A 45,933-nucleotide genomic window follows, 5' to 3' on the forward strand; every position below is an offset into this window, starting at 1 on the left:
CAGGAAAACAAAGCTTTTCTCATCCCTACTATTGGGCTGCTTTCACTCTGGTTGGAGATCCCTAGTGAATACCAAAGTTTATACCAATTCTTCACTTTTCATAGTTTTGATAAGCAGTAACAATCCTCTGAACGAGGGGATTACGGACAACATCCTTATTAGTTAGTTCGCAGAAAGCAATGCCTTCTACAGATTTTAATATTTTTAGGGTGATCGCTAATCCTGAGGGTTGGTTGCTAGATAAATCGGTCTGGGTGAGATCACCAGTCACTACCATCCGAGAACGTGAACCCAAACGAGTCAGAACCATCTTCATCTGGGCTGGTGTGGTGTTCTGAGCTTCATCAATAATCACGAAGGCATTATTGAGGGTGCGACCTCGCATATACGCTAGGGGAGCCACTTCAATAATGCCCCGTTCCATTAAATTGGCGGTCTTCTCTGTATCAATCAGTTCATGGAGAGCATCATAGAGGGGGCGCAAATAGGGATTAATTTTCTGCTGCAAGTCTCCTGGTAAAAAGCCAAGTTTTTCACCAGCTTCTACCGCTGGTCGTGTCAGAATCAGTCGTTCATATTGATTATTTAGTAACGCCTGAGCGGCTATTACCACAGCTAGGAAGGTTTTGCCAGTGCCTGCTGGCCCCACACAGAAGGTGAGGTCATGGGTTAGTACAGCTTTGATATACTGCCGTTGCCGGAAGGTTTTAGCTCGGATCACCTCACCCCGGCGAGTATGAGCCAGCACATCTTGATGTAAATCTTGTAATTCATCCTGTCGCTTGGTATCTAAGGCATGAATTGCGGTGTGGATGTCTACTCCTGTAATCCTTTTACCTTCGAGCCAATAGATTTTAAGCGATCGCACTAGGGATGATACCCGCTCGACCTGTTTCTCGGTGCCAGAAATCAATAACTCTTGCCCTCGCAGCACCAGATGCGCACCGGTTTGCCGTGATAGGGTTTTCAGGTTTTCTTCCTGGTCTCCAACCAAGGCGATTGCACTTTCTGGGCTGGGTAGCTCAATTGTTTTGGATACTTCACTCAAGGTTTATCAACTACAGGCTTCAGTCTCAACTATCGAAGTTAACTGGTAACTTAAGTAACTTAATATACAACTCAATCTACCTCTCATTACCAATCTTCAAGGTTTCCTGCCATTGGTAATGAGAGGTACAGCAGCCGGATGTTCTTCACCCCCTTTTCTCCATGGTCCTCTCATTACCGAAACCTTCAAAACTAGAGCACTAGGAGGGAAATCTTGGAATTACTCTAGGTCTGGACACTCGGCGAGGTAAACTTCTTCTGACAATGGATCTACGACTAGGGCCATTGTCTCGACGAGGGCTACTACCTGAGCCTGAGCCTTCATAGATATCCAAATAAACAGTTTGACCAGCAGCTTGGGCTGCTGCTTTAATTACTGTCCGAATCGCTTGAATATTGCGACCACCACGACCGAAAACTCGCCCTTTATCTTCTCCATTAAAAGCTAGTCGAATCCACACACGCTCTTTCCCATTTGATTTCTCACAGTCTACGCTGAGGGAGTCTGGTGATTCCAAGAACGGCTCGATTAAAAATCTCACTAGTGCTGAATAATCTGGGTCATCATCTCGAACAGAAGCAGATAGGATTTCAGGTACTGATTTGTTCAAAAACATTGGCTTTTTGCAAAATATTACGCACGGTTTGTGTTGGCTGAGCTCCATTTTTGAGCCACTTCACTATTGCTGGTACATTCAGCCTCGTTTCATCATTTCTTGGATTATAGAATCCCAGTTCTTCTAGAGGACGTCCATCACGGCGGGCACTGCTGGGTATGGCCACTATGCGATAGCTGACTTCACGCTTTTTACCGAATCGTTTTAATCTGATTTTGATCATTGTACCTAATTAATTCACCTGTTTGATTTTAAGCGATCTTTGGGGGTTTGAAAGTGAACAGGTTGAATGTTGAAGATTTTAACTGAATCAGCAGGCAAGCCGCTACCGGTTTACAATCTTCTAAGCTACCCTACTCCGCACGCCTCAGGGAACGGGCTAACCTTCAGGCTAACCTTCTACTGGCTAACCTTCTACTGGCTAACCTTCTACTGGCTAAACTTTAGGCTAACCTTCTACCAGATAACCTACCCTACACCGAACGCCAAAGGCGAACAATAGGCTAACCTTCTACTGGCTAACCTTCTACTGGCTAAACTACCCTACACCGAACGCCAAAGGCGAACAACAGGCTAACCTTCAGGGTAACCTTCAACTTTCTAACCTTCAACCTTCTAACCTTGACCTTTCGGTCACGCTACGCGAACAACCTTCTAACCTTTTACTAGCTGACCTTCTACTATAATTCCCCAAATCCCTTCTTCTTCTTGGCTTTTTTCTTTTTCTTGCCAGAGCCACTACCACGCCAACCAGGTTGATTACGAGGATTTCCACCACCCATACCACCTAACATACCACCTAACCCCCCCATGGCTGGCATCTGACCTTGACCCATTTGCTGCATAAGCGATCGCATTCTGGTAAATTCACTCACCAGACCCCTGACGTCTTTTTCCGTATGACCAGAACCTTGGGCAATGCGGCGGCGGCGGCTCGGAGAGCTAGCTAATAAATCTGGGTTACGACGCTCCTCGGAGGTCATGGAACTAATCATAGCTTCGGACTGCTTGAGCTTGGTTTCCCCTTGTTGAAGTTGAGAAGAACTGAGTTTGCCCATGCCTGGAACCAGTTTCATCAACCCACCAAGGGAGCCCATGTTCTTTAACAGGCGCATCTGCTTCAAGAAATCGCTGAAGTCAAATTTTGCTTCCAGCATTTTCTGTTGCATCTGTTCAGCATCAGCGATGTCAATCTCTTCCTGGGCTTTCTCAACCAAGGTGAGTACATCCCCCATACCCAGAATCCGGGATGCCATCCGGTCAGGATAAAATGGTTGTAGTGCCTCGACCTTTTCCCCAACCCCGACAAATTTAATCGGCTGACCTGAAATTTGCCTGACTGAAAGGGCAGCACCACCACGACTATCCCCATCAAGTTTGGAGAGAATTGCCCCAGTAATGCCAATTTGCTCATGGAAGGTGCGGGTCAGGGTTGCTGCTTCCTGACCAGTCATGGCATCCACCACTAGTAGAGTATCGTGGGGTTGGACGGTTTCTTTGATGCGGGAGAGTTCTCCCATCATCTCTTGGTCAATTTGCAGTCGTCCCGCTGTATCGATAATTACCGTATCGATAGCCATTGCTTTTGCCCGTTCTACCCCTTGACGAGCAATTTCTACTGGGTCAGCTTCTGTACCTAACTCAAACACCGGTACATCAATTTGTTGACCGAGGGTGACTAATTGATCAATGGCTGCGGGTCGATACACGTCTGTAGCCACTAACAGACAGCTACGTTCTTGCTTACGCAGATGTAAAGCGAGTTTGGCACTAGCCGTAGTTTTACCAGTACCTTGTAGACCAGCCATTAGCACAACGGTTGGTGGGGTGTCTGCTTGGGCTAGGGGAACATTGGTTTCCCCCATCACTTGCACCAGTTCGTCGTAGACTATTTTTATGAACTGCTGGTCAGGGCGAACACCTGATGTGACTTCACTGCCTTGTGCTTTCGCTTCTACTTCAGCAACGAAATCTTTGACTACTTGTAGGTTGACGTCTGCCGATAAGAGGGCGCGACGCACTTCTTTTAGGGCGTCTTGGATGTTAGAACTAGAGATCTTGTCCTGACCCCGTAGTTTTTTCCAAGCATCTTCTAAGCGTTCGGCGAGAGCATCAAACATACGTCAATTGTCAATTGTGATGGTTTTGTTATTATGGTTACTTTACTAGGTCGCCAGAGTTTTGATAGTCTATACATCTTAGCTACACACCTTACTAGGATAGCGCTTTTGGGGATTTTAGTTCAATATTTCGGTAAGGTGAGTATTCAGCCCTAGGCTATTCGTAACATTTATTTAAGCGGTTAACTAATGGGGGGTTCGGGAGGCTATAAGTCCCGCGCTGTACCTGAAAGGTTAGCGTCGGGATACATGGACACCCCGGGTCGATTGAGGGGTTTCTCCTTTGGAGACGCGGGGCGCGTTCGATGCCCCGAAAATCGACATACTATCTATCGGTTCTAACAGAAGATGTAAATCTGTTAGAATACACGGATGTTGAACTTGACCTACAGCTACCGAATCTATCCAGGACTTGACCAGGAAGCTAAAATGCTTGGCTGGTTGGAGCAATGCCGTCGCGTATATAACTATGCTTTGGCAGAGCGTAAGGACTGGATCAATTCGCGTAAATGCTTGGTCAATGCTTGCAGCATCAGACTCGAATACATCATCCCTGCTGACACGCCATACCCTGACTACTACAAACAGCAGAACGCTCTTACCAAAGCCAAAAAGTTGATTCGACAACTGAAGGCAGTTCACTCCCAAGTTTGGCAAGATGCCTTGAAGCGACTGGATAAGTCGTTCAAGTTCATGCAACACAGAGGGTTTGGATTTCCTCGATTCAAAAAGTCGGGCCAGTATCGTTCGTTTGTGTTTCCGCAGTTCAAGTCGAATCCTGTCAACGGATTTGAGATCAAACTGCCGAAAATTGGAACCGTGCCGATCCACTTGCATCGACCTATTCCTGAAGGATTTGAGATCAAGCAAGTTCGGGTCGTGTTGAAATCGTCGGGCTGGTACGCTCAGCTGATTCTGCAAGCCGATGTTTCTGTTCCTGAACCAATGCCTGATGGTGATCCGATCGGAATTGATTTGGGACTCGAAAAGTTCTTGGCTGTATCGACAGGTGAACTGGTAGAACGCCCTCGCTTTTTCGTGGATTTGCAAAGCAAGCAACGATTGCTGCAACGCAAATTGAGAAACAAGAAAAAGGGTTAGTAAACAGCTAGATAAAATGTCGCAGAGTCTACCAAAAACTCTTATTATTTGTTAGACTTAAATTAGGGTAACACCGACAGTGATTATTATGTAACTTAAATTAAAGCCGAAAACCAAGGCTTTAATAGTTGCGGTTAAATCCCGGTGTTAAACTTTTTTGACATTTTTATGGCGCTCGCGGGATATTCCCGAGAGCTTTGGGAGATACCCCCTGGATGCTATGGCATCTTGCATTGGCGAGCCTTGGTCTATCTTGGTAGACTTTGGTAGCTAAAAAGTATCGGAGCGCGTGAATCAACTTTATGTGCAACAGATGATGGCTGGTTTTTCTTTATGCCAGCTACCACCACCATTAAAACCGCCAGATGTATTGCGAGTAATTGTGCCAAGTGGAACCTTGCGTGAGGTTGATGCTTTCAATCGGGGGATTGAGATTTGGCGATCCCGTGGCTACCATGTCCAATTACCACAGAACTGGAACGCTAGGGAAGGTTACCTAGCTGGGACTGATAGTCAGCGACGCCAACAGTTGCTCGAAGCCTGTCTTGACCCCCAATGTCGGGGCATTCTCTGTGGTCGAGGAGGTTATGGTAGCGCTAGACTTCTGGAAGACTGGACATGGCCAGAACAATGGCCAGAACAGTTGAAGTGGTTGATTGGTTTTTCTGATATTACTGCTTTACTGTGGAGTCTTGGTCAGATAGGGGTTTCCGGTGTTCATGGTCCGTTATTGACTACTATTGCTGGTGAACCGGAATGGTCACTCAATCGGTTGTTTGATTGGGTGGAAGGACGACCCATAGCTCCCTTGAAAGGGGTTGGTTGGGGAGATGGGAAAGTTTCTGGTGTGTTGCTACCGGCTAATCTTACGGTCGCTACTCATCTGCTCGGTACACCCCTACAACCTTCCTTATCAGGGGTGATTCTTGCTCTCGAAGATGTAACTGAGGCTCCCTACCGCATTGACCGGATGTTGACTCAGTGGCGCATGATTGGTGCAATGGCCGGGGTGAAAGGTATTGCGTTAGGGCGGTTTAGCCGTTGTGCTCCTCCCAAGGATGTTCCTAGCTGGACTGTGGAGGAAGTGTTGCGCGATCGCATTTGGGATCTCGGTATACCGGTTGTCTCTGACTTGCCTTTCGGTCACGATGGGGTTAACGCTGCCCTTCCTGTCGGACAGCTGGTTGAACTAGATGCTGAGGTCGGGACCTTGAGTTGGGTTGGAGGTTAGCAGGTTAGCAGGTTAGCAGGTTGAAAGTTGGCAGGTTAGCAGTTCATGTAGGGTGGGCAGTGCACCAGACAGATAATGAAGCTTGCAAAGCGCGTTGGTAGGCACTGCCCACCCTACTGCCCACCGTACGATTAATGACAATGGTGCAAGATCTCAGTTTAACGAAGGCACCGTCTTAGAATGTAACTTATTATTAACACTTTTTTAATCTTCTCAAATCAGGAGAGTAAAGGGAATACCACCATGATAAGCTGACAAATACACTTAAAAAAGTATAATAGGATAGATACCATATGGCTGGGTCAACCCAGGTTCCTTATTTGTTGAGGGCGGCTCGTGGTGAGGTGTTAGACCGTCCCCCTGTGTGGATGATGCGACAGGCAGGTCGTTATATGAAGGTTTATCGCGATTTACGGGATAAGTATCCGAGTTTTCGCGAGCGCTCCGAAAATCCAGACATCGCGATTGAGATTTCTCTACAACCCTGGAAAGCGTTTCAACCAGATGGAGTGATTTTGTTCTCTGATATTCTAACTCCATTACCAGGGATTGGTATCGAGTTTGAGATTGTCGAAAGTAAAGGGCCAATCATTAACCAACCGATTCGTACCCAGGAACAAATTGACCAGCTACATCTGTTGGATTTAGATAGATTTGGGTTTATCCGGGAAATTTTGAAGGCGCTACGGCAAGAAGTGGGCAATGACGCAGCAGTGCTGGGTTTTGTCGGTGCTCCCTGGACTTTGGGCGCTTATGCGATTGAGGGTAAAAGTTCTAAAAATTACTCCATCATTAAAGGGATGGCCTTCTCACAACCAGCTATGCTACACCAATTCTTGGGTAAGCTAGCGGATGCGATCGCTATCTATGTCCGTTATCAAATCAATAGCGGTGCTCAGGTAATACAAATGTTTGACTCTTGGGCAGGTGAACTGAGTCCCCAAGACTACGAAACCTTTGCCTTACCCTATCAGCAGCGAGTAGTACAGCAGGTTAAAGCCACTCACCCAGATACCCCCTTCATTCTCTATATCAGTGGTAGCGCTGGAGTGCTTGAACGCATGGGACAATCCGGGGTTGATATGGTCAGCGTAGACTGGACCGTAGACATGGCAGAAGCTAGAACAAGATTGGGTGATAAGATGAAAGTCCAGGGCAATATCGACCCAGGAGTTCTGTTTGGGTCACAAGCTTTTATTCGCGATCGCATTGTCGATACTATTCGCAAAGCTGGCCACAAAGGTCATATCTTAAATCTCGGTCATGGTGTTTTACCCGGCACTCCAGAAGATAATGTTAGATTCTTCTTTGAAACTGCCAAACAGGCAGATAAATTAATGGCTGTTCATGCATAATAGTCGATAACACAAGAGAGAGTAGAGAATCGATAACCAGATTCTGTGCCATTTTCTCCCTCTAGCAGTCATAGGTTCGGGGAGCGCTAGTCCTCCCTAGGGTATCCTTCGGTCAGAGTTGGACCGGGCTTTCAAGGTGCAGACGTTTACTTGTCCAGGTAGCCCCTCCACTAAATGGAATCCTCGCTTCAGTCTCATCCCCTTCAAGGGGATGAGATTAACAACCTTATAGAAATATCTTGAGAGTGCAGATACTTGATTAGACGACTAAGGATAGAATCCTTCAAGATGCATCACCACAACAATCAAGGAAGTGTTCTTCACTCGATCAAAACCTTCTTGTACCCCTAGAAGTAGTTGACCTAGTTGTTTGTTAGTGTTAGGTCAGCATCGGGAGTACATAATTGAATTGAAAATCGAAAATCCTATGACCTCCAAGCGGATTTTTATGACTGGTGCTAGTGGCTGCATTGGTCACTACATCACTGAAGCCTTAAGTCTCGAAACTGACCATGAGTTGTATTTGTTAGTCAGAAACCCTGACAAATTCAAGTTTGACGACTTGAAGTGTGGCGACAAGAGGCGTGCTGGCATTACCATCCTAGAAGGTGACCTGCAGCAGATTGAAGACTTTGGTGACTTGCTCAAGACAATGGATGCGGCAATTCTGGCAGCAACTGCTTGGGGAGGGCAACAGGAAACATTTGATATTAACGTTGTCAAAACTATCCAGTTAATCAACTTGCTTGACCCTACTGTTTGTGAGCAAGTGATTTATTTCTCTACTGCTAGTGTACTGGATAGGAATAACCAATTACTGAAAGAAGCCGGTGAACTTGGAACAGAATATATCTATTCCAAATACACTTGTCTCAAGCGCTTATCCCAATTAGCGTCCGCTCCTAAGATTACTACCCTCTTTCCTACCTTGGTACTGGGGGGACACGAAACTAAACCCTACTCCCATCTGTCATCGGGACTCCCAGATATTGTCAAATGGATTAACTTGATTCGTTGGTTTAGAGCTGATGGCAGTTTCCACTTCATCCACGCCCAAGATATTGCTCAGGTGGTGCGATACCTGATTGATCATCCTCCTTCTCAAGCATTGAGTGCAGAACCAGAGTGGATGTCTAGCGGTAGATTGGTTTTGGGTTGTCAGCCGTTGAGTGTTAACCAAGCCGTAGAAGAAGTTTGTAGGTATCTTGGTAAACAAATTTATTTTCGCCTACCATTGTTTATCTGGCTTGCCAATATCTTTATTGTGCTGTTCCGGATTCAGATGGATCCTTGGAGTCGGTTTTCCTTGAATTACCGACATTTTATTTATCACAACCCCGTTAATCCAACCACCTTTGGTTTACCGACTTACTGTCCTACACTTACTGACGTTCTCAAAGTTAGTGGCATTAGCAGAGATTAGATTTTTAAAATCGTGACACTTTAAACTAGAAACAGGACTCCTAGTTAAGTTGTCTTTAAGTTTTCCATTGCTGAAATATAAATTATGCTTAATTTTAACATAACACCATCAAATGATCCATAACTCGGCTCAAGTACCCTAGCTTAATTCGTTGATAGTCTTAGGATAAACGACGGGATTAACCGAGCTTGATCTAACCCACAAATTTCTCTGAATAAAATAATACTATAGCGTTTGGATCTAGGTTGTAAACACACGTATTGCAGAAAAAGGCAAAAGGCAAGAGGAATCCCCCCTAACCCCCCTTAGTAAGGGGGGCAGGCAAGAGGGGCAAGAGATCCGGAGTTTTATTTTCCAATAAAAAAAGACCTTCTAGGTTTACATCTCAAATACAAACGCGCTTATCATCTCCGGTTGACTAATTATTATAATCGGTAATTGCTCTGGGGGGGAGACAAGCGTCCCAAAATCATTACCAGCTCTAGGTTTAAGGTCGCTATGCTCCACAACTATACCTAGACAATCATGAGCATAGTTTTAATTACTGAGAACTAAATTACTGAAAAATAAATCCCTGATTATTCCCTCCAAGTTGGATAAAAATTAGGTTAATAAATTGCGTAAACTAATTGGCTAAATCCAGACTATCTCAGGATTATAGCCGACATGTAATCTTTTAATTTAATTGGCAATTATTAGTTGATTTACGATTACATATTAATTATTATCCATTATGAAACACAAGCTATTCAAAGCTGTTTAAGCATCCAATCAAAGCTTTTGATAAATTATTTAACTGCCGTAAATTAAGTTCACAAAATCTTTAAATAATCTATACTTAGAATTACGCTGACTTTATAATTAATAGCGAATTTTAGATTATTCTTAATCTATAAATGGAAGTATTTAGCCGTCAGCTAACGCCCTACGCGCATGCTACGCTTACCAGCTATCAGCCATTGCCTGATCTGAATACTTACCTATAAATAGGGATTTTTTCCGGCTAAAGAATGATATGAAGTAAAAATTTTACCATTCTTTATAATCATTTTCCGGATTTTGTGTTGGCACCAATCAATATCTGTGCTTACTGTTGATTACAACAATTACAACACTAGTATCAGAACAATTATTGTGCCTTAAATTTCCCAAATTGAACCGCAAATTTAGGCAGTTAAAAAAAACTTCGCTGCTTGAAATTTATTCCACAACACCCAGAAAATTATGAAAATGAACAAAACCATTGCTAAAAAATTCTTACTGTTCGCTACAGTAACCGGTTCCGTTCTCGCTGCTGCACCAAGTTTGGCTGCTACTTTCGCTTTGTCTAAAGGATCCTTTGACTTCAGAAACTTTAGTACTGATCCTCTGGAAGTGGTTACCATGTCTGAAGCCGACACTTTTGTGATTTCAACTGGGGGTGAGGTGATTGTTGAGGCGAACGCGGAGTCAAATTTTAACCCTGATTCACCCGATCCACTACAACGAGCTCGTAATAAATCTTTGAGTACCGCTGAGGGTGAAGGAAGCAACTACCGTGGTATTGCGGAAAGTTTTGCTGGACTTATCGGTTACAACTTCTTTGTCGATGCAGGGGAAACCTTTTCTTTCGATTTCAATGGTTTTCTCGATCTAATCACCATGATCGACAATCCACCTGCTGAAAGTGCAAGTGCCGAGGGCACCGTAGTTTTCGAGTTATATGACACCAATGACTTGAGTACTCCCATCGACTTCTTCGCTCTCTCTGGTAATTTAGAGACTCTAGGATATGATGATTTCCTTGTGTCTGCTCACAGTGACAATGTGTTTGCTTATAACGACTTTACTAAGTTGTTTGGAGGAACAGAGGAATTTGCTCTGGCTGATGTTCAGGGTTATTATGAGCGCACTTTCGAAACAGCAACTTATTTGACCTTAGTCGAAGCTAAAACGAATAAGGTAACCGTTAAAGCTCCTGAATCGTCAAACTTGCTAGGCTTACTTTTCTTCGGTTTACTGAGCATTGGATACCGAGTAAAAACTAAAAGTTTTACCGATAAGTCAAAATTATTAAGGGATTAATCATACTAATAATCAAGTCCGGTTAATCACTTATCAACTCCTGGATTGTTGGTCATAAGCAATCGGTAATGAGTAATCGTTAACTACCCATTAATACTTACCAAATTACCAATTACTAATTCCCCGATCAGGAATATGATAATTAGTCAACCGGATTTGATATAATTAGTCATTAGTTGACAAAAATACCACTAGTGGGAGCATTTTGCTCCCTTATTTTTTTCCTGATTTTGCTCCCTTATTTTTTCCCGTAGAAGAAGCAAAGCTAGAGCTGGAACTTCTACTATAACTCCTGCCAGACTCTCTGGTCACAGTAACCTCTTGACTGGTGTTTACTTGATCACCAGATGCAAATGCCCTACTTTCGGCTTGGACTACTACCTTTCCATCTGGTGAAACTATCCATTTTCTGATTATCCCGGAGCGAATCATAATTTAATGTCTCCATGGCTTTGTTGATTGAGGTTTACCTACTTTAAAGGGTAAGCTATCAGCTGAGAGCTGAGAGCTGAGAGCTGATAGCTGATAGCTGATAGCTGATAGCTGATAGCTGATAGCTGATAGCTGACGACTGATAGCTGACGACTGATAGCTGACTTACCCATTACCCATTACCCTAAATCATTCCACTACTGACCCAACGCCTCCGCAGTTTGACTCTCAACCTTATCAACCATAGTGTCACTATGAAGCATATAGTTGAGTTCACGATTGAGCCAATCCTGAAACAGTCTATCCAATATCTCGTCGTACCTTTCCGGTGTTAATTCAGCAGGGATAAACCTTTCTACCATCAAGATATGATAACCCTGAGGAGTTTTGACCGGATTGACCACTTGTCCAATAGGTACACCAAAGACAATCGCTGCTATATCTGGACGTAAATTCCAACGGTAAAGCTTCCCTTCAAAACCGCACTTCTGTCGGCGTTGCTCATCAATGTCATAGATATGAGCGGCTTGATAAAAGCTAATTTCTTTTTCTTCAATTTGATAGAAGAGTTCTTTGGAAAGTTTCTCGTTAGCTACAATAATTTGATAGAGCAAGATTTGGTCAAAATCTAGTCGGTTTTGACCAAAAAACTTTTCCACGTCTTTATCAAATAGAGATTTGGATAACTTTTTAGCTAGCAATTGCTGGCGAATTCCGGCTTCCCAGTCATCGGAAGTAATCATATTATCGGCTAGCCAAGCTAGAGTGTCTGAAGCCTTCTCCAAGCGATTTTGGTGACGGAATTTATCTGCCTCTTCCTGAATTTCTTCGGCGGTGACGGTTAGGTTTCTTTCGACAGCAGCTCGATTAATGACTTTTTGATACAAAATTTTCTCAGAGACGTCTTTTAGCTGGATTTCTCGTTTCAGAAACTCAGTAATTTCCTGTGGTTCAAGGGATGCTCTAGAAAGAATAGTCATGCTTAGCTTTTCCTTGTTCAGATTTTAGCTGATCGGGTAATGGGGCAATATATGGAGCAACGGATGAGTTAACAAATGTAAGGGATGGGGTGATTCCGAATACTTATCAATATTATGCTTAAATTGCATCAGATACTGTGATGAAATCAGCATTAGTTAGGGTGGTTGCACCCTGTCCATCCACGGTTCCTTGGACTACAGCTAGAATATCGTTATTGAATTTCACCAAAGTGGCATCAGCAATGCCATTACCAGTGCTATCAAATACCTCTAGTTAAGCGATCGCTACTGCTTGAACTCCAGCGATTAGTCCATGAACTGCTATTTGTGCTATTTGTTCGTGAGTCGTTAGTTACTATCCTACTACCATCGTTACCATTGATAGTGAGGCTATTGTTTCTGATTATACTGGAAAAATTGTTTGAAAAATTGTTTGTAGTCGCAGTTGAACTAGTAGTTAAACTATGGTTCTGTTCGATGCTGTCTGTGATGGGCTTTGTCAACCTCTGTGTGAGACTCTTTCCGAGACTCTTTCTAATCAGACTCACACGAGGAAGAATTGTCAATGTTCTGCTGAAATTAACCATGGCTATTAATCGGCTATCAGCCTTGTGTTACCCTTAAACTGCACCTGTTGAACCTGGTTTGTGGAGTGTTAAGTGTTGAGTGTTGACCGTTAACTGTTTTACTGCCGCTCCTACACGCCTTATCTCTACCAAGCATCAAATATTAACTATCAACAAAAATCCCTCCATTCCAAAACTATGCCAATGAGTTTAGGAAATTTAGGCTCAACCTAAAAAAGGAATGAAAATCTTTTCCCCTTCATTCCTAATTCAATTTACTCCTCATTATCAAGTTAGGGGCTGGGTGGTAAACTATAGAAACTTTAGTTTCCGTCGCCCATCCCCTAGTCTCCCTTACCTATTACCGAAAATTACCGAAAACCCTTATTGATTTATAGCCGGATTTACCAAAATCGGTATTATCTATATATATATACCTAAAAACAAAGACAAACTGTCAGACTTAGCCCGGAAAAGTCCTTGCTTAGTCCTAGCCTCAGCATCAGCACTCGCCTTAGCGATGCTCTTCTTAGAAACCTTGGTATTTATTACTCTTGCATCAGTATCAGCCCCTGCTGAGGTTTGATCGCCATCAGCGAATGCATCAGCATCGGCTATTGCCAGGTCAGCTGTAGCAATTGTTGTGGTATTTGCCTGAGCAATTGCACCGCCTATAATCCAGTTTTATTGAACATGTTCCCGAGCAAAATCTAGGTTATTAATAATCATTAATCACCCTCTACGTGTATAGCTGTGCCTGTTAAATTGATGATAAGGATGGATAAGCCTCACCTTTTTTAATAAAAAGGGGGTTCCTATCCCAAAATCCTTAATTTAAAACTACATTTAAAACTACATGGCCATCACTATTTTTTGTTAACTGATAATTTTCAGTAAACTAACGTTACGCAAACCATTCATTTTTGTTCCAGGTTCTCCGTTACTTTTTTTATTGTATCCACCCAGTTAATTTGAAGTGTTTCCAACGAATTACTGCTAAGCCATGAGCCTAGACAATCTTCCTTATTTCGTCCTATTTGCCTTAATTAAAGGGGAAGCATTGGTCTCTAAATCTAGAGATGAATTTATCCTAGATAGAAAGGCTTCCCCATTTCATCTTTCTATTTGCCTTAATTAAGGGGGAAGCATTGGTCTCTAAATCTAGAGATGAATTTATCCTAGATAGAAAAGCTTCCCCCCCAGCCATCTAATCAGGTACTACAATTAGTCCCTACTAAGATTAGTAGCCGACCGCAGCCACAGACAAAGAAATTGAATCAGAGCTGTAATTAGTAGCTTTAGCGTCACTAAAGGTTTCACTAAGACTATTGTAACCATCGGCACTAGCAGTAGCTTCAGCAGTAGCCAGGTTGCCGCGAAGGCTCACATAAGAGTCAACATACTTGTCAATATCGATATATTCAGTGATATAAATGTCCTTAACATCATAGAAAGTTACACTACGGTATAGGTCTGAACCACCAACGATATTGGTTTCTTCGTTAACAACTTCGATGTGATTTAGGTCAGAAATATTCATGGTTGGTCTGCTCTTTTGTTAGTTTTTACTTAACAACTTGGTTGTTGTTAGTTTTATTCTACCGCTTCTTATTCAATTTGTCTCACTTGTCAAGCCAATTTGGCGGAAACTTTAATTAAATTAGTTAGGTAGCTAAAAACAACTTGGTTGTTGTTATTTTTATCCTACCGCTCTTAATTTAATTTGTCTCACTTGTCAAGCCAATTTGGCGGAAACTTTAATTAAATTAGTTAGGTAGCTAAAAACAACTTGGTTGTTGTTATTTTTATCCTACCGCTCTTAATTTAATTTGTCTCACTTGTCACGCCAATTTGGCGGAAACTTTAGCTCGAGCCTTGATTAAGTTAGGTAGGTAGCTAACAACAATGGTTTTGTTGTTGTTACTTTTATCCTACCGTTCTTAATTTAATTTGTCTCACTTGTCAAGCCAATTTGGCGGTAAAGTTTTAGGGAGAGTTGAATGTTACAAATTGTTATGAAAAATGCCCAAGTTATGGAAAAATAACTTGGGAGTATTAATGCAATTTAATTTATGCAGTATCAAAAAATTAATAAAAAACAAAATATAGCAGTCGCCAGGGCAGTTAGGACATCGACATTAGTCTCAAACCTAAGTAAGCGCAAGAGTTTGACTTCTGACTTCTGACTTCTGACTTCTGCTATAAATTCAGCGATTGGGGGACTGTCAGCATTGAGCTATCAGCCCTGGTGAGGTGTAAGCATTCAGAATTCAGCACTCAGCAGTCAGCAGTCAGCAGTCAGCCTAATCCTGAAGTAACAGAGATTAAAGCAATGCTTACCTGTTTTATTCAGATGTAACTCAGCATTATTCCAATGCTTACCTGTTGTCTTGATGCAAAGCGCGAGTGGGGGAAACCACGGCAGTCGCTCATGGGGGGAACCACGGCAGTCGCTCATGGGGGAAACCCCCAAGACCGCGCTGCCTCCCCAAGACCGCGCTGCCTCCCCAAGACCGCACTGCCTCCCCAAGACCGTAATGGTGCGTTTGACCCGTAATTTAATTCGCCACGGGTCGCACCTCTGCATCGCTTATTCAAAAGCATCTCAAGTAGCACCATCTGTAGGGCATTAGCTGATGACTGATAGCTGATAGCTGATGGCTGATGGCTGATGGCTGATAGCTGAATACTTACGGTGAGATTACCAGTCCCTAGAAACACCTTATATTCCTAGTACTTGAGTATAATTTTGGCAATTTTTTGTTAAACCACTGTTCTTTAGAGCCCCCTTGAACTAGTTGGCTTCTGCTGTCAAGGGGCTTTGCATAGTCGAGATCTTTAATGTTCCTTAAGCACTTCTGAGCATCTTCCCTATCCTGCTTAAGGCTGTCGGTTGTAGCTGGATTGAGTGAGTCCATTTTCTCGTTATCCCGTCGCAATCGGCAGTAGGTTCGCGACGGTATGTATTCTAAGGGGTTAAGACCCAAATAACGCAGCATCAAAACACAAGCCCAGGAATACTTGCGATCGCGAATTGCTTCTTCAATCAAACTAATCTTTTCAGGATCTAGGGTTTTGCCCAGTGGGCGATTAGAACGACGAAGCATGGAGTAACTCATGATGATTTCTTTTTGATCTGAAGGTCAACGAATTGGATTTGCAGGATTTACGCTTGAACTCTACCTCTAGTTTCAATAGTCAGTGATTCTGGTTGGTCAATTAAGCGAAGAGTTAGAGTACTGATCTAACCATCTGATTTGAGTTGTGAAACCTCCGAAGATGGCGTGATCGGGTGATCGGGTGATCGGGTGATCTCGAATAATCTCTTACCAATCAATAACGATTGATAGATCAGGATTCTCTTCTTCTAAATCTCCATCAATCATCCCCATTTTGGACAACACCAGATTCTTCCCCCCTTGCCCCTAGTTGACTGACAAACCTCTAAAACTTGGAACACTCTCAGTAAAGACTATTTTGAACAAAGCTTTATGAAAATTCTGATCAGATTTCGTGAACATTTGGATCAGATTTTGTGAAAAGACTGTGAAATCCTTTATCCATAGGTAATTCAAACCGCTTTTCCCTGACCGTGCTCAATGCTACCTCTGAGCAGAAATTTCCCTAACTGGGCAAAGCCCACGACTTGTCAGTCAATCCCTTTTCCTCCCTTGTACTCCTCTTCCCTGACTGGTTGTGCCATCAGGGTTAATCGACCTGGATTTAGTACCACCCCCATTACCCTACAGGCAGTATGTCGATGGCTAAATTGCGTTAGTCCTGCTATAGATTGACACCACCTTTTTGCAGCTGTCGGATCGGATCTAACAAGAAATCCACAATCCGACGGCGGCGGATAATGATGTCAGCTTTGGCTGTCTGACCAGGTTTGAATCGGATCATTTGATCGTCTTCTGTAACGTAGTCACGGTTTAGGGAAACTTCCACCTCATAAACCGAACCAAGTTGTTGATCAGTTTTGGCATCGGCAGAAAGGGAAGTGACTTTCCCTTTGATGATGCCGTATTCCTGATAGGGATAGGCATCAAGCTTGATTTGCACCGGCATTCCTTCTTTGATAAAGCCTGCCTCCTGATTAGGTAAACTAGCTGATAACACCAGGGGCGCATCTTGGGGCGCTACTTCGGCAATGGTTTGACCGGGTTGAAAGACTTCACCAATATTGGCAACATTGAGGGAGGAAACTACTCCATCCACCGGTGCATAGAGAAACTTTTGTTTGAGCCTAGCTTTCGCACTAGTTAGCAGATTGCGGTTTTCAGCAATTTTGGCATTTAGTTGAGTCAGTTCGATCTCCAACTGCTGAAGTTTCTGCTTGGTCTCTAGCTGAGTCCGATGCACTTCCGCTTGCTTCTGAGTTAGACCTGCCTGAAGTCGTTGGATTTCTGCTAAGGTCTGGTTGAGATCGCTGTGAGTCAGAGTGATCGCGCTGTTGCGATCGCGTATACTCTGCTGGGCTTGATAAATCTGGTCTTGGTTACTGGCTGCTTCTTGCAGTTGGGTTTGGGTAATCACCCGCTGACTCGCTCGTAGGCTATGTTCTGCTTGAAATACTTGTTCTTTTGAGATTGCCCCTGATGCTAACAGGGGTTTGAGATTCTCTAGGCGTTCCTTAAGGGCAAATGCATCATCCTGTCGTTGCTGGAGCAGTGCTTGGGTAGTCGCCTTGAGCCGTTTTAGGCGTTCTAGTCTGTCCTGACTGGCGACGTTTGCCTGCTGATGTTGGATCAGTTGTTCTCGTAAGGCGGCTACTTTAGTCTGTGCCTGAGCGATAGCGGCCTGTTGTGCGTCAATGTCCGCTTTGGCAATTTGCTGACGGGTTTGGGCTTCTTGGTGGATGTTTTCAATCAGCCCTTGCATCTGAATTAATTTGATTTGGTCAGCATTGATCAGTTGCTCCAAACGCTCTACTTCAGTAGCGCCAAGTTCTTTATCCAGTTCCACCAAGACTTGCCCAGCGGTAACCGATTCCCCTTCTTTGACCGCAATCTTGGCGACCTTGCCGGATTGGATCGGATGAATTTTATACACTTCTCCTTTTGGCACTAACTTGCCTGTGGCTTTACCCACTTCGTCAATTTGCCCAAAGGTTGCCCAAACCCCACAGACCATACAGAAGGCGAATCCTCCCAAAAGCAGTCTCTGGGGCAGTACCGATGGTGGCTGATCCAGTAAATTTTGTAGGGCTGTTGACCAGTTTTCAGTGTTGGTAGCCCCTAGTGATGATGTTGGTGTGACCGGATTTTGAACATGATTAGCTGATTGGGGGAGTGGTGGTGCTGATACCGCTGTCCCCCCATAGATCGATCTAATCTCAGCTGAGGTTAGATTAGGGTGAGGGGTTTGTCCCTCAGGGAGTCCCTCTCTAGACGGGATAGATGGTTGTGGTTTGTTCATGGTAGTTCACCCATAATCACTGGTAGTTTTGTGTCTATTGATTTAAACTGAGAACACGAACCTTGGTGAAAGTCAATGTTGAAGACAGTGGGGGATATACTGATCACCCCTGATCACCCCGAGAGCGATTTTTTACAAAAAACATTTACAAACTTTCATAAATGCCAGGGTTAAAGATCCAGCTGCTGCTGGGCTAGGTGGTAGTACAGACCTTTCTCAGCCATGAGTTCGGAGTGGGTACCGCGCTCTGCGATCAGACCTTGGTCGAGGACCAGTATAGAGTCGGCATTGCGCACCGTAGAAAGACGGTGGGCAATGATGAAGGTAGTGCGATCGCGACTAATGCGAGCTAAATTTTGTTGAAAACGTCGCTCGGATTCTGTATCTAGGGAGCTAGTCGCTTCATCGAGAATCAGAATCTTGGGGTTACCCAGCAAGGCTCGGGCGATCGCAATCCGTTGCCGTTGTCCCCCAGACAGGTTAGACCCTCGCTCCCCAACCTTGGTGTTGTATCCCAGGGGCAGGTTTTGAATAAACACATGAGCTTCAGCCAATTTGGCAACTTCTACCCCTTGTTCGAGGCTATACTCAGGTTTGTATAAGGTGATGTTCTCTAAAATCGTCCCTGAAAACAAAAAGCATTCTTGAGGTACCACACCTAATTGAGAGCGCAAAGACTGGGGAGAAACATGTCGGATGTCGTGGCTATCAATCAAAATACGGCCTGTAGTTGGGTGATAGAGTCCTTGGAGCAGCTTGACCAAGGTACTTTTGCCCGAGCCACTGCGTCCGACAATGGCTATGGTCTTTCCAGGGGCAACCTCGAAGGAAATGTTTTGAAGGGTGTATTGTTCATCATCCTCACTATAGCGAAAGCTGACATTGTCAAACTGGACATGCCCCGCGATCGCAGGCAATGGCATCAGGGGTTTTTGGGTATTCTCTTCTGGCTGGGTGGTCAAGACATCATCGAGCCGTTCCACCGATACCAAGATTTCCTGGAACTCATCCCAAAGTCCCACCAAAGACAAAATCGGGCTAATCACCCGACCAATGAGCATATTGAATGCCACAAATTGACCAATCGTGAGCTGTTCCTGAATTACCAGACTTGCCCCGAACCACAGTAAAGCCGTGCCGCTGAGGTTATTAATCAACCCACTGACTGACCCTAAGCCGTTGGCCAAGTTCTGTCCTTTGAATACCATATTCAACTGACCCGTGAGGCGGTCTTCCCAGCGCCAGCGCACCTCTTGTTCAGAGGCTGCTGCTTTGACAGTTGCTACTCCCGACATCATTTCTACTAACAGGGAGTTTTGTGCTGCTGTTTCTTTAAAGATTTCCCTGGACACTTGGCGTAGAAATGGACTGGCAACTATGGTCAAAATCGCAATCGGTACAATCGTTGCCAGGACCAGCAAGGTTAGGTGCCAGTTGTAGTAGAGCATCAGCCCCACATAGACAAACATCATTACCACATCCAGCCAAGTAGCAATGGCTTGCTGAGTCAGGAACGCCTGAATTTTCCCAGTTTCCTGGACTCGGGTCAGGATGTCCCCCACCTGGCGGGATTCAAAAAACTTCAGGGGTAGTGTGAGGGTATGCTTAATAAAGCCACTGACAAAGGTAAGACTGAGTCGATTGGAAAAGTAATCCAGCAGGTAGCGTCTGGTGACACTCAAGCCTATGCTCCAAAGGCCAAAGATGACTAGACCAATTGCAAACACATTGAGGGTAACAACACTTTTGTTAACCACCACCCGATCCAAAATGATTTGGGTAAACAGGGGGGTAATCAGACCAAAAACCTGGAGCAGTAGGGAAGCTAGGATAATTTGCAACAGGACTATGCGATGGGGCCATAGCAATCCCCAAAAGCGATTCAGAGAAATCTTTTGATTGGGAGTCCCTGCTAGCTGGGGAGTAGGATTCAACAGCAGCGCATATCCTGTCCAACCCTCTAGAAATTGTTGTCGAGAAAGCGTCCGCTTTCCCACAGCTGGATCCGCAACAAGTACCTTCTCCCCTTTGACCGAATAGACAACTATATAATGATCACCTTGCCAGTGAGCAATCCAGGGGTTACTCCGATCCGCTAGGCGAGCTAAAGACGCTCTAACTGGAGTAGCTTGAAATCCCAAGGTTTCTGATGCTCTGGCTAACCCTTTCAGGGATGACCCAGAACGCCCCACTCCAGCCAGATTCCGTAGGGAATTCAAGCTAAATCGTTTGCCCCAGTAGCGTCCAATCATTGCCAAGCAAGCAGCGCCACAATCTGAAGAGGATTGCTGTTCAATGAAGGGATAGCGTTGCCACAACCCCTGAATAAAAGGTCGCTTCGTCGGTACGGGAAATGGTATCAGTTTAGACTCAGCCTGGGTCGAGTTACTTTGTGTTTCAGCATTTCCATTGGTAGGGAGGTTGGATGGAATTAGCGGTACTCTGTGACCGGGCTGAGTACGGACTGGGTGGACTATGGCGCTAGTCGCCCCTGATTTCTGGTGTCCATTTTCAGAGGTTTGACCCGTCTGTGGACTCAACTTTGCCAGCACCGGTGCCATCATTTGGGCAGTTTCCCAATGTTCCTTTGGTAGATGGGTTACCCATAAATCGCTTTGAGCAATCCAATCTTCCGGCACTGGCTGAGGATAGCCCCAACTTTCGCCCCTTGCAATAGTTAGTGGGCAATTCTGTTGAACTCCGCCCCTTTCAATCTGACCACTACGTAGCCAGTAACGACCAACTTGGCCAGACTTAACTAAGGACTCCCCAGCGGAAATCCGTGTGTCTACCAGGTAGGGCAACAATTGCTGTAGAGTGATGCTGTCAAGCGATCGCAATGCTGTTAAGGTCTTGAAGAAAATCAAGCGTTGCCGGTGCTGAGCTTGTTGCTGTAGGTGTTCGAGCCACTCCGGTAGCTGTTCTAACCAAGGTTGCAGTTCAGCTAAGGACATCCGAGCAATCTGTCCTGAACTCGCTGCGATCGCTTGGTAAGGATAAGATAGGTTGCACAACAGTTCCTCAGCCCCAAAGGTTGCCCCCTCTTCAAGAACCTGTACGGATACGTCCCGCTGTTTTTCACCATCAAAGCTTAGCAGCCGCACCCGCCCGCAACAGACCACGTAAAAATACTTATTTGGTTCATTTTGAACATAATTTTGGCTTAACTCCCGTCTAGGATAGGGTATAATTTCATCACCTAGATCAAAGTTATGAATTTGGAAGGATTGACTAAATTCTGGTAATAGTGTATTTGATAGGGTCTTATCCAACCAGTTCGCGATTAGGTGTTCAATAACCTCGGAAGATTTCTGGGTCGGGTATTGGCCAAGGGAATCTGGTGGTTGCCCTGATTTTTCTAAACCGACCGTTTTCTGATGCATTAGGTAGAACCCCTTCTTTAGTTAGTTTTACCTTGTATTGACTAGCGCCATGGTTAGGTGGAGTCTTCGGATCCATTTGATTGGCACCAGTATTGATTGTTCAAACAGTACTCTGGGTAGTCACATAGACTCTGGTCTCCCTTTTTCCCTAGTGATAGTCCCAGTAGTGTTCCCTGGGGTTGAATTAGGATTTGACTTAGGAGTACTGTGGCATTCAACAACTGTTTGCCGTTTGATGCCACCTAAGCAATCCCAGCTAATCGAGGTAATAAGTAATAATTTGATGTTCACCCTTGCTCCGGGAGGCTGATCGCCCTTTTTTAGGTAACTTCATGAAAAGCTTGTGAAATTAATTATGAGTTTTTTCCCCTGAAAACTCAATATACTTACATATTTCTTAAAACTTCAAATCTTTTCTACATATTCCTTACCAGTAACCCCAAGGACAATCTCCGGAATCATCCTATGTGAAGTAAATCGGCGCTGTCAAGTTGTTTTCACGATCAATTCACGGTTTTGACAATAGCTTAAATAAAAGTTTATCAAATCTTATTGAAGTTAAGTGGCCAGATTGAAGTTAACCAGCTAGATAGAGTTGTCAAGTTTTCATAACATTTTCACTAAACTAACTATTCATATAATCAGTTTAGTAGTTATCAATAGTTTCACAATTACTTTACTTTCTCTTGATAAAATCTTGTTATAAACTTTAAACAAAATTCACAAGTACAGCAATGTCTCAGCTCCTAGAGAAGCTTTGTGATCCCTGATAGTGTGATCCGGTTTGTCAATTACCCTAGGGGTTATACCCCTCAATAATTCGCCAACTTAAATTCGCCAGCTTACAGACCACCATACTCCCTATCTGGTCGTCATATCATCGACCCTTAAATACTAATGATTAAAACTGATCGGGAGATGGGGAGAAGTAAGGGGAAGCAAAAACGCGGATATTGTTAATCATCACTCATCCTCAGGACTTGAGATCAATTAATCAACAGTTAACTTACCTATTTTTATGGCTCTTCCGTACTTGTTATGCTAAATTAACACTTTGCCAAAGGGACTGAGGCCGTAGGCCACGCGGGGCGCGTTCGGAGCAGGGACTTCGGAGCAGGAGGAAGAGGCAGCTATATGGGAAAAATTTATGGTTAAATAGCCTCATAACCCTTACACAGTAAGCTTTTCGGGGGGGGGTAAACTATAAATTTAGCATAGTAGGTACTGAAGAACCGAAACTATTGAGTTAATATCTCTTTTAAAGAAAAAACAAGCAACTAATTTTTGTAACTATCTAGAAAGTCATCGAACTCGAATTATTAATTATAGTTACTATAAACTTCAGGAAATTTGCTCCATTGCCTGGGATCGTGTATGAATCTACAGTAAAGCAAATTGATCGAAGACTAAAAATTTCTGGGCGAGAGTGGAACTCGGAAAATGTTCCTCAAGTTCTTAAACATAGATGTGCTGATCTAAACAACTGTCTTTAGTGGCAGTCAAAAAGTGGCAGTCAAAAAGTAATTAAAATTCCTACCGCCTGTTTATTTTGAGGCTGGCTATTTGGGTCGCTCTCCCCTGTTTTTTGGGTTGCTCCCCCATGTTTATTTTGAGACTGGAGTTGTACTATTATATGCATTAGATTTTGGTAAGCATTCAGCAGTCAGCCGTCAGCCGTTGGCCACAGACCCAAAGCTGATAGCACCTCAAGTAGCGTGGTCACAGGCCCAAACCTGATAGCTAAATGCTTACTCAAGACAAGGTCAAAAACGGTAATTATTTTGTATAATTGATTTAGAAATGCTATAGGTAAACTACTTACTATAAGAAGCATAGCAAGAGGATGAACTTCTGCTATAAATTCTGCCACTCTAGTCTCTTTTGACAGTAACCTCTTGAATAATGGTTGCTTCATCCCCAGAGGCAGTTGCTGTACTTTCGGCTTGGACTACAACCGTACCATCTGCTGAAACTATCCATTTTCTGATTGTCTGGGAACGTCTCATGGTTACATCACTCTAGTTAGTAATTTTCGTTAGTTATTTTAGTTATGAGGTAAATTAAATTTACTTACCCCTGCTCTCTGCTCCGAAGCTCCCTGCTCTCTAAAACCATTAATAGCATTGGGATTATTCCCCAGTATTGATGGTACTAATTTCACTATGGATCATATAGTTAACTTCACTATTGAGCCACTCTTGAAACATACTCTGTAAAATTTCTTTAGACTTTTCTTCGGTTAATTCAGCTGGAATAAATTCTTCAACTAAGAAAAGATGATATCCTTGTTCGGTTTGCAGGGGATGAGTCACTTCTCCTGGCTGAACACTAAAGATAAGGGCAGCTATCTCAGGCTTAAAACTCCAACGAGGCAACTTTCCTTCATAGCCACACCGTCGCTGCCTTTCTGGGTCTATATCATAGAAATGAGCAGCTTCATAAAAACTGATTTCTCCTTCCTCAATCTGATAGAAAAGCTCCTGAGCAATTTCCTCAGAATCCACCAGAATTTGATAAACCAAAACTTGCTCAAAGTCCAGTCGATTTTGAGCAAAGCTTTTTTCCACATCTTTATAAAATAAGGACTCAGCAAGCTTTTGGGCAAGCAAGCGATCGCTAATTCCCGCTTCCCAATCCTCTGCTGTCACCATCTGATCTGCCAGCCAGGCCAATGTTTCTGCTGCCTTTTCCAAACGATTGGCATAACGGATCTCATCCGCCTGAGCTTGCACGTCTTCTGGTGTGACTGTTATCCCTCTTTCTTGAGCCGCTTTATTGATAACTCGTTGATACAAAACTTTTTGACAGATGCCCTTCAGATGCATCTCCTTTTTCAAGGAGTACATAATTTCCTCTGGAGTCACCGATGCTTTGGAAAGGTCAACCATTACACCCGATTATGAACTATAACTGGAACTACTTACAGTCTTGGTCAGAGTCAGCTGAGTTAACTGTCTGACTCTTATCATCATACAAAAAGCAATTCCTAAATTTTGCCAATTTGCCAAATTGAGGGCGGAGTATTTGCCAGCAAAAATCAAAGTTGAGACTTATCCCTCAATCAAAACACCTCGCCCCTCAATCCCCGTTTTGAAGCCAGCACACAGAAACTAGATTTTATTAAGCTGATAGCTTTAGAAGTATCTGCTAAAAAAGTTAGTCCTCGTGAAAAAAGCTTCCTGAATATCAGGTACTGAGAAGTTATCAGTACCAGCCCTAGCTTCAACAATACCCGCAGTGTTTGTGGCTTTATTAGCAGATGCTTGCACTGCACTCGTAGCCATGTTTCCCTTAGGATCCATGCTCATGGCATTACTCATAGTACTTGCTGCCTCAGAATTTACTTCCGATACAGATATAATTGCAGAATGACTACCGTTCATGGTTGTAAATGAGCCAGGTAACTCCCATAACCGAAAGTGATCAAACATAATCGTTAAACTCCTTTGTTACTAATGGAACGAGTTAAAAACATTTTAATTATTGAAAAATTCACTAATTTTTTTGCATAAATCGGGAACTTCGGATCAGGAATATTCGGATCGGGTAACTTGGAATCAGTGGACGATAATTGACAAAAACATTATCAGAAAAGCGATGGAGCCCTTAAAACCCTTGTTACTATTGCTAGCTTACCTATTGCTAGCTTGCCTATTGCCTTAAAAGGATAAGCAAAGTACCTCACCGAATTGATAACTGCTATATATTTGTTGAGTTATCCAATCAAACGATAAATCCCAAAGGGATCATGGACAGAATAACCCCAGTAATGACGATCCCTAGCCCTAGCCTCAGCTTTTGCCCTAGCTTCAGAAAAGAACTCGTCTACATGGATAAAGCTTTCTACGGAAGTATCGGTATGCTGAGCTAACGCATCGGCCTGAGCATTAGTGGCACCAATGCCAGGACCAGCGAAGGCTTCAGCAGTAGTAAAAACAAAACCACCTAAAATAGGGTGGTCTGTTGCCTGTAGCTCAAAATATTCTAATTGAGCAATTTTCATGAATGATTCTCCTGGTAAAATTAGCTAATGCTTAATTGTGATCGGGAGCATCTAAAAGCAACTAAATATAAAAGCAACTAAAAATGATAAATTGGGAGCACCGTTTTCTGTAAGTACCGAGCAAGATGCTCCCACTACCAATTACGTCCTTATTTTACTAACCACAAGCAAAATGCTTCCACTACCAATTCACAAAAATGGGATGCTCCCATTGTGATTAATGCTGCGGAAAGATGTTACTGATTTTTGCTTCATCTTTCCGCAGCATTGATAGCCTTAAGTCTCAAGGATTACTCTAAGCCGTTTTAGTAATAATGCTTCTTATTCTTAGAAGAACTAACAGATATTGTACTTAGGGTAGATTGAGAACCATGCTCAGTAGTGGTAGTACTGCCAGTGACGTTAGTGAAGGTCTTCTCACCAAAGGCTTGTGCGCGGCCATCAATCGTAGCTACGTTCTCTTCAATGTCAATACCGACGTTGATAAATTTGTTAAATCCGAAAGGGAAGTAAGGTTGGTAGTAGCCATATCCACCCACAACTTTGGGGTCTTCAGCAATAGTTTCTAAATGATTTAGATCAGAAATAATCATTATTTATTTCTCTCCTTTTTGTTTTTTAATAAAACTGCTTGTTTGACACTTAAATTAAACTATCAAAGTTCAAAATGTTTGTCTCGCTAATTTGGCAATTAACCTATTGAGTTCCGGTTTGATATAACTACTGATACTTTAGTATTTTGAAGTTATCAAAATGAATTACTTACACCTAAAATTGAGTGCAATAATCTTGATATAGAATTGAATTTAATGCATTATATTAGGATATGAATACACCCATGTTTACAAATTACTTAATCACAAAAAGTTCCTGATTAAGTACTAACGGCTGATAGCAGAGAAGCCAATACCTACAGACTTGGAACCAGTTACTCCACCTTGCTCAATAGTGATGAAGACGCTTTCTTGCTTAGTAGCAACGTTATTACCTTTATCGCTAGAAGCTTCAGATGTAACACCACCTGAAGCGGTAATACCATTAATGTCTACACGAGAGATAATGCTGGTATTGAAAATTTCGGTTTCAGTGATGTTGCTGGTGGTGTTGAAAACGCTGTTGACATTGTTGTTAAATGTGATTCCAGCAATAGTAGTACCACCTTGAACTTGGCTAGCGTCAACGGATTCTAGATGGTTTAGATCAGAAATAAGCATTGATTTTCTCCTTTTTTATTGTTAATAATGGGCAAACCCATCTAAATTATAGAAACGTTACTCAGAAAAGATTTCAAACTTAATAAGTTAAAATACTTATCATATGAATCTCATATCCAGTAGGCATTTCAAAATAAGATGCGTTTACCCTGAATAATGAATCGAGGTTTACAAATTACTTAATTAGTAACTTGTCCTGATTAATTAATGACGGCTGATTCCAGAGAAGCCAATACCTACGGACTTGGAACCAGTTACTCCACCTTGCTCAATAGTGATGAAGACGCTTTCTTGCTTAGTAGCAACGTTATTACCTGCATCGCTAGAACCTTCAGATGTAGTACCACCTGAAGCGGTAATACCATTAATGTCTACGCTAGAGGTAATGCTGGTATCGAAAACTTCAGTTTCGGTGATGGTGCTGGTGGTGTTGAAAACGCTGGTGACATTGTTGTTGAATGTGATTCCAGCAATAGTAGTACCACCTTGAACTTGGCTAGCCTCAACGGATTCTAGATGATTTAAGTCAGAAATAAGCATTGATTTTCTCCTTGTTGGTTGTTGATGATGAATCGAGGTTTAGAAACTAATTAATCAGAAACTTTTCGTGATTAATTACTAACGGCTGATTCCAGAGAAGCCAAGACCTACAGACTTGGAACCAGTTACGCCACCTTGCTCAATAGTGATGAAGACGCTTTCTTGCTTAGTAGCAACGTTATTACCTTGATCGCTAGAACCTTCAGATGTAGTACCACCTGAAGCGGTAATACCATTAATGTCTACGCTAGAAGTAATGCTGGTATTGAAAACTTCAGTTTCGGTGATGGTGCTGGTGGTGTTGAAAACGCTGGTGACATTGTTGTCGAATTGGATTCCAGCAATAGTAGTACCACCTTGAACTTGGCTAGCCTCAACGGATTCTAGATGGTTTAAGTCAGAAATAAGCATTGATTTTCTCCTTCTTTGTTGTTGATTTTATTTCTGTGGAGCAGCTTTGTTTTAGCTGTTGATATAACTATATCCATATTCCCCTAGGCATGTCTCGCCAATTTGGCTTCAAGCTTTTATTTTTTGAAAATCACTGGATTTACTAAAAGGATGTAGTCAGCAGTAACCAATTCTGGATTAGTTCAAATAGATTGGTAATATTTCTGGGGTTTTAGTCAAGTAAATTCTTAGGAATAAACTGGTCATTATATCTAATATAAAAAAAAATGAACGCCACTTTGGCTTGAGATTGATGCTTGACTCCTCCCACAACTAAAGAGTGACTAGTAACCGATTCTGAATTAGTTCAAAGAGATGGGTAAGGTTGATGGGGTTTTAGTGAAGTAAATTATTAGTAATGAACCGGTTATTATATCAAATCTAATTAAAAATATGAACGCCACTTTGGCTTGAGATTGATGGTTGAATCCTCCCACAACTAAAGTAAGTGCTAAAGTCCGTGCTATGTCCAGTCATTAGTTAATAGCAAAGGGAACAGCGGATCACCGGAACAGGGAGCAGGGAGCAGGGAGTGTGGGAAGTGTGAGGAGAGGGGGCGTGTGGGGAGATCGGGAGATGGGGAGATCGGGAGATGGGGAGATGAAATTAATAATGTGTAGCCCTGTGAGGGCTAAGAATTGGTATAACCTGAGTTCGATATAAGCGATCGCTTGAGGAAAGACTAAGGAATACAAGGGTTGGGCAACTAGGCTAGATTAAGGCTTTCAGGGTTACGTCGAACTTAGGTTAACTAGGGATTAGCCACGCTTAAACCCTTAGATTAGGCCCGCTTAACCATTAACCGTGCCACCTAGCCCTCACCCTCAAAACTAAATTGACAGAGTACTAGGGCTGTTTTTACTAGGGCTGTTTCATTCCGGTCTGTGATCAGATAAAAAAACGCCTCGTCCATCAACAGGTGCGACCCGTGGCGAATTTAATTCGCCAACGAAAAGCGCACCTAATGGACAAGGCGGTTATTAATGAATTACTTTGACCACAGGCTTAGTCTGATCTGGTGTGGTGGTAAGCAGTGGCTGGTAATGACAAGGAGGATGGGTAGGAAAATGATTATACCTGCTCACCACAGGGAAACCAAACAGTCTTGCCGTAAATAATCGGTTAACTTCTTGAGGATGGATTCCTCTTCTTCCAGTTCAGTGATTAAGCACTGTTCTTGATCGCCACCGTGGACCTGTGAAGTTTTCTTGCCAAGGGTCTCTACATAAGCCAGATCTTTGATCTGGCTCAAACGCTGCCGTGCATTCAAGACTTTATTGCTATTGGTCATCATACTAGCTTGCTTCTGTAAGATCATGTCCCGGTTTTGTTTGAGCAAGCGGCTGTAGGTTCTAGAAGGCATGTAGTCTAGGGGGTTATGGCCTGCCAAGCGTAGCATTAACACACAAGCCCAAGAATATTTGCCATCAAGGATGGCTTCCTCGATCTCGCTAAACTTATCAATATCCATCATTTTGTCGAGCTTGGTATTGGCAGAAGGAATACGATAGGTCATGGTTATTTCTTATCCTGTAAGTCTAAAGGTCAATAGTTTATAAGCTGGGGTGCAGTTAACTTGCAGATTTCAAGGAATTACTAGCAAGTTGACTACTAAAAATTAACGGTCAACTGTTAACCGTCAACGGAAAACGATCAGTCAGTGATGAAAGTGATTTGAGAACAGAGCACTATAGATCGATGCCGCTTTTTTGCAGTTGTCGCATCGGATCCAATAAGAAATCGATAATCCGACGGCGGCGGATGATGATGTCAGCATTGGCGGTTTGACCAGCCTTAAACCGGATGATTTCATCCTCTTCAATCACATAGTCACGGTCGAGGGACACTTTCACCTTATAGACTGAACCCATTACTTGATCGGCTTTAGCATCGGAAGAGATGGAAATCACCGTGCCTTTGATGATGCCGTAATCCTGATAGGGATAGGCATCAAATTTCACTTGCACCGCCATTCCTTCGTTAATAAACCCTGCCTCGCGAGTAGGCAAACTTGCGGATAGCACTAAGGGGGCACCTTGAGGAGCGATTTCGGCGATGCTACGTCCCGGTTGCACGACTTCACCAGCATTACCAATGTTGAGGGAAGATATTATCCCATCCACTGGCGCTTTGAGAAACTTCTGTTTGAGCCTGGTTTTAGCAGTAGTAACCAGGGTTTCATTTTCAGAAATTCTAGCTTTGATTTGGGTCAGTTCCACTTCCAACTGTTGAATTTTCTGCTGTGCTTCCAGGCGAGTGGTGCGTCCCGTTGCTTGCCGATGCTCTAATTCTGCCTCTAGTCGCTTAATTTCTGCTAAAGTTTGTTGTAGCTCACCTCGGCTTTGGCTAGTCGCCGCTTCGCGATCGCGTATACTTTGCTGAGCTTGAAAGATCTGTTCGCGAGTACTCAAACCCTCTTGCAGTTTGCTTTCGGTAACAGCACTTTGGCTAGCACGAAAGCTTTGTTCTGCTTGAAATACCTGTTCTTTCGAGATTGCTCCTTCTGCCAACAGAGGCTTAAGGTTATCGAGTCGTTCCTTGAGAGCCACTACATTAGCCCGCCGTTGCTGGAGCAGTTCTTGGGCTGTCGCCTGCACCAGCTTCATCCGTTGTAATCGTTCGCGATTAGCAGCTTTAGCTAACTGATGTTGAATGATTTGTTGTCTAATTGCCGATGCACTAGCCTGTGCTCGTGCGATCGAAGCTTGTTGTGCTTGAACTTCTGCTTGGGTAATCTGCTCACGAGTTTCTGCTTCCAGACGGGTTCTTTCAAGCAGTCCTTGCATCTGAACTAACCTAATCCGGTCTGCATTAAGCACTTTCTCTAAACGCTCTACTTCCTGAGTGGCAAGCTCTGTATCCAGTTCCACCAAGACTTCCCCAGCTTTAACCGCTTGCCCTTCTTTGACCTTAATACTAGCAATCTTGCCTCGCTCAATCGGGTCAACTTTATAAACGTCGCCTTTTGGCACTAAGCTTCCATGAGCTTTACCGACTTCATCAATCTGCCCAAACGTTGCCCAAGCCACAAATATCGTACAGAAGCTTAACCCACCTAACATCAGCAACCGGGGAAGGTTCGCCGGAGGCTGGTCGAGGGTAGTTTGTATCGAGGTTGACCATTTGGACGTACTAGGAGCATGGGCAGTATTGGTTCCTACCTCTGTGCTAGGTGAGGCTACAGCCTCTTGGTCATAATCAGGTCTCAGGCGACCTGATGGCATTAAAACGACGTTACCCTGACGACTCGTAGCCGCCTCAGGTGGGGAGTTGATTGGTTTTGCTTGTGTCATGGTGGTAGATCACGCTAAATTAACATTTTAGGGAAATGACCAATGTTTTGGGAAAGTCAGCGACCAATTCTCTTGCTGCCCTTAGCTTAGAGGGGCGAGTTTGGTATTGTTGGGCAGACCGAAATCTTTGGCATTACCTGACTCTACTTGCCCCTTTTTGAGATAGCTTAAATGCACCCCGAGATCAGAACTTAAACCCTTCCCCTTTAAGTAGCCGTCGGTCGGTCAAACCGCTTGGCTGAGCATGCTGTGAGGTGTGGACTTGAGCAGGACTGACCCTAGAGTTAGGCTCTCCAAGTTATCTCCGTCTCACCTTTAGTGGGGTGCATGGGAATGAATTAAACAAAGGAATTGGAATTAAACTCTCCGGTGAGTGTGCGTCATCGGGGATTGTCAGGGGATTCTAAATGGTTGTTACGAAATGGGTGTGGAGCCATATCTGAACACGTTTTCATCCCCTTCTATTCACACAGGGCTTTTCCACTTTTCTGATAAAAGATCAATTTCATCTGAGTATGTTGCTAAATTTGCAGATTTTTGGCAGCTTTTTACAAAACTTGACATAGTGATAGCTAGCTTCAAATTTCATTTGTCCTTAGTCATTAGTCCTTTTCACATCACTGTGTTGCCAAATTGGCAAATTTTCACATAGTTTGATATAGTGATAAATAGGTTCAATTTTTCTTAGTCATTAGTCCTTTGTGACTAACCAGGGTCTATTGGGATTTACAAAGGACTAATGACTAAATAACTAATAACTAATAACTAATGACTAATGAGCACTTGTTAACGATCTATTAAAGATCTAGCTGCTGCTGTGCTAGATGATAGTAAAGACCTTGACGATCCATGAGTTCCTGATGGTTGCCTTTCTCGACCAGAACACCTCGGTCTAGGACAAGGATGCAGTCAGCATTTCGCACTGTAGAGAGGCGGTGGGCGATGATGAAGGTAGTGCGATCGCGACTAATGCGAGCTAAGTTTTGTTGAAAGCGGCGCTCGGATTCTGTATCTAGGGAGCTAGTCGCTTCATCCAGAATCAGAATCTTGGGGTTGCCCAATAGGGCTCGGGCTATGGCAATCCTTTGTCGCTGTCCACCAGAAAGGGTAGAGCCTCGCTCTCCTACTTTTGTATTATATCCCAAAGTCATACCTTGAATAAAAGCATGAGCTTCTGCTAGTTTGGCTACCTCTACGGCTTCATCCAGGCTGAAATCCGGTCGGTAGAGAGTGATATTTTCGACAATTGTCCCCGAGAACAAGAAACATTCTTGGGGTACCACACCCATTTGAGAACGCAAAGATTGGGGGGAAATATGGCGGATATCGTGTCCATCTATCAAAATACGACCATTAGTCGGATGATAGAGACCTTGCAGTAGCTTCACCAAGGTACTCTTGCCAGAGCCACTGCGCCCCACTAGAGCAATGGTTTCTCCAGCCCTAATCTGTAGGGAAATATTCTGTAGGATATTGCGATCCTCATCCTCGGAGTATCGGAAGGTAACATCTTCCAATATTACATCACCCTTAATCTCAGGTAGAACCAACATTGGTTCTTGAGGATTCTCCTCTGGCTTAGCAGATAAGACATCATTAAGCCGTTCTACAGACACCAAGATTTCTTGAAACTCATCCCAAAGATTCACTAGAGCCAAAATCGGACCAGTGACTCGGCCAATGAGCATATTAAACGCGACATACTGACCGATAGTAAGCTGCTCACTAATTACTAAGCTAGCGCCAAAGTAAAGTAAAGCGGTGCTGCTGAGAGTATTAATTAGAGAACTAATTGACCCTAACCCGTTAGCCAGGTTTCTACCTTTAAATTGTACATTCAACTGATTGGTGAGGCGATCTTCCCAGCGCCAGCGCACTTCTTGTTCCGAAGCCGCCGTTTTCACAGTAGCAACCCCTGACATCATTTCCACTAACATAGAATTTTGTTGGGCTGCTTCTTTAAAGATTTCCCTGGACACCTGGCGTAGAAAGGGACTGGCAATCACAGTCAAGATGGCGATGGGGAAAATCGTTGCCAGCACCAGCAAGGTTAAGCGCCAATTGTAGTAGAGCATTAGTCCAATATAGACAAACACCATCACCACATCTAGCCAAGTCGCAATCGCTTGCTGAGTTATAAAACCCTGAATTTTTCCAGTTTCCTGAATTCGGGTCAGGATATCCCCCACCTGGCGGGATTCAAAAAACTTCAGGGGTAAGGTCAGGGTATGGTTTATGAACCCACTGACGAAGGTGAGACTAAGCCGATTGGAAAAGTAGTCCAGCAAGTAGCGTCTGGTGAGACTAACCCCAATCGTCCAAAGGCCAAAGATGATTAGACCAATGGAGAAGACATTGAGAGTGACAAGGCTTCTGTTAATAATCACCCGGTCAAGAATGATCTGGGTAAATAAGGGAGTAATCAGACCAAAAACCTGAAGGATGAGGGTAGCCAAGATAATTTGCAGCAGGACTGAGCGATGGGGCCATAGCAATCCCCAAAACGGCCCTAAAGAACGTTTGTCGCTGGGAGTAATTGCTAGTTGGGGAGTTGGATCCAATAGCATGGCATACCCAGTCCAACTTTGGAGAAAGTCTTTGCGAGCAAGCGATCGCTTCCCCACTGCTGGATCGGCAACGAGTACCTTATTACCCTTTACCTGGTAGACAACAATATAGTGATCTCCTTGCCAGTGAGCAATCCAAGGATTACTCCGATCCGCTAAGCGACCTAAAGAAGCCCTGACTGGACTAGCTTGAAACCCTAAACTTTCCGCTGCTTTAGCTAAACCTTTGAGGGATGAACCAGAACGACCCACTCCCGCCAGTTCCCGCAGGGAGTTGAGAGCAAAGCGTTTGCCCCAATACTGCCCAATCATGGCTAAGCAGGCAGCACCACAATCAGAAGAAGCTTGCTGCTCAATAAAAGGATAGCGCTGCCAAAACCTTAGGAATCTCCCACCCGGCTTTGCTGGTTTGGGAAAATCAAAGCTTTCTGACTGACTGGGTTCAAGGGGCGTTTGTTGCTTAGGAGTTTCTAAAACTCGCCGAGTCGGTCGTGCTCTAGTCTGGTTTGCATGTGGTGACGGAGTATGGGTCTTGTTAACTACGCCTTGATCCGATGGAGATTTACCGTCACCATTTTTAGCACTTTGCCTGTTCTCCTGATCCGGTGACTCGGTGGAGTTAGCCAAAACTGGTGCGATCGCGCAAGCCGCTTGCCAATGCTCTTGAGGCAGCTGGTAAAGCAATACATCAGTTTGGGCAATCCAATCTGTGGGTACTGGCATCGGATATCCCCAACTTTCTCCGATGCTAGGAAATGGAGCAGAGGAATTTGCCTCTGTTCCTTCTGGCGTTCCCATTTGACCACTACGTAGCCAGCAATGACCAGCTTGGGAAGAGGACACCAGAGACTCCCCAGCCTCAATGCGTGTTTCTACGATGTAGGGCAACAGTTGATTTATGGTAACACCGTTAAGCGATCGCAAATTGGTCAAAGTCTTGAAGAAAATTAGGCATTGCCGGTGCTGGGCTTGTTTCCCCAGGATTTCCGACCACTTTGGCAACCGTTCCAACCAAGGCAAGAGTTGATTTAGGGAAATACGAGCAACTTGTCCTGAACTCGCTGCGATCGCTCTGTAAGGATAGGATAGACTACCTAAGAGATCATAGGCACCAAAAGTTTCCCCTTCTTCGAGTACCTGTATGGAAACCTCCCGCTGTTTTTCAGCATCAAAGCCTAGTAGTCGTACCCGACCCTGACAAACTAGGTAAAGATATTGGTGATCTTGTTCAATCTCAACAGAATCTTGGGATAGCTCTGGTTTAGTATAGGCAAGGATTTTATCCCCTAGCTGGAAGTGATCAAGGTCAAATGATTGACTAAATTCGTAGTTGAGCTTTGGATCGACTGAGTCTAGGGTCAAGCTTTGAAGCACCACTGATAAATTGCTAGCAGGGTCTGGGTTGATAGAAGACGGTGGTTTACTAGGCTCTGCTGAATCCCTGATTATATTCTTCATATGTTAAACATTGAAAATTGATTTTTAACAATTAACCATTTACAATTAACCATTTATAATGAACTACATTTATTTATCTAATAACTTAGTTTTTGTCAAGTCATTAACCGGCTAGTTACCAATAATTCACAAAAAATTCACAAATACTTTAAGTAAACTTCATCGAAACTTTAAATTCCCCCTAGAGCATCTGGTGTAAAGTAAACCCATAAGGGTTGGGGAAAGGGAGATAGGAGGTCAAGTCATCAGCCAGCTCATCAAGCCAATAGATGTCAGCTAGATCTAAGCAGATAGTGCGGTTGATGCGAGTGCAGTTCAACAGATTAAACGGGAAGACGTTGAAAACTAGGCTCTGCATCAATAATCAATCAAACTGACCTAGGCAGGTGGTTAACTTCAGACTTGATGAATCTCCCAACTTTCCCTAACCCTGACTAGACCTTACTAACAACCTGTGATTGTGAGACAGGGGTTTTGCCAACTGGATGCTTACCAGATTGACTATTTTCTTTGATTAAGCGATTGTAGGTTCGGTAAGGGATGTAATGGAGGGGGTTGTAACCAGAAAAACGCAGAACTAACACACAAGCCCAAGAATACTTGCCCGCGATGATAGCTTCTACGACCTGGTTAAGCTGCTCATTATTCATGACTTGTTCAGAGCTCGTAGAGGTTGACGTTGGTTGAGATGTTCTACTAGTTGATGGTCTACTAGTTATTGAGAGTAATTTTTTGGCCATGGTAGTCACCCAGAATTAACGACATCATGTAATGGTCTATACCCAACTGGCAAAGGGAAGTTGCCAGTTCACCGGGGTAATAATTAAGCCTTGGAACAGGTTTTGGATTATTGCAATTGAACCACGTAGCTGACTATGGGCTTTTAGCTCATAGTTGTTTGTCTAAACTTTGTATAAACACGCTTTGTATAAACACTTAAGCTACTACAAACTAGCGTGGGGGACAATAACAAACTCTCAACCCAAGGATTAATCGGTGGAATATGTTGAGGCTCACTCACTCAACATATTCCACCATGATCATTGGCCACAATCGATTTAACAACTGCTGGAGTAGAACCGACTTGAGTTTGAGATCGATTACCAATCTAAATACTTGCCAGTGGGGTTGAGTTTTCCCAATCAGCCCCATATGAGTCCCTTGTAATGTGGGCAGCTCAGTGATTGCAGTTATGTCACAAAATACTTTCAGGAGATTGAACATCCCTTGCAGTAAGCTGATTGCCCCCTTTTTTGCTCCCACCGAGACTGATACGTTTGACGATAGCACATCATTCCGGAAGCTGCTATCGTGTTCAATGCCTTCAGTGCCAACACCAGTGTCGGAGGTGTCAGATGTAAGAACCCTCAGCAATCGGTTCGAGATAGTTAACCCACAGCACTGCCAGCTATGGCTAGGGTCGTCAGTGGGATTTAAACCTACTGCTTTTAGGTTCAATTTGCTAAGCACCCCTGAAAACCTCTTAGTAAAAAGCTGGATTAGAGAACGCGGCGATGGCTTCCGCTTTCCTAATGGTATGTTCATGAGTCTGTCGGATGATTTTTTCAAAGTTGATGCTGTTGTGACACCTAATGTTACACCTAATTTTTCACAATACCAGAGGCTTGCCTACATAGAGTAAGCGCAGATGAGCGTGAAATATTGATCCTATTTCAGGCCAGTTACAACAACAAAAAATACAAACCCTCTTTAAATTCCTCTGTCTTTAGACAGAAAAATTTTATGTTGTCTGGAGTAAATCCCCAAACACCTAGACACCGAAACAGATGAGCACCTGAATTTACCAATATTATAGAGTTTTTATCTAGAGTTTCTGTGTGGCTAACTGCTGAGCTGAACGATTTGAGTATATCTACTCAGCCTTAGCTCCATAACGGCGATGGCGTCTAACCTGAAGTAGTTACAAGTTCTATTCAAAAAGCTGGCCGAGTGAGCTGAAACAATAAAATCAAGCTTCTTGAGCATAGTTACCCTCTTTGATTCTTTCAAAAAAGACAAATCCAAAATTGGATTGGTTTGGCTGTCAGGTTGATGAAGTTATATTTCACGCCGATGATCTTGAACCTGAAACTTTGTTCATCTACAAAAGGAAATCTAGTAAATTCAAGGGGTAATTGTCAAGCGAAAACTCACATTTCTTTTCTACATTCACATTTTGTTCATATTTTCTTCACAAAATTACCAAATTTACGCAAATTTCACACAATCTTCACGTAATCTTGAGTAAGCTGAGAAGGAAATCTAGGACCTATATGTCACCCTGCTCAACTTAAAGATAACTTTAATCAAATCTTTACTATATGTTTACTAAATCTTGCTCCACCCCCAATGTAAATTTTTGTGACAAATATCATGGTCAATCTGCCCCCTCTGTCCCCTCTTCGGGTCTATTCTCCCTCTAGGGTTACTGAACTAAGGAACTCCGTCAAGTGTAGTCGGGTCAGTGACCAATTCCCAATTCCCAATTCCCAATTACCTTCAATCATTGCATGAATCAGCAACGCCCTCCCTCTTGCCGATCGTCTTGGCTTTATGACGTCATAGAGATTGTGATAGTTGAACAAGGGGGGTGGCATCAGGGTAAGCGCAAGAATCAATAAGCTGTAGCTTATTGAGAAAAAACTGGGTTCATTATCAACTATTAAACTCTATTGAGAATCAAGTTCTACGAGATTATAGGGGTTTCGAGCCACGATCAACCGATATCCAGCCAATGCACATTATGGGCAATTTTTTCTGGCGCTTACCCTGGGGGTGGCATCAGGGAAAGGCAACCACAACATTGACTCATCTGTTCCGTTTATACCCCGTCGAAGTGTTAAAATCAACCATCATCTGTATTTTTACTAACCTATTCCTATGAGGCGGTTAAGACAACTCTTCCAAAAACTTAGAAATGCAGGCAAAGATGAGAATTTTTTATACGGGCTAAATCTGTTCGAGGGTTTTGTTTCCAAAGTTCTCTCTTTGGTGATGGTGGTGGTAATATTGGTTGCACTTAGAAGCCTAGTTATCTCACTAGTTAAAGAAATAACCAATCCAGAAGCAATAGTTTTGAGCAAAACACTTTTCAAAATATTTGGACTGTTTCTAAATATTCTCATTGCACTAGAAATTTTAGAGAATATAACCGCTTATCTGCGAAAACATGTTATTCAACTTGAGTTAGTTGTTGTTACGTCTTTAATTGCCGTTGCCCGTAAAATCATTATTCTTGACCTGGAAAAAACTTCTGGAAGCCAGGTAATTGGATTAGCAATTGCCATTATATCTCTATCAATTAGTTACTGGATTATCCGCAGTACTAGCACAAGAAAACTTCATTAATGAATAAGATTGAGAAGACTATGACTAATTTTTTCCAATTTGAAACGGATTTTGTGGATTCTTTACGGTGCATTCCTATACAAGTGCGGATGAAATTAGACACTTGCGGCATCAAACTTAAACTGAGCCACTGGCATCAGTTTAATCAACAGGAGCGTCAGCAACTGGTAGAGATACCCTGCACTACGACCGAGTCAATCCAAAAGTATGGAGACTATGTTCAACACCTAGTTATAAACTATACAGGAAAACCGGCTTCTAATTTACCTGTTGATCCCCAAGCTCCCTGGATGAATTCTCAGGTAATTCCATCTACCGTGGCGGAAAAAGCTATGGAATTTGGAGTCGTAGTAACTCCTCAACAGTGGGCAGCACTAACTCCTATCCAACGTTTTGCCCTGATTAAACTGACGCGCCCTAGTCATGAAAACAAAAACTTTTTACCAGCACTCAAGGAATTCCAATTAGTTATTGTTGACCGTTAACCTACCCTACAAGAGACGGGTGCATCTCATTTTTGCCGTTTGAGCAGGTGGTGCGTTACGGGACGGATGCTGCTGGCGAATTCGTGAAACCCTTATTCTGCCGTAATCTGCTCCCCTCTCCCAAGGTTGGGAGAGGGGCTGGGGGTGAGGGCTGAGGGGGCTTCTTGGTTTGTTAAGAAATATTTCACCAACAGCATCCGGGACGGATTCTCCTAACACTGGCTACCAAGAACATAAGGGGTACCCCGTCCCTAAGGCACCCTACGAACATTTACAAAAGTGAGATGCACCCCAAGAGACCCCTTCAAATATGCCCATTAAATCTGGATTACCTTAACTGCTAGAAGTACCTACCTGATCTACCACGACCTGATCCCGACAAGACTGGTTTTGGGCTTTCTGTATTAGCTCTCGCATTTGATCAACATTATCTAAGGCTGAATTAAGCTGGCTTTGACGTAATTCTGAGGATAGGTTAGATTGGTTAAGTAGGTTCTCTAGAATAGCTTGAATAGTGTTGAGCAGGATACACAGTTGATAATCTTGAGTGGTACCCAATTTACTTTTGGGGTATTTGAAAGCCTCACACTGTTGGGAAGTATTTAATGCTTGACCCTCTATGGGTTGTGACAAAATCACTGTTAGTTCTCTGTTTTGGTCTGTGTTTTGGTCTGTGTTGGGTGGCTCTGATTTATGATTAAACCTATCTCCTGATAAAGCGATCGCATTTTCTGCCACCTCCCCAGATTCTTCACCAGGGGGAATGGCTTTGTGGGATTTGTTCACGGATTCTTTGGCTGGGTCTAATTGCTCAACTGTTTGCTGCAATGTCTCCACAATCCCATACATTTCCATTGGGTCAAACACTCGCAGCAGGGTTGTTTGGGTGACAATACCAATTTCTTTACCCCAATTCCAAGAGACCACCAATCGCCGCACACGACGCTTTTGCATTTCCTGATGAGCTGTCCATAGAGAATCCTCCGGACTCAGCAGAAATAGAGGTGTACTCATCACATCCTGAGCCTGGACTTTAGACAAATTCAGCTTGAGAGACTGAAATTGGACAATATCCCGCTCTGTGACAATCCCCACTGGCAGACAGTTATCCTGTCCATGGTCAGATGTAATCACCACACAACTAACTCGGTGCTTATTCATGAGTCGGGCTAAACTCAATACTGAGACAGTTGGAAGGGCATTAACCACCTGGGGGGTCATCACTTCTGATACCCGCCGTAACTTGAGCAGATTGGCTGGTCGCAATACCTGGCGAATTCGCTCTGGTGAGACAACACCCACTAGCTGACCATGATCATCCACAATTGGTAAGTGGCGAATCCGAAACCGACGAAATATAAATAAGGCGGCAAAGATATCCCGACAAGCAGTTTGAGGAAAGGTAATCACAGGCTGTGCCATGACCTCAGCTACTGTTACCTCTTCAAAGTTAATTCCATTAGCCGTTAGCCGGACAATATCGCGCTCAGTAAAGATTCCCAGCAACTTGTCTGATTCCATTACCAAAACGCAGCTAGACCGTGGTTCACGAATGGTGAGCTGGTCTGATGGTGAGTGGAAATTGGGCAATGAACAACTTTTGCCTCCCTCCTGACTCATCAAAGCAATTATGTCTATTAGGAGGGTCTCAGGAGCAACGATTAAAGGCTGATCGTCAATTGCTTCTTCTAGGGTTGGGGCGCAGATAAGTCGGTCGTTGAGTTGCATAATTAATTTGATGGGTGAAATTCCGTGACCTACGACCGCCGCCAACCGCTTAAAACTATGGCGCTGGTGTATTTACTGAGCCTGGGTTTTTTTAGAGGGATGTTACGGACAAATCCCGTAAACCCATAAATAATATGCACATAACTTGTATAAAGGTATATAATAAATAGATGTTACAGCAAAATAACCTTTAACCCTTATATGACCTAGCTTTTGGCTTTTAGAGGTTGCCAGGGAGCCTGGGACTTTAACCATGTGGGCTTAGGGGCAAATAATTAGGCATTGCTGACCTAGCTTGGCAATTGTCCGATGGCATTGTCCAATGGCATTGTCCGATGGAATTGTCCGATGGAATTGTCCGATCAGGTTCTCTGGCTTATCTAACTTTGTGTTGAAGGTGTTCTAACTACTTTACCAGCTTGGAGCTTACTCTTTTAAGTTCCCTTGACTGGGGTTTTGAGGCAAAGTAGACAACCTAGGGGTTCTACCGTATAGCCGGTCTAAAACCCGTTTAACCGAGATCCGTTTCCACTGCTGACCACGCTTGGTTGTATAGCCATGGTGATTGAGCCAGTTAGCGATTTGTTGTAATGACTTGCCCGATTTATGGTGACGGCGAATTAACTCAATTACATGCTGTTCTTGGGGATCATCCACCAACTCACCATTTAGGGCCCGTTGACCGAAGGCCGGTGAACCATAACCTGCATAGCCACCCATAGTTGCCTTCGCTTGTCTACCTTGGTTTAGCCTTTCGATCAGGCTATCCCTTTCTAATTCCTCAGCAGCCATAACTTAATGCATCAAGCAACTTCATACAACTATGGTAAACCAAACTATAGCCTTAGCCATCCTGGTTATTACAGCTATTCAAACCGATTAACCGCCCCTCTTTTTAAGGGAAGATAAAAGTGGTAACTATGTTGATCATTGACCGTTGATCCTTGACTATAAGTTTGTGGTAGTTTTCAAAAATTTAAGGAGTATATCATGAGTACAGTGCCTTACATCAAAGACAGTGAATTTGATTCAATTTTAACCTATGAAGGGCCAGTAGTCGTGGATTTTACAGCCCCTTGGTGTGGTCCATGTCGTAAGATTAGTCCTTTCATGGAACAACTTGCTGAAGACTACAAAGATCGCGTTCAGGTCGTAAAAATCGATATTGATGCCGACAAAGCTACTGCCAAAAAATACAGGATACGCAGTATTCCTGCTGTGCTGATTTTTAAGGGCGGTGAGGTGGTAGAAAATATTGTAGGAGTTGTTCCCTATGAAAAATTTACTGCCGCCCTTGAAAAGCAACTTCAGGGTTAATTAAAAACAGAAAAATTTAAAAAACTTTCTGAATTATGAGTTAAATTCTGACTTATTTCCTTCAAGCAATGACATGTAAATGAGGAGAATCGGCAATGGAGACTACTCAATCAGTCCGATGTCCCAACTGTGGGAATATGGCTCAACGTCACTACTTAATCGGTTCTCAAGCATCACATTATGCTTGTGCTGGAGATCAGGTCACCAAAACTGAATGCCCAGTTTGTGACTATTTAATGGTGATGTGTGCTGTGAGCGGTAATGTGATTGAAGCTTACGCACCAGGTAGACAAGTTATGGCTAATTCCGGCAAATTTACCGAAGTAGTGAACAGAGAAAGGCCTGCTATGATAGAAGTAGGAATGAATCGCCGCAACAGGTTAGTGGCTAGTAGAAAATATCAATTAACTACTGTAGGGTAAAACAGGTAAGCTATCAGCTATTAGCTGATAGCTTAAGGCAAAAGGACACTGGGATATATCTTCTTTATTTGATTTCAATAATAGACAGTTGAAAGGCACAACAGCTTATCGAGTATATTGCTGAATTTTGGCTTGAGCTCTGGCATAGGCGGAGGTACCTTCAGGAATTTGTCTCAAATAATCCAAAGCCTTAGTGTAGTTGTTCAAAACAGCTTGATTATCAGCCATCTTTAATAGATAGTTAGCCCTAATTTCTTGCTTAGCGGTATAGTCAACAATTTTTGACTGAGCCTTAGCATAGGCATCGGTATGTTTAGGAATTTTTTTCAAATATACCAATGCACCGGTAAAGTCTTGCTGAGCGGCTCGATTGTAAGCCTGCTGAAGAAGAAAGTTCGCTTTGATGTTTCGCTTTTGAGTGTACTCAGGAACTTTTTCTTGAATTGTAGCGTAGGCTTTTGTTCCCTTTGGGATTTGTTTAAATGTGTTGAGTGCACCAGTAAAGTCTCTCTCGATAGCCTGGTTGTAAGCTTGCTCTAGTAACTGGTAAGCTTCCTTCTCAAGATTGGCTTGAGCTTGGCTGACCATAGGTTCTATTTGCTGTTGCCAGAAGACAATATTAGGAATCTGACTAGCCTGCTCAACTACCTCTAGCCACTTCTGTTGGTCAAAGGCGGTTTTGATGAGGGGGAATAGGGCTTTGGCATCTTTCCAATCCTTTTGCCACTGAGCGATCGCATTTTGAGCATCCTGATAGTCTTCACTATCTTCCGGAATCGATTTTACCAGGTTCAGTGCTGCTTCTAAATCTCCTTCCTGGTACTTTTGCTCAGCCTGTGCTAGCTTAGTTTCTGCCTGGTTGGGAGTCTTGAGTAAAAAGTAGCCTCCAGCTACGACTAATAAGGCTAGATATGTGGAAACTCCGATTGCGGTGAGATTAAGTCCACTAGCCCTTCTTTTAGGAATAGTAGGCACAGAGGGAAAATAAGTTTCCTCTGTTTCCTCTGTTTCCTCTGTTTCCTCTGTTTCCTCGGTTTGAAGAGTCTCTGGTTCAATTGGCTCAAGCAGAGTATCGTCAGTTTTTTCTTTGTAGGGGTTTGGGGATGTTGGTGGTGCTGGGGACATTGGTAAGTTTATAGATGGTTTAGAACTAGTTAAGGAATGGAGTGCCTCCAAAACCTGATCAGCAGACTGGTAACGGTCTTTGAAGTAATAGCGCACCATCTGCTGAATAATGGCAGCGAAATCTTTAGTGACTGTGGCGTAGTCCTGCCAAAGGGCTTCTCCGGTTAATGGGTCTTCTTCTAGCTGTATGGGTTTGAGTCCTGTGAGTGCCTCAATGCCAATCATCCCTACAGCATATAGGTCACTACAGGGACGAGGTTTACCCAGAACCTGCTCTGTTGGTATATACCCGAATGCGCCCAAAGCCGCTATGGCACTAAATTGAACACCAACTAATGGTGTCCGCACCTGCTTAATACCGCTAAAGTCAGTTAAAACTAACTTGCTATCGTCTGATCGTCGGATCAGATTGTCTGGCTTGATATCACCATGAATCACCCCTTGGCGATGGACAAATGCCAAAATTTCTAAAACCTCTTGTAGCAGAGTAATCAATCTGCTTTCACTCCAAGGTTGATTGAGTTCCTCACTCAGGGGTCGTCCAGGGATGAAATCTTGAACTATGTAGAAGCTATGGTCAATTTCTAGGCAATCTAAAATTTGGGCAACTTGGTCATGCTGACAGATAATCTCCAAAATTTTAGTTTCACGACGAAATATATCTTTTGCAGCTTGCCAGCAGTCAGGGTCATCACTAACAGGACGGAATTGTCTAACAATACATTGGGGATTTCCCGGTCGGTAAGTGTCTACCGCAATATAAGTTTGACCCCAGCTCACACGGTTAAGGATGTCAATAACTTGATAACGTCCATTGATTAACTGTTCTGGTCCTGCCCCTGGGCTAAACGCTAGTCTAGACATACGCTTCTTACTAACCGCTTACGTTGATGTTTCCTGTGAAAGTGTTATTCATGGTGCTTCACAGCAAGGAGAGGAATAGGCCGAAGGTGGCGAAGAATGGAACAATGGAAGAATAAAGTATTTCTGATCTCCGTGATCTGAGCTATTTCCCCTATCTGCCCATTAGACTAGATACTATTGAGCAGATTAAACAGCCCTAAGGGGGGACAGAGAGTAGAGACGGTAGAATTTGCCAATAGTTTCAGATCAGCCATCACGAATACCTCAGTACCGTTAGACACTCCTCAAGGAAAGTTACACTTAATCTATTCTTCAGCCATCAGCTGCTCGATCCGGATGCTCATAAACAAGCTCTGTGCAAAGGGGTGATGGAATAATGGAATAATGGGATAATGGGATAATAGGGTGATATGTAGTATTCTTTTTTGGATTTCATATTACTGTTGGCCCTTTTGCCTTTATGCTGGAAAAGGGGCGATAGTAAGACAAGTATGACCATTCATCAAAAACAATCAATCCAAATTTCTGTTGTTGGAGACATTCATCAACTGTGGGAAGCGGAAGATGCTATAGCTCTTGAGCAGTTGGGTGTGGATCTGGTCTTATTTGTCGGGGATTTCGGCAATGAGGCGGTGGATATAGTCCAGATGATTGCTGCTATTGACCTACCCAAGGCAGTGATTATGGGAAACCATGATGCTTGGTATACTGCCTCGGAATGGGGAAGGAAAAAGTGTCCTTATGACCATGAAGTAGAAGATAGGGTACAGCAACAGTTGAACCTACTGGGGTCAACCCATGTGGGTTATGGTTACCTTGACTTCCCAGATTTAAATCTCTCTGTAGTTGGTGCTCGCCCTTACAGTTGGGGCGGGCAGAGTTGGCGGAATAAGAAGTTTTACAGGGAACAGTATGGAATTAATAGCTTTTCTGAATCAGTGGAGCGCATTTTAGCAGCAGTGCGTAGTGCGGCTTACGAAACGGTAATCTTGATCGGTCATAATGGTCCGACGGGACTAGGTGATCAAGCAGAAGCTCCCTGTGGGAAAGACTGGTATCCTGCTGGTGGTGATCATGGGGACCCGGATTTGGAAGATGCGATCGCAAAAACCTATTCCTTGGGTAAAAACATTCCCTTAGTCACCTTTGGTCATATGCACCACATCCTAAAGCACACCAAAGACCGACTACGAACAATGATTGTTACTAGTCCGGAAGGGACTGTATACTTAAATGCAGCCAGTGTGCCTCGAATTATCGAAACTGATACAGACCGATTGCGGAATTTTTCGATAGTGTCTCTCAAAGGCGGTATAGTGGATCAAGTCTCCCTGGTCTGGGTGGGTAAGGATTACTCAGTAGTATCTAAAGAATTGCTTTAC

Annotated in this window: 37 protein-coding genes and 4 pseudogenes; 12 read left to right on the top strand and 29 right to left on the bottom strand. The window is 43.5% G+C overall.

Annotated features, from left to right (window positions below):
- Positions 1-91: 91 nt before the first annotated feature.
- The 4 genes from F6K38_RS12145 to ffh all read right to left on the bottom strand — a co-directional run bounded on the left by F6K38_RS12145 (position 92) and on the right by ffh (position 3,784).
- On the bottom strand, positions 92-1,048 hold the full coding sequence (locus F6K38_RS12145) for a PhoH family protein (protein ID WP_287252378.1): 957 nt from the start codon (positions 1,046-1,048) through the stop codon (positions 92-94).
- Between the two features lie 199 nt (positions 1,049-1,247).
- Positions 1,248-1,664, bottom strand: coding sequence for a KH domain-containing protein (locus tag F6K38_RS12150; RefSeq protein WP_008178947.1), 417 nt, complete (start codon positions 1,662-1,664; stop codon positions 1,248-1,250).
- A complete protein-coding gene (gene rpsP, locus F6K38_RS12155) occupies positions 1,639-1,887 on the bottom strand; it encodes a 30S ribosomal protein S16 (RefSeq protein ID WP_287252380.1) in 249 nt (82 codons plus the stop codon). Before rpsP ends, F6K38_RS12150 begins: the two co-directional genes overlap by 26 nt.
- 457 nt (positions 1,888-2,344) lie before the next feature.
- The gene (gene ffh, locus F6K38_RS12160; RefSeq protein WP_008178942.1) at positions 2,345-3,784 is read right to left on the bottom strand and encodes a signal recognition particle protein; all 1,440 of its coding nucleotides are present in this window, start codon (positions 3,782-3,784) and stop codon (positions 2,345-2,347) included.
- A 372-nt stretch (positions 3,785-4,156) separates the two neighbouring features.
- Here ffh and F6K38_RS12165 point away from each other — a divergent pair.
- The 5 genes and pseudogenes from F6K38_RS12165 to F6K38_RS12185 form a co-directional block, all read left to right on the top strand.
- A pseudogene (locus F6K38_RS12165) lies at positions 4,157-4,882 on the top strand (RNA-guided endonuclease InsQ/TnpB family protein); the annotation flags it as partial.
- Positions 4,883-5,198: 316 nt separating this feature from the next.
- Positions 5,199-6,116: a S66 peptidase family protein gene (locus F6K38_RS12170; protein WP_287312702.1), complete on the top strand. Its 918-nt coding sequence runs from the start codon at positions 5,199-5,201 to the stop codon at positions 6,114-6,116.
- 293 nt (positions 6,117-6,409) lie between these two features.
- Positions 6,410-7,471, top strand: coding sequence for a uroporphyrinogen decarboxylase (gene hemE, locus F6K38_RS12175; protein ID WP_287356658.1), 1,062 nt, complete (start codon positions 6,410-6,412; stop codon positions 7,469-7,471).
- A gap of 427 nt (positions 7,472-7,898) precedes the next feature.
- Positions 7,899-8,894, top strand: coding sequence for an NAD-dependent epimerase/dehydratase family protein (locus F6K38_RS12180; RefSeq protein ID WP_287252385.1), 996 nt, complete (start codon positions 7,899-7,901; stop codon positions 8,892-8,894).
- Positions 8,895-10,124: 1,230 nt separating this feature from the next.
- Positions 10,125-10,958, top strand: coding sequence for a hypothetical protein (locus F6K38_RS12185; RefSeq protein ID WP_287356660.1), 834 nt, complete (start codon positions 10,125-10,127; stop codon positions 10,956-10,958).
- A gap of 213 nt (positions 10,959-11,171) precedes the next feature.
- Here the strand turns inward: F6K38_RS12185 and F6K38_RS12190 are convergent, their stop codons facing one another.
- From F6K38_RS12190 to F6K38_RS12225, 8 genes are all read right to left on the bottom strand, one after another.
- The gene (locus tag F6K38_RS12190; RefSeq protein WP_287265061.1) at positions 11,172-11,390 is read right to left on the bottom strand and encodes a hypothetical protein; all 219 of its coding nucleotides are present in this window, start codon (positions 11,388-11,390) and stop codon (positions 11,172-11,174) included.
- Between the two features lie 197 nt (positions 11,391-11,587).
- Complete coding sequence (locus F6K38_RS12195; protein WP_008178926.1) at positions 11,588-12,370, bottom strand: peptidylprolyl isomerase; 783 nt, start codon at positions 12,368-12,370, stop codon at positions 11,588-11,590.
- A gap of 1,806 nt (positions 12,371-14,176) precedes the next feature.
- On the bottom strand, positions 14,177-14,476 hold the full coding sequence (locus F6K38_RS12200) for a hypothetical protein (RefSeq protein ID WP_008178922.1): 300 nt from the start codon (positions 14,474-14,476) through the stop codon (positions 14,177-14,179).
- 914 nt (positions 14,477-15,390) lie between these two features.
- Positions 15,391-15,657, bottom strand: coding sequence for a hypothetical protein (locus F6K38_RS12205; RefSeq protein ID WP_008178921.1), 267 nt, complete (start codon positions 15,655-15,657; stop codon positions 15,391-15,393).
- On the bottom strand, positions 15,648-16,055 hold the full coding sequence (locus F6K38_RS12210) for a HetP family heterocyst commitment protein (protein WP_044492142.1): 408 nt from the start codon (positions 16,053-16,055) through the stop codon (positions 15,648-15,650). The genes F6K38_RS12205 and F6K38_RS12210 overlap by 10 nt, the downstream gene beginning before the upstream one ends.
- 664 nt (positions 16,056-16,719) lie before the next feature.
- On the bottom strand, positions 16,720-18,354 hold the full coding sequence (locus tag F6K38_RS12215; protein ID WP_008178913.1) for a beta-barrel domain-containing protein: 1,635 nt from the start codon (positions 18,352-18,354) through the stop codon (positions 16,720-16,722).
- Between the two features lie 170 nt (positions 18,355-18,524).
- Positions 18,525-21,737, bottom strand: coding sequence for an ABC transporter transmembrane domain-containing protein (locus tag F6K38_RS12220; protein ID WP_008178911.1), 3,213 nt, complete (start codon positions 21,735-21,737; stop codon positions 18,525-18,527).
- A 53-nt stretch (positions 21,738-21,790) separates the two neighbouring features.
- On the bottom strand, positions 21,791-21,979 hold the full coding sequence (locus F6K38_RS12225; RefSeq protein ID WP_131826828.1) for a hypothetical protein: 189 nt from the start codon (positions 21,977-21,979) through the stop codon (positions 21,791-21,793).
- A 992-nt stretch (positions 21,980-22,971) separates the two neighbouring features.
- Here F6K38_RS12225 and F6K38_RS12230 point away from each other — a divergent pair.
- Both F6K38_RS12230 and F6K38_RS12235 read left to right on the top strand, forming a co-directional pair.
- A pseudogene (locus tag F6K38_RS12230) lies at positions 22,972-23,230 on the top strand (ISKra4 family transposase); the annotation flags it as partial.
- A 70-nt stretch (positions 23,231-23,300) separates the two neighbouring features.
- Positions 23,301-23,474 (top strand): hypothetical protein, encoded by a 174-nt coding sequence (locus tag F6K38_RS12235; protein WP_008191074.1) that lies wholly within the window; start codon positions 23,301-23,303, stop codon positions 23,472-23,474.
- Between the two features lie 134 nt (positions 23,475-23,608).
- Here F6K38_RS12235 and F6K38_RS12240 read toward each other — a convergent pair whose 3' ends face one another.
- The 14 genes and pseudogenes from F6K38_RS12240 to F6K38_RS12305 all read right to left on the bottom strand — a co-directional run bounded on the left by F6K38_RS12240 (position 23,609) and on the right by F6K38_RS12305 (position 36,732).
- Entirely contained in the window at positions 23,609-23,743 is a 135-nt protein-coding gene (locus tag F6K38_RS12240; RefSeq protein ID WP_008191076.1) for a hypothetical protein, read from the bottom strand.
- 123 nt (positions 23,744-23,866) lie between these two features.
- Entirely contained in the window at positions 23,867-24,625 is a 759-nt protein-coding gene (locus F6K38_RS12245; protein WP_008191078.1) for a foldase protein PrsA, read from the bottom strand.
- A 246-nt stretch (positions 24,626-24,871) separates the two neighbouring features.
- Complete coding sequence (locus F6K38_RS12250; protein WP_008191080.1) at positions 24,872-25,168, bottom strand: hypothetical protein; 297 nt, start codon at positions 25,166-25,168, stop codon at positions 24,872-24,874.
- A gap of 284 nt (positions 25,169-25,452) precedes the next feature.
- A complete protein-coding gene (locus F6K38_RS12255; RefSeq protein ID WP_008191083.1) occupies positions 25,453-25,740 on the bottom strand; it encodes a hypothetical protein in 288 nt (95 codons plus the stop codon).
- A gap of 305 nt (positions 25,741-26,045) precedes the next feature.
- Positions 26,046-26,333: a hypothetical protein gene (locus tag F6K38_RS12260; RefSeq protein ID WP_008191084.1), complete on the bottom strand. Its 288-nt coding sequence runs from the start codon at positions 26,331-26,333 to the stop codon at positions 26,046-26,048.
- A 288-nt stretch (positions 26,334-26,621) separates the two neighbouring features.
- Complete coding sequence (locus F6K38_RS12265; RefSeq protein ID WP_287249001.1) at positions 26,622-26,954, bottom strand: hypothetical protein; 333 nt, start codon at positions 26,952-26,954, stop codon at positions 26,622-26,624.
- A 204-nt stretch (positions 26,955-27,158) separates the two neighbouring features.
- Entirely contained in the window at positions 27,159-27,494 is a 336-nt protein-coding gene (locus F6K38_RS12270; RefSeq protein ID WP_008191088.1) for a hypothetical protein, read from the bottom strand.
- A 78-nt stretch (positions 27,495-27,572) separates the two neighbouring features.
- Positions 27,573-27,905 carry a hypothetical protein gene (locus F6K38_RS12275; RefSeq protein WP_008191090.1) on the bottom strand — a complete coding sequence of 111 codons (333 nt, stop codon included), beginning with the start codon at positions 27,903-27,905 and terminating at the stop codon, positions 27,573-27,575.
- 1,120 nt (positions 27,906-29,025) lie between these two features.
- The gene (locus F6K38_RS12280; RefSeq protein ID WP_008191092.1) at positions 29,026-29,460 is read right to left on the bottom strand and encodes a HetP family heterocyst commitment protein; all 435 of its coding nucleotides are present in this window, start codon (positions 29,458-29,460) and stop codon (positions 29,026-29,028) included.
- A gap of 172 nt (positions 29,461-29,632) precedes the next feature.
- Entirely contained in the window at positions 29,633-31,237 is a 1,605-nt protein-coding gene (locus tag F6K38_RS12285) for a beta-barrel domain-containing protein (protein WP_287356662.1), read from the bottom strand.
- 797 nt (positions 31,238-32,034) lie between these two features.
- On the bottom strand, positions 32,035-35,262 hold the full coding sequence (locus F6K38_RS12290; RefSeq protein WP_287356664.1) for a peptide cleavage/export ABC transporter: 3,228 nt from the start codon (positions 35,260-35,262) through the stop codon (positions 32,035-32,037).
- Positions 35,263-35,443: 181 nt separating this feature from the next.
- On the bottom strand, positions 35,444-35,620 hold the full coding sequence (locus F6K38_RS12295) for a hypothetical protein (RefSeq protein WP_008191101.1): 177 nt from the start codon (positions 35,618-35,620) through the stop codon (positions 35,444-35,446).
- A 139-nt stretch (positions 35,621-35,759) separates the two neighbouring features.
- A pseudogene (locus F6K38_RS44155) lies at positions 35,760-35,912 on the bottom strand (HetP family heterocyst commitment protein); the annotation flags it as partial.
- 367 nt (positions 35,913-36,279) lie between these two features.
- Positions 36,280-36,732, bottom strand: a complete 453-nt coding sequence (locus tag F6K38_RS12305) for a hypothetical protein (protein ID WP_008191104.1) — start codon at positions 36,730-36,732, stop codon at positions 36,280-36,282.
- Positions 36,733-38,142: 1,410 nt separating this feature from the next.
- Between F6K38_RS12305 and F6K38_RS12310 the strand changes: the two genes are divergently transcribed.
- The gene (locus F6K38_RS12310) at positions 38,143-38,610 is read left to right on the top strand and encodes a phosphate-starvation-inducible PsiE family protein (protein ID WP_008191106.1); all 468 of its coding nucleotides are present in this window, start codon (positions 38,143-38,145) and stop codon (positions 38,608-38,610) included.
- Positions 38,611-38,630: 20 nt separating this feature from the next.
- Positions 38,631-39,095 (top strand): nitrate reductase associated protein, encoded by a 465-nt coding sequence (locus F6K38_RS12315; RefSeq protein ID WP_287248990.1) that lies wholly within the window; start codon positions 38,631-38,633, stop codon positions 39,093-39,095.
- An 801-nt stretch (positions 39,096-39,896) separates the two neighbouring features.
- Here F6K38_RS12315 and F6K38_RS12320 read toward each other — a convergent pair.
- Together F6K38_RS12320 and F6K38_RS12325 are read right to left on the bottom strand one after the other, a co-directional pair.
- Positions 39,897-40,823: pseudogene (locus tag F6K38_RS12320) on the bottom strand (CBS domain-containing protein); the annotation flags it as partial.
- 426 nt (positions 40,824-41,249) lie between these two features.
- Positions 41,250-41,615 (bottom strand): recombinase family protein, encoded by a 366-nt coding sequence (locus tag F6K38_RS12325; protein ID WP_008191111.1) that lies wholly within the window; start codon positions 41,613-41,615, stop codon positions 41,250-41,252.
- A gap of 198 nt (positions 41,616-41,813) precedes the next feature.
- Between F6K38_RS12325 and trxA the strand changes: the two genes are divergently transcribed.
- Together trxA and F6K38_RS43310 are read left to right on the top strand one after the other, a co-directional pair.
- A complete protein-coding gene (gene trxA / locus F6K38_RS12330; protein ID WP_008191112.1) occupies positions 41,814-42,140 on the top strand; it encodes a thioredoxin in 327 nt (108 codons plus the stop codon).
- A 95-nt stretch (positions 42,141-42,235) separates the two neighbouring features.
- Positions 42,236-42,562, top strand: coding sequence for a hypothetical protein (locus F6K38_RS43310; RefSeq protein ID WP_063747961.1), 327 nt, complete (start codon positions 42,236-42,238; stop codon positions 42,560-42,562).
- A gap of 105 nt (positions 42,563-42,667) precedes the next feature.
- Here the strand turns inward: F6K38_RS43310 and F6K38_RS12340 are convergent, their stop codons facing one another.
- Positions 42,668-44,551: a protein kinase domain-containing protein gene (locus F6K38_RS12340; RefSeq protein ID WP_008191116.1), complete on the bottom strand. Its 1,884-nt coding sequence runs from the start codon at positions 44,549-44,551 to the stop codon at positions 42,668-42,670.
- A gap of 491 nt (positions 44,552-45,042) precedes the next feature.
- On the opposite strand from F6K38_RS12340, the gene F6K38_RS12345 reads away from it, so the two are divergent.
- Positions 45,043-45,933 (top strand): TIGR04168 family protein (locus F6K38_RS12345; RefSeq protein WP_287356668.1); only part of this gene is annotated, 891 nt, incomplete at its 3' end.

Source organism: Moorena sp. SIO3B2 (assembly GCF_010692525.1).
GTDB lineage: Bacteria > Cyanobacteriota > Cyanobacteriia > Cyanobacteriales > Coleofasciculaceae > Moorena > Moorena producens.

Bases quoted from the DNA above. Each gene is read 5' to 3' on its own strand.
- F6K38_RS12150 (WP_008178947.1), bottom strand. From the start codon at position 1,664: ATGTTTTTGAACAAATCAGTACCTGAAATCCTATCTGCTTCTGTTCGA.
- rpsP (WP_287252380.1), bottom strand. From the start codon at position 1,887: ATGATCAAAATCAGATTAAAACGATTCGGTAAAAAGCGTGAAGTCAGC.
- ffh (WP_008178942.1), bottom strand. From the start codon at position 3,784: ATGTTTGATGCTCTCGCCGAACGCTTAGAAGATGCTTGGAAAAAACTA.
- F6K38_RS12170 (WP_287312702.1), top strand. From the start codon at position 5,199: ATGATGGCTGGTTTTTCTTTATGCCAGCTACCACCACCATTAAAACCG.
- hemE (WP_287356658.1), top strand. From the start codon at position 6,410: ATGGCTGGGTCAACCCAGGTTCCTTATTTGTTGAGGGCGGCTCGTGGT.
- F6K38_RS12180 (WP_287252385.1), top strand. From the start codon at position 7,899: ATGACCTCCAAGCGGATTTTTATGACTGGTGCTAGTGGCTGCATTGGT.
- F6K38_RS12185 (WP_287356660.1), top strand. From the start codon at position 10,125: ATGAACAAAACCATTGCTAAAAAATTCTTACTGTTCGCTACAGTAACC.
- F6K38_RS12190 (WP_287265061.1), bottom strand. From the start codon at position 11,390: ATGATTCGCTCCGGGATAATCAGAAAATGGATAGTTTCACCAGATGGA.
- F6K38_RS12195 (WP_008178926.1), bottom strand. From the start codon at position 12,370: ATGACTATTCTTTCTAGAGCATCCCTTGAACCACAGGAAATTACTGAG.
- F6K38_RS12200 (WP_008178922.1), bottom strand. From the start codon at position 14,476: ATGAATATTTCTGACCTAAATCACATCGAAGTTGTTAACGAAGAAACC.
- F6K38_RS12210 (WP_044492142.1), bottom strand. From the start codon at position 16,055: ATGAGTTACTCCATGCTTCGTCGTTCTAATCGCCCACTGGGCAAAACC.
- F6K38_RS12215 (WP_008178913.1), bottom strand. From the start codon at position 18,354: ATGAACAAACCACAACCATCTATCCCGTCTAGAGAGGGACTCCCTGAG.
- F6K38_RS12220 (WP_008178911.1), bottom strand. From the start codon at position 21,737: ATGCATCAGAAAACGGTCGGTTTAGAAAAATCAGGGCAACCACCAGAT.
- F6K38_RS12240 (WP_008191076.1), bottom strand. From the start codon at position 23,743: ATGAGACGTTCCCAGACAATCAGAAAATGGATAGTTTCAGCAGATGGT.
- F6K38_RS12245 (WP_008191078.1), bottom strand. From the start codon at position 24,625: ATGGTTGACCTTTCCAAAGCATCGGTGACTCCAGAGGAAATTATGTAC.
- F6K38_RS12250 (WP_008191080.1), bottom strand. From the start codon at position 25,168: ATGTTTGATCACTTTCGGTTATGGGAGTTACCTGGCTCATTTACAACC.
- F6K38_RS12255 (WP_008191083.1), bottom strand. From the start codon at position 25,740: ATGAAAATTGCTCAATTAGAATATTTTGAGCTACAGGCAACAGACCAC.
- F6K38_RS12260 (WP_008191084.1), bottom strand. From the start codon at position 26,333: ATGATTATTTCTGATCTAAATCATTTAGAAACTATTGCTGAAGACCCC.
- F6K38_RS12265 (WP_287249001.1), bottom strand. From the start codon at position 26,954: ATGCTTATTTCTGATCTAAACCATCTAGAATCCGTTGACGCTAGCCAA.
- F6K38_RS12270 (WP_008191088.1), bottom strand. From the start codon at position 27,494: ATGCTTATTTCTGACTTAAATCATCTAGAATCCGTTGAGGCTAGCCAA.
- F6K38_RS12275 (WP_008191090.1), bottom strand. From the start codon at position 27,905: ATGCTTATTTCTGACTTAAACCATCTAGAATCCGTTGAGGCTAGCCAA.
- F6K38_RS12280 (WP_008191092.1), bottom strand. From the start codon at position 29,460: ATGACCTATCGTATTCCTTCTGCCAATACCAAGCTCGACAAAATGATG.
- F6K38_RS12285 (WP_287356662.1), bottom strand. From the start codon at position 31,237: ATGACACAAGCAAAACCAATCAACTCCCCACCTGAGGCGGCTACGAGT.
- F6K38_RS12290 (WP_287356664.1), bottom strand. From the start codon at position 35,262: ATGAAGAATATAATCAGGGATTCAGCAGAGCCTAGTAAACCACCGTCT.
- F6K38_RS12295 (WP_008191101.1), bottom strand. From the start codon at position 35,620: ATGCAGAGCCTAGTTTTCAACGTCTTCCCGTTTAATCTGTTGAACTGC.
- F6K38_RS12310 (WP_008191106.1), top strand. From the start codon at position 38,143: ATGAGGCGGTTAAGACAACTCTTCCAAAAACTTAGAAATGCAGGCAAA.
- F6K38_RS12315 (WP_287248990.1), top strand. From the start codon at position 38,631: ATGACTAATTTTTTCCAATTTGAAACGGATTTTGTGGATTCTTTACGG.
- F6K38_RS12325 (WP_008191111.1), bottom strand. From the start codon at position 41,615: ATGGCTGCTGAGGAATTAGAAAGGGATAGCCTGATCGAAAGGCTAAAC.
- trxA (WP_008191112.1), top strand. From the start codon at position 41,814: ATGAGTACAGTGCCTTACATCAAAGACAGTGAATTTGATTCAATTTTA.
- F6K38_RS43310 (WP_063747961.1), top strand. From the start codon at position 42,236: ATGGAGACTACTCAATCAGTCCGATGTCCCAACTGTGGGAATATGGCT.
- F6K38_RS12340 (WP_008191116.1), bottom strand. From the start codon at position 44,551: ATGTCTAGACTAGCGTTTAGCCCAGGGGCAGGACCAGAACAGTTAATC.